The organism is Variovorax sp. Varisp85, assembly GCF_047304045.1.
In the GTDB taxonomy this organism is placed as follows: domain Bacteria; phylum Pseudomonadota; class Gammaproteobacteria; order Burkholderiales; family Burkholderiaceae_C; genus Variovorax.
Genome location: NZ_JBGLYN010000048.1, coordinates 1 through 47924, shown reverse-complemented (window position 1 = coordinate 47924; position 47924 = coordinate 1). Strand labels below are relative to the sequence as shown.

Here is a 47924-nt window from a genome sequence, read left to right as displayed (position 1 = left end):
CCCCTGCCCTCCCCCAGCGGGGGAGGGAGAAAAGCACACTTACAGCGACTTGCCAGCCGGCTGGTCCGGCTTCTTGTCGTTGCCTTCGATGTACGGACTCCACGGCTTGGCCTTGACCGGGCCCGGCGTCTTCCACACCACGTTGAACTGGCCATCGGCCTTGATCTCGCCGATGAACACGCTCTTGTGCAGGTGGTGGTTCTTCTCGTCCATCTTCGACACGATGCCCGAGGGGGCCGTGAAGGTCTGGCCGGCCATGGCGGCGATCACCTTGTCGGTGTCGGTCGACTTGGCCTTCTCGACCGCCTGCTTCCACATGTGGATGCCGATCCAGGTGGCTTCCATCGGGTCGTTGGTGAGCGGCTTGTCCTTGTGGCCGGCGATGTTCTTGGCCTTGGCGTACTCGCTCCACTGCTTGATGAAAGCCGTGTTGGTCGGGTTCTTGATCGACATGAAGTAGTTCCATGCGGCAAGGTGGCCCACCAGCGGCTTGGTGTCCACGCCGCGCAGCTCTTCTTCACCCACCGAGAAGGCAACCACGGGCACGTCCTTGGCCTTCAGGCCGGCGTTGCCGAGTTCCTTGTAGAAGGGCACGTTGGAGTCGCCGTTGATGGTCGAGACCACCGCCGTCTTGCCGCCGGCCGAGAACTTCTTGATGTCGGCAACGATGGTCTGGTAGTCGCTGTGGCCGAACGGCGTGTACTTCTCGTCGATGTCGGTGTCCTTCACGCCCTTGCTCTTCAGGTAGGCGCGCAGGATCTTGTTGGTGGTGCGGGGGTACACGTAGTCGGTGCCCAGCAGCACCCAGCGCTTGGCGCCGCCGCCTTCCTTGCTCATCAGGTAGTCGACCGCCGGAATGGCTTGCTGGTTGGGCGCTGCGCCCGTGTAGAACACGTTCTTCGAGAGCTCTTCACCCTCGTACTGCACGGGGTAGAACAGCAGGCCGTTCATTTCCTCGACCACCGGCAGCACCGACTTGCGCGACACCGAGGTCCAGCAGCCGAAGATCACCGAGACCTTGTCCTGGCCGAGCAGCTGCTTGGTCTTTTCGGCGAACAGGGGCCAGTTGGAGGCCGGGTCGACCACCACGGGTTCGAGCTGCTTGCCCAGCACGCCGCCCTTCTTGTTGATGTCGTCGATGGCCATCAGAACGGTGTCCTTCAACACGGTTTCCGAGATGGCCATCGTGCCCGACAGCGAGTGCAGCACGCCGACCTTGATGGTGTCGGCGGCAAATGCGGGCGCAGCAGAAATGCTGGCCAGCGCGACGGCGGCGGTGAGCGCCTTGAGTGTGAAACGACGTTGCATGTGGACTCCTGCTCCGGGGTTGGTTGACCTTGGCGCCAGCGCTGTGCTGGCGTGGGAGGGAGTTTGCGGAATGCACCAGGACGGGGAAATACGCCGGGTGGCGTACACGGAGGTACTCAGGCGGACGGCGGCGGTGCCGGGTACTTCCGGGCGTTGACCAGCATCTTGCTTCTTGCCGCTTCCACCAGGTCGATGCCGAGCTTGTCGGCAAGCTGGAGCAGGTAGAGGAAGACGTCGGCAATCTCCGTGCCGATCTCGGCACGCTTGTCGGCCGGCAGCGAGCGGCTCTGCGCTTCGGTGAGCCACTGGAAATGTTCGAGCAGCTCGGCGGCTTCGACCGAGAGCGCCGACGCGAGGTTCTTGGGGGAGTGGAACTGCTCCCAGTTACGGGCCTGGGCGAAGTCGCGCAAGGCTTGGGTGATTGAGGTCAGATCGGATTCCATGGCACACCAGTCGTCGGGCGGCGAGTGTGGCACGCTCCAGGGAAGAAGCCCAATCCGGGCATGCACATACCCGGATTGGGCAAGGCGTCACAACCGGGGCACCGAGGGCCGGGTGCCTCGCCAGTGGAACATCGCGACGAGAAGAGCCGACACCATCAGGTACACCAGCGCCACCCCGAACGCGCCCGAATACGCAGCGGTGTCCGTCGCATTCTCCAGCCTCCCATAGAACAGGATCCCGATCAACGCCACCCCCAGCGCATTGCTCGCCTGCTGCACCATCGACAGCACGCCCGAGGCCACGCCCGCATGCTGCGGCGGCAGGCCGGCCAGCACGGTGGACACCAGCGGCGCCATCACCATGCCGAGGCCTGCGCCCTGCACCAGCAGCAGCGGGACCATCCAGGCGACCACATGCGAGTGGCCCGCCCATCCCGCCACGTTGACGAACTGCAGCGCATGCCCCGCCGCCAGCACGAGGGCGCCGAGCGCGATGGGCGGCTTGCCGCCGAAACGCCGTGCGAGGCGCGCACCGGCCATCGACGTCGCGAAGAAACCGACCGCCAGCGAAGTGAAGACCATGCCCGACGCCAACGGGCCCAGCGCCAGGCCCTGCTGCAGGTACAGCGCCAGCACGAAGTACAGCGAGGCGTTGCCCACGTAGAAGGCCAGCGTGGTGAGCAGGCCCGTGACAAAGCGGCCGTTGGCCAGCAGCGCCGGCGCCACCAGCGGCGCACCGCCGCGCAGGGCGAGCCGGCGCTGCTGAAAAGCGAATGCGGCCAGCAAGGGCAGCGCGGCCGCAAGGCACAGCCAGCTCCACAGCGGCCAGCCTTGCTCGCGCCCTTCCACCAGCGGCAGCACCACGGCCACCGAGCCCGCGGCCGCCAGCAGCATGCCGGCGAGGTCGAGCCTGCTGTTGCCGTTGTTCGCCAGCGGCGGAATGACGCGCGGCGCGAGCACCAATGCCAGCAGCCCGATGGGCACGTTGATGAGGAAACAGCTGCGCCAGCCGAGCCCCGCCGGATCGGCGTGGATCAGCAGGCCGCCGACCAGTTGCCCGAGCGTGGCACCGAGCCCCAGCGTGAGCCCGTAGGCCGCGAAGGCGCGCGCCCGGCCTTCGCCGATGTAGGCCAGCCCGATCATCGCCAGCACCTGCGGCTGCAGCAGCGCCCCGGCCAGGCCCTGCAGCACGCGCGCGGCCACCAGCATCTCGGCATTCGGCGCGAAGCCGCAGGCCGCGGAGGCCAGCGTGAACAGCAGCAGGCCCAGCATGAACATGCGGCGCCTGCCGAACAGGTCGCCGAGCCGGCCGCCGGTGATCAGTCCCGCCGCGGTGGCCAGTCCGTAGCCCGCCACCACCAGCTGCAGGGTGCCGGCGCTCGCCAGCAGTTCGCGCTGCATCGACGGCAGCGCGACGTTGACGATGAAGAAATCCAGCACCACCAGGAAAGTGCCGCTGAGCATGACCCACAAGCCGAGCCGGCCGGGCCCGGTCGCGCCTGCGCTCTGCTGGCCGCCCGATGGAGAAAGCGATGCTGCCGAGGCAGCGATGTTCGACTGAGTCATGGTGGTAACCAGTGTTGGGAGAAAGGGGCGCGACGACAATGACCTGCGAGGTCATGGCCGATGCGCCGGCCGCTCAGACGGAAGGCGTCGGCAGGATGAATTGGTAATCGACGGCAATGCGGCCGTCCCCGGCCAGCACCAGGAACTGCAGCCCCAGCGCGGCCACCGGGCCGCCCGCGGCCGGGACCATGTGCCAATGGAACATCGCCGCGTCGTGCAGGAACTGGGCATCGCCCGCGCAGACGAAGCGAAAGCCCGCATCGCGCACGTTCTTCTCGTGCGAGCCGGTGACGCGCCGATGCAGCGCCTCGTAGCCTTTGGCCTGCAGCGTGCGCACGTAGTGCTCGCCCTCGGGCACCCAGAGGCCGGCGATCGCGGTGCGGCGCGCGGTGGCATCGGGCTCGTTCCAGGCTGCGACGTAGCGCTCGGCGAGTTCGGCGGATTCATTGCGTTCATTCATGGTCTGCTCCGGTGTGCTGCAAGAGTGAGGCCGCAGTTTCGGCCTCGACTGCTGGACAGTGAATGCCCGAAAATCCACCCTTCTTGTCCATTCGTCCAACACCACAGGAGCCGCCCATGGACCCGCTCGACGATGTCTTTGCCGCGATGCGCGTGCGCAGCGCCTTGTATGCCCGCCTCGAGGCCCGCGCACCCTGGGGCCTGAGCCTGGCCGGCGGCGAGAGCGCGCGCTTCGGGCTCGTGGTGCGCGGCGGCTGCCTGCTCGAGGTCGAGGGCGTGGCGCAGCAGGTGGCGCTGGCGGCGGGCGACTGCTATGTGCTGGCGCACGGCACGCCCTACGTGCTGCGCGACCATCCGAACACGCCCACGGTGAGCTGCACCTCCGTCGTGCGCGACCGCATCGGCGGGCTGGTGGAACTGGGCGGCACGGGCACCGCGGCCTCGGTGATCTGCGGCTGGTTTCACTTCGACCAGCGCGCCGCGCAGCCGCTGCTGGCGCTGTTGCCAGTGCTGCTGCACGTGAAGATGGAGCAGGCACGCGCCCTGGCGCTGCAGGGCACGCTGCAGCTGCTGGCCATGGAAACCGGCGAGCCGGGTCTCGGCTCCAGCCTGCTCGTGAGCCGGCTGGCCGACATCGTGTTCGTGCAGGCGGTGCGCGCGCACGTCGCGGCGAATGGCGAATCGCAGACCGGCTGGCTGGCCGCGCTGGCCGACGCGCGCATCGGCCCGGCCCTGCGCGCCATGCACAAGGACATCGCACACGGCTGGACGGTGGAGGCGCTGGCCGGTGCCGCGAGCCTGTCGCGCTCCGCCTTCGCGCAGCGCTTTCGCGAGCGCGTGGGGCAGTCGCCGCTGGAGTACCTCACGCAATGGCGCATGTTCAAGGCCGGCAACATGCTCGGCCAGGGCGATGCCGCGGTGGGTGCGATCGCAAGCGCGGTGGGCTACGAATCGGAGGCCGCATTCAGCAAGGCCTTCAAGCGCGAGAAGGGCATTGCGCCCGGTGCGTGGCGGGCGGCCGCGCGCGAAGGCGCCACGGCATAGCGCCTCCTCTTCAGGCCTTCGCTACGGCACTGCGGCCTTGAACTGCGCCGCCGCGAACGCCCAGGCCATGCGCGTGGCATCGGGCCCCTCGGGGTCGCTGAACAGCAGCTTCGGCGCGCCGCCGCTCCACGAATGGCCCAGTCCCGCGATCTCGCACAGCGTGACGAGCGCGCGGCCCTTGCGCCTGAAGTCGGTCACGCGCATTGCGCGGCGCTTGCCGCGCTGCATGTCGCGCGGCAGTCCGGGCCGCGCGCCCACGGCCGTGGCCCACACCGCAGCGCTGCTGACGGCATTGCTCGGCGCGACCACCGCGTCGGCATCGCCGTGCAACACCAGCATCGGCGGCAAGGTGGTGAAGACGGCCGCAGCGCCCATCGCCTTGCCGACCGCCGTGGCAGGCATCGGCGGCACATTCTGTCCACGCATGGCGCCGAGGGCGGTGGCCGACGACTTCGCTGCGCCGGGCGCCACACCCGAGTGCATGACGACGGCGCGGAAGCGGTTCGGATAGCGCGTCGCAAGCAGGGCCGCCATGCTCGCGCCGGCCGAGAGACCGGCAAGCGCCACGCGGTCGCGGTCCACGGGATACAGCATGCAGGCCTGGTCGATGGCGGCCATCAGCGTCGCGGCTTCGGCGTCGGCCTTGCCGGAGCGGCGCTCGTACCAGTTCCAGCAGCCCTGCGGGTGGGCGATCCGGTCCTGCTCGGGATAGAGCACCAGGAAGCGCTGGCGCACGGCCAGCGCGTTCATGCGCGTGCTCGCGGCAAAGTCGCGCCCGGTCTGGCCACAGCCGTGCAGCATGACCATGAGCGGCAGTTTCTCGCCGGGCTGCAGTTGCAGGTCGGCCGGACGGAACAGGTGATAGCCGCGCGCGCCGCCCGGCCCCATCGCCATGCCGCTGAGCCAGTCGCCACGGCCTGGCGGCGGCTTGAGACGCTTGGCGGTGGCGCGCTGCACCTGCCCCGCCACGCGCTTGCTGTTGCTCAACGTGAGCTTGGTGAGTGCCTTGAGGTTGCGCTCGTAGGCGCGGGCGAAGACGGAAGCGGTGGAACGACGGGCCATGGCGCGCAGTGTGAAGGCAAAGCGCCGGGCGGCCAAACGGCGGCCCTCCCGCCATCCGGCGCCTCAGTAGATCTCCGGCACGATCATGTTGGCCGGCACGGGCTGGCGCAGGTAGTCCGCATGGCGCACGCGCTCCGGCAGCTCCACCGGCGGATGCGGCACCTCGTTGTAGGGCAGCTGGCCCAGCAGGTGGCTGATGCAGTTCAGCCGCGCCTTCTTCTTGTCGACCGCCTGCACCACCCACCACGGCGCCTCGGGGATGTGGGTGCGCTCCAGCATGATTTCCTTCGCCTTGGTGTATTCCTCCCAGCGGCGGCGGCTCTCGAGGTCCATCGGGCTCAGCTTCCATTGCTTGAGCGGATCGTGGATGCGGCCGAGAAAGCGCATGTGCTGCTCGTCGTCGGTGATGGAGAACCAGTACTTGATGAGCTTGATGCCCGAGCGCACCAGCATCTTCTCGAACTCGGGCACGGTGCGGAAGAACTCCTCGTACTCGTCGTCCGTGCAGAAGCCCATCACGCGCTCGACGCCGGCGCGGTTGTACCAACTGCGGTCGAACAGCACCATCTCGCCCGCGGCGGGCAGGTGCGCGGCGTAGCGCTGGAAGTACCACTGCGTGCGTTCGCGGTCGTTGGGCGCGGGCAATGCGGCGACACGGGCCACGCGCGGATTCAGGCGCTGCGTGATGCGCTTGATGACGCCGCCCTTGCCTGCCGCATCGCGGCCTTCGAACAGGATGACGACCTTCTGCTTGCTGTGCTGCACCCAGTCCTGCAGCTTGACCAGTTCGCCCTGCAGGCGGAACAGCTCCTTGAAGTAGGCCTGGCGGGCAGCCTTGTCGGCGGACACGGTGGCTGACGGATCGAGGCCGTCGATGTTGCGGTCCTCGATCTCCAGTTCGAGCTCTTCGTCGTAGCTGTCGATCAGGTCGCGGGCGATGCGTTGCATCAGGTCTTCGTGGTCGGGAAGTGCGCTCGTCAGCATGGTGGGCAAGAAGAAGGTGAAAGGGTCGAAAAAAGCATGCTGCTCGCCCCATATGACGGCTGCGTGACGGCCCGAAGCCGATTGACACGCCGTTGTCACACGGCGCGAACACCATCCGAAGCCATTCCAACACCCCAGAATCGCCCATGAACACGCTCGCAGCCCTGCATGCCGAGTTGCCGTCCGCGTCCTCGGCGCACCGGCCCAGGCTCGACGCCAAGCCCGGCCCGCTCACGCTCATCACCTTCGTGGGCCTGCTGGCCGCCGGCCTGCTCTTCACGGCCTGGAGCCTGGTCGGCGACGTCACGGCCTCGGGCGCGCCGGTCACCACCTGGGTGCCCTACATCCTGCTGGGCGTGGCCCTGCTGATTGCACTGGGCTTCGAGTTCGTCAACGGCTTCCACGACACGGCCAACGCGGTGGCCACGGTGATCTACACGCACTCGCTGCCGCCCAACTTCGCGGTGGTGTGGTCGGGCTTCTTCAACTTCCTGGGCGTGCTGGTGTCCAGCGGCGCGGTGGCCTTCGGCATCATCGCGCTGCTGCCGGTGGAACTGATCCTGCAGGTGGGCTCGGGCGCGGGCTTCGCGATGGTGTTCGCGCTGCTGATCGCCGCCATCATCTGGAACCTGGGCACATGGTGGCTCGGGCTGCCGGCTTCTTCCTCGCACACGCTGATCGGCTCGATCATCGGCGTGGGCGTGGCCAATGCGCTGATGCATGGCCGCGACGGCACCAGCGGTGTCGACTGGGCGCAGGCCACCAAGGTGGGCTATTCGCTGCTGCTGTCGCCGATGGTCGGCTTCGGCTGCGCTGCCCTGCTTCTGCTGGCGCTGCGCGCCTTCGTGAAGAACCGCGCACTGTATGAAGAGCCCAAGGGCAGCGAGCCGCCGCCGTGGTGGATCCGCGGCCTGCTGATCCTGACCTGCACGGGCGTGTCGTTCGCGCACGGCTCCAATGACGGCCAGAAGGGCATGGGACTGATCATGCTGATCCTCGTGGGCACGGTGCCGATGGCCTATGCGCTGAACCGCGCGATGCCCGCCAACGAGACCGTGAAGTTCGTGGCCGTGGCCGAGATGGCGCAGAACGCGCTGAACCGCAGCGTGCCCGGTTCTCTGCCCGCGCAGCAGGCGGCGCCGCAACCCGCCGCTGCGCGCGAGACGCTTTCCACTTACGTGCGCACGCGCGAGTTCAGTCCCGCGGTGGTGCCCGCGCTGGCCGCGACCGCGGGCAGCATCGGCGAGCAGGTGCGCAGGCACGGTTCGCTCGCAGCGGTGCCGGCCGAGGCCGTCGCCAACGTGCGCAACGACATGTACCTGGCCTCCGAAGCCATCCGCCACCTCGACAAGAGCGGCGCCGCCAGGTTCGACGGCGAGACGAAGCTGCGCGTGGGCGCGTTCCGCCAGGAGCTGGACGATGCGACGCGCTTCATCCCGCTGTGGGTCAAGGTTGCGGTCGCCATCGCATTGGGGCTGGGCACGATGATCGGCTGGAAGCGCATCGTGGTCACGGTGGGCGAGAAGATCGGCAAGACGCACCTGAGCTACGCGCAAGGCGCCTCGGCCGAGGTGGTGGCGATGATCACCATCGGTGCGGCCGACATGTACGGGCTGCCTGTGTCCACCACGCACGTGCTGTCCTCCGGCGTGGCCGGCACCATGACGGCAAGCGGCTCGGGCCTGCAGATGTCCACGCTGCGCAACCTCGCACTGGCCTGGGTGCTCACGCTGCCGGTGGCGATGCTGCTGTCGGGGTCGCTCTACTGGCTGTTCATCCGCATCTTCTGACCACGCATCTTGTCGGCACTCCATGACCTCGCCGCCCAGTCCTATGGCGGCGACGAAGCCGGGCTGATCTCCGGTTACCTCTTCGACGCCTCGGCAGCGGAGCCCGCGCGGGCCATCGACTCGGCGCAAGCCGCCGCATGGCTGGCCGAAGAGCGCGACCGTGAATGCACCGAGGAAAACCCCGCGTACGTCTGGCTCCATTTCAACCTGAGCCACGCGCATGCGGAGCGCTGGCTGTTGCGGCACGCGAACCTCTCCGACACTTTCTACGAGACGCTGCACGAAGGCCTGCCCTCCACGCGCATCGAGCGCGACGACGATTCGCTGATCGCCGTCATCAACGACGTGCATTTCGAGTTCAGCTTCGAGCCCTCGGACATCTCCACGCTGTGGATCAGCGTGGGCCCGCGCCTCGTGGTCACGGCGCGCACCAAGCCGCTGCGCTCGGTCGACACGCTGCGCACGGCCGTGAAGGCGGGCGACGCGCCGCGCTCGAGCACCGAGCTGCTCGAGCACCTGCTGCGTGCGCAGGCCGATGTGCTGGTGAAGATCGTGCGCGGCGTCACCTCGCGCATCGACCGCATCGAGGACGAGTTGCTCGCCGGCCGCCTCGACCACAAGCGCGCGCGGCTCGGCGTGCTGCGCCGGCTGCTGGTGCGGCTGCAGCGGCTGCTGGCGCCGGAGCCGGCCGCGCTGTTCCGCCTGCTGCAGGGGCCTCCGGGCTGGATGTCCGAGCCCGACGCGCAGGCGCTGCGCGGCTCGACCGAGGAGTTCTCGGTGGTGCTGCGCGACATGCAGGCGCTGCAGGAGCGCATCAAGCTGCTGCAGGAAGAGATCGCCGCCAACGTCAACGAGGACAACAACCGCAGCCTGTTCGTGCTGACGGTGGTCACGGTGCTGGCACTGCCGATCAACATCCTGGCGGGCCTGTTCGGCATGAACGTGGGCGGCATTCCGCTGGCGGACCACAAGCACGGCTTCTGGATCGTGGTGGCGATCGTCGCGAGCTTCACCGCGGTGGCGGCCTGGGCGGCTTTCCGCAAGAAGCGCTGAGCCCCATGCCACGGCGCAGTAATGCTATTTATTTAGTAGCGTCTCGCGCAGCATCCATGCGCCCGCATCGATGTTCCAGACCCCCTAGAATGGCGGGGTGTCCTCCATCCTCAATGCCGATCTTCACTGCCACTCCGTGGTCTCCGACGGCACGCTGACGCCCGAAGAACTGGCCGCGCGCGCAGCCGCCAACGGGGTCGAACTCTGGGCCCTCACCGACCACGACGAGGTCGGCGGCCAGCATCGCGCCGCCGCCGCGGCCCGTGCCAACGGCATGCGCTACCTCACCGGCACCGAGATCTCCGTGACCTTCGCGGGCGAAACGGTGCACATCGTCGGCTTGGGCTTCGATGCCGACGACGCGGCCATGTCGCAAGGCCTCTACGACACGCGCGGGGGCCGCGGCAAGCGCGCACAGGAAATGTCCGAGGGGCTGGCCAAGGTCGGCATCCACGGCGCGTACGAAGGTGCGCTCAAGTTCGTCGGCAACCCCGAACTCATTTCGCGCACGCACTTCGCGCGCTTCCTCGTCGAGAAGGGCCACTGCCGCGACACGCCCGAGGTGTTCCGCAAGTTCCTCACCGAAGGCAAGCCCGGCTACGTGCCGCACCGCTGGGCCACGCTGAAGGACGCGGTGCAATGGATCACCGGCGCCAAGGGCATGGCCGTGATCGCGCACCCGGGCCGCTACAAGTTCACGGCCAACGAGGAGTACGCGCTGTTCCTCGAATTCAAGGCGCACGGTGGCAAGGCGATCGAGGTCGTCACCGGCAGCCACACGCCGGCCGAGTTCGTCGAGTACGCCGACAAGGCGCTCGAGTTCGATTTCGCCGCCTCGCGCGGCAGCGATTTCCACAGCCCCGACGAGAGCCACTGCGACCTCGGCAAGCTGCCGCCGTTGCCCGGTGCGCTCACTCCTGTGTGGGAACTGCTCGGCGATCGCATCCAGCAGTGAGGCAGAGTTCCGGGCCCGGTATCGACAACGCGGCTACCGTTGCGCTGGCGAATGCGCGCGTGGCGCAGCAGCGCAGCCGCAGCAAGGAATCGGAACGCATCCTCGCGGGCATCGGCATGGTGCTGGTCGCGAGCGCCTGCTTCGCCACGCTCGACACTGCCACCAAGTTCTCGACCATCGGCGTGCCCATCTTGATGGCCGTCTGGTTTCGCTATGCCTTCCAGGCCGTGGCAACCACGGCGGTGCTGCTCCCGTTGCACGGCACGGCGCTGCTGCGCACGCGGCACCCGCGCTACCAGTTGCTGCGCGGCGCATTGCTGCTGGTGTCGAGCACGCTGGCCTTCCTGAGCCTGCGCTACATGCCGCTGGCCGAGTTCACTTCGATCGTGCTGATCGCGCCGCTGGTGATCACGCTGTTGGCGGCCACCGTGCTCAAGGAGCAGGTCTCGCCGCTGCGCTGGATGCTGGTGGCGGGCGGCTTCATCGGCACGCTCGTCATCCTGCGCCCGGGCGGCGAGGCCTTTGGCTGGGCGGTCCTGCTGCCCATCGGGCTGGTGCTGACCAACGCGTGGTTCCAGGTGCTCACGAGCAAACTGGCGCAGACCGAGAACCCGCTCACCATGCACTTCTACACAGGCTGGGTCGGCACGCTGCTCGCGTCGTTCGCGCTGCCTTTCGTATGGGCCGCCCTGCCTTCCTGGCAATGGTGGGCGCTGCTGTGCCTGATGGGCTTCATGGGCACGGTGGGCCACTTCATCCTGATCCTGGCTTACCAGCGCGCGCCGGCGTCCACGCTCACGCCGTACCTCTATGCCCAGATCGCCTTTGCCATGCTGGGCGGCTGGCTCGTTTTTTCACAGATGCCCGACCGCTATTCGCTCATCGGCATGGCGCTGATCGCGGTCTGCGGCGCGGCCGGTGCGTGGCTCACGGTGCGCGAGCGCCGCGTGCCCATCGAACCCGCCGAATCCTGATCAGGAGATCTTTCCCTCATGGCCCAGTACTTCGAAGTCCACCCCGAGAACCCGCAGCAGCGGCTGCTGAAGCAGGCCGCCACGCTGCTGGCGCGCGGCGAGATCGTGGCCGTGCCCACCGACTCCAGCTACGCGCTGGCCTGCCACCTCGACGACAAGGACGCGGTCGACCAGCTGCGCCGCATCCGCCAGGTCGACGAGAAGCACCACCTCACGCTGCTGTGCCGCGACCTGAGCGAGCTGGCCAACTACGCACGCGTCGACAACAAGCAGTACCGCCTGCTGAAGGCGGCCACGCCCGGCCCCTACACCTTCCTGCTCGAAGCGACCAAGGAAGTGCCGCGCCGCGTGAGCCATCCGCAGCGCAAGACCATCGGCCTGCGCGTGCCCGACCACAAGGTGTTGCTGGAGCTGCTGTCGCTGCACGGCGCGCCGCTGCTGGCCACCACGCTGATCGCTCCCGGCGAGACCGATGCGCTGAACGACGCGCAGACCATCCGCGAGCGCTTCGAGAAGCAGATCGCCGCGGTCATCGATGCCGGCGCCTGCCCTTCGCAGCCGACCACCGTGGTCGACCTCACGCCCATGGGCACGGGCGACGACCCGGTCGTGGTGCGTCAGGGACGCGGTGCATTGGCCGTGCTCGGCCTCTGAAATCGGGCTGATAACCACTCCCATCTGACACAATCGCCCAGTGGATTCCAACCTGATACAGACCATCCTGATCTACGCGCTGCCGGTGATCTTCGCGATCACAGTGCACGAGGCGGCACACGGGTATGTGGCACGCCATTTCGGCGACAACACGGCCGAGGTCATGGGACGCGTCACCCTCAACCCGATGAAGCACATCGATCCCATCGGGACCATCCTGATGCCGTTGATGCTGTACTTCGCGACCTCGGGCGCCTTCCTGTTCGGCTATGCCAAGCCGGTGCCGGTCAACTTCGGGCGGCTGCACCATCCGAAGCGCGACATGATCTGGGTGGCGCTGGCCGGGCCGATGTCGAACTTCATTCAGGCCTTGCTTTGGACGCTGGTTTGGGCGTCGCTCAAGCTTCTCGATATCGATGAGGAATTCTTTCGCGAGATGGCGGAAGCCGGCATCCGGGTCAATCTCGTCATGTGCGCCTTGAACCTGTTCCCGCTACCGCCGCTCGATGGTGGGCGCGTGCTCGCCGGCTTGCTGCCAAATGGGCCCGCACAGAATTTCATGGCCCGCATTGAACCTTTTGGCTTCTTTATTGTGATGGGATTGATCATTGCAAGAATCCTGGACACCTTCTGGATGCGGCCATTGATGACCCTTGGCTACGACTTCATCAATCTCCTTCTTTCTCCGCTGCGTTAAGTTCTTCGTCAAATGGCCTCGTCTTCCAAAGCTTCCTTGCGCGTCCTGACCGGCATCACGCCCTCGGGCACGCCGCACCTCGGCAACTACGTCGGCTCGATCCGCCACTCGGTGCGGCAAAGCGTCGCGCCCGGCGTGCAGAGCTTCTTCTTCCTGGCCGACTACCACGCGCTCATCAAGGTACAGGAGCCGGCGCTGATCCAGCGCTCCACCCTCGAGATTGCCGCCAGCTGGCTGGCCTGCGGGCTCGACCCCGAGCGCGTCACCTTCTACCGCCAGTCGGACATCGTCGAGATCCCCGAGCTGACCTGGTTCCTCACCTGCGTGACCGGCAAGGGCGTGCTCAACCGCGCGCATGCCTACAAGGCGCAGCTCGACAAGAACGTGGCCAAGGGCGAGGACCCCGACGCCGACGTGACGGCCGGCCTCTTCATGTACCCGGTGCTCATGGGCGCCGACATCCTGATGTTCAACGCCCACAAGGTGCCCGTGGGCCGCGACCAGGTGCAGCACATCGAGATGGCGCGCGACATGGCGCAGCGCTTCAACCACCAGTACGGCGAGCACTTCACGCTGCCCGAAGCCGAGATCGACGACGCCGTCGCCACCCTGCCCGGCCTCGACGGCCGCAAGATGAGCAAGAGCTACGGCAACACGATCCCGCTGTTCGCACCGCGTGCACAGCTGCAAAAGCAGATTGCCAGCATCGTGACCGACTCGCGCGCGCCCGGCGAGCCCAAGGACACCGAAGGCTCGGCACTGTTCCAGATCTACCAGGCCTTCGCCAGCGCCGAGGAAACCGAGACGCTGCGCAAGGCGTACGCCGGCGGCATCGGCTGGGGCGACGCCAAGCAGTTGCTGTTCGAGCGCATCGACCAGGAAGTGGCGCCGCTGCGCGCACGCTACGACGCGCTCATGAACGACCCGGCCCAAATCGAGCGCATCCTGCTCTCCGGCGCCGCGAAGGCGCAGGCCCTGTCGAAGCCCTTCATGGCCAGCCTGCGCCATGCGGTCGGCCTGCGCAATCTCGCGGCCGGCAAGGACACCGGGCAAGCCCGGGCGGCCAAGGTCGCGAAGCCCAGTTTCAAGCAGTACCGCGAGAAGGCGGACGGGCTGTTCTATTTCAAGCTGTTGGATGCGCGCGGCGAAACCCTGCTGCAGAGCCGTGGATTCGCATCGCCGCAGGAAGCGGGCCGTACCATCGCGCTCTTGCAGACGCAGCGCGGCGAAGCGCTGGCCGCGCTGGCCGGCCAGCTGGAACCCATCGGAACAGAAGAAACACGCGCCGTCACCGAGGCGCTTGAGGCATTGGCGGAGGCAACACCCACGACCAGCGGGAGTTGATCCGGCAAACCCATCGGCTTACCTGCCGGTGAGCAGGACGAGAGAAGACGGTGCGATCACAAAGGAAGAAAACATGAGCATTTATGTCATCGACGACCACCCCCTGATGCGCGACGCGATCGTGATGGTCTTGCGGCGCTTGCGCCCGGCCGAGAACATCGTCGAGCTCGAGCGCCTCGACAAGCTCGCGGGCTCTGTGCAGCAGCGTGGCGCGCCGACCCTCTTCTGCCTGGACCTGAAGCTCCCGGACACCAATGGCGTGTCGGGCGTGATCGCGGTCAAGCAGGTCTATCCGAACGTGCCGATCGCCGTGTATTCGGCAGCGCCGTCCGCGGACATGGAGGACGCCTGCATCGAGGCCGGCGCCGACACCTACATCGAGAAGTCGGCCAGCTCCAACGAGCTGGCCGCGGCGTTGCGCGGCCTGCTGATGGCAGGCTCGGAAGACGAAGCCGACGAGATGCCGGCCGCCAACAGCGGCAAGCTCTCGAAGCGGCAGACGCAGCTGATCGCCATGCTCGACAAGGGCATGAGCAACCGCGACATCGCCACCGACCTGGAGATCAGCGAGCACACGGTGAAGGTGCACCTGTGGCGCCTGTTCCGCAGGCTGGGCGTGAAGAGCCGTACGCAGGCGCTGCACTACGCGCGCACGAACGGTTTGCTATCTGGTTAACCCCCCTCGGGGTTTCTGGAAATGAAAAACCGCGCATCAGCGCGGTTTTTTTATGGGCGGCGCAAGAGCACCGGAGGACGATTGCTCAACCACCCGACGCACTCACCCGCGCCTGCGCCACCGCCTCGTCGGCGTCGTGCAGCGCCACCCGGAACACGCTGCCGCGGCCCAGGCGCGAACGCACGCTGACAGGGTGGCCCAGCACGTGCGACAGCCGCGCAACGATGGCCAGCCCGAGGCCGAAGCCGTCGGAGGTGCCGGCATGGTCCGCCACCTTGTAGAACTCAAGGAACACGTCGCGCAGATGCTCGGGCGCGATGCCGATGCCGGTGTCCCACACCTCCACGCGCAGGCCGTCGCGCGTCTGCCGCGCGGCCAGCAGCACGCCGCCTTCCGTCGTGTACTTGATCGCGTTGGCCAGCAGGTTGCCGATCATGCGGCGCACGCGGATCGGGTCGGTCAGGAACGAGCCCTCGCATGCGTGCACGCGGAAGTCCAGTCCGCGGCTCTCGGCTACCGGGCGGTATTGCAGTTCGAGGTCGTGCAGCAGCTCGGACATGTCGACCCGCTCGACGTGCAGGCGCACCTGGCCCGAATCGATGCGCGCCAGGTCGAACATCGAGTCGAACAGTGCATTCACTGCGTGCGTGGCGCGCACGATCTTGGGCGCGAGCTCCAGCACCAGTTCAGGCTCGTTGCGCAGCCAATCTGCGTACAACGAAAGTGCCAGCACCGGCTGGCGCATGTCGTGCGCAGCGCTGGCCAGGAAGCGGTTCTTCATGGCCACGGCCGATACCGCCGCCTGCCGCTGCTGGGTCAGCGACTTGATCAGGATATGGTTATGGAACAACAGCTCCAGGCTGTTGCGCGCCGTCTCGTGAATGTGCCGCCCCGCCCGCAGCAGCAGGAACCAGTGCAGCACCGGCAGCACCGGCATCAGGTAGCCGAACTGGAACTGCGGATGCTGCAGGGTGATCGAGGCCAGGCGCAGCAACACCGCGCCCAGCATCGTGATGAACAGCGTGTTGACGTAGCGCTTGAGCAGCGGTGGATGCAGCGCCAGCCCGTTGAGCGGAAAGGTGCCCACGCCAGCCACGATGAGCCAGCTCATGAACTGGTTGACCTGCGGCGTGCGCTCGAAGAACAGCAGCACCGAGAGGCCCCACACCACCGCGCTGGTGCTCCAGACGAAGCCATAGCGTTCGGTGAACTGCTGCTGCGCCGCCGCACTGCGCCCGGCATAGCGCACCGCGTAGACCTGTGCGCCCCAGGCGCGGCAAGCGGTGGCGAGCAAGCCTGCCACCAGCCAGGTGAGCAGTTCCCAGCGGGGCACGTAGGCCCAGCTCAGGCCGACCATTGCCGGCATCAGCGCACCCGAAACGAAATACGAGCCCTTCGCAGAGCGCATGAGGCTGCGAATGAGTTCGCCGCGCACCCATGATTCGGCTTCGTCGGCCGAAGCCGGGGCGGGGGTCATGCTGGCGATCGACGCATTGGCCATAAGACCGGGGATCTTAACGGGCCGCCCAACATCGTTTCACCAGGTAACCTTCGAAAACGGCGCCCGCCGATCCGGACCTTAAGCAGGAAGGATTCATGCCCTGCCGGCGGGCGGGGTGGGCACAGGCACCCCGGCTAACATGGCATCTGCTTGTGCAACCCGAACCCCATGCTGAACAACCTGACCCCCTTCCTCATCCACTGGGCCATCACCGCCCTCTCTCTGTGGGTGGCCAGCCACCTCTTTCGCGGGCTCAAGTTCGACAGCACCGGCGCGCTGGTGGTCTCGGCGCTGCTGCTGGGCCTGGCCAACGCGATCGTCAAGCCGCTGCTGATCGTGCTCACGCTGCCGCTGACGCTGGTGACCTTCGGGCTCTTCCTGCTGGTCATCAACGCGCTGATGATCCTGCTGGTGGCCGCGCTGGTGAAAGGCTTCCGGGTGTCGGGCTTCTGGACCGCGCTGTTCGCGAGCATCTTCATCTCGCTGCTGAGCATCTTCATCGGCTCGTTCGTCACGGGCAGCGACCCGACCGAGAAGGTGCAGATGCCGCAGAGCGGCAACTGGCTCTGAGCGCCTTCGCGCTCAGGCGGAAGACATCGAGCGACGCGCCCTACTTGCCCCACACGGCCTTGTACTTGTCGCGATACCCGTTGTCCGGATCGAACACATTCTTCGGCCCGCCGTCCTTGCCCACGTTGCCCACGGTCACGAGGTGCACCCTGGGCACGTAGCCCGACCACTTCTCCTTGGCGAAGGCGCGGTTGAGTTCGTCGACGATCTGCCAGCCCTGCATGTTCAGCGGCTCGGGCACGGTGCCGGCCTGGAAGCGCTGCGTGCGGATGCGCTGGTACGCGGCCTCGGAGCCGTCGCCGGCCGACACCGCCTTTGGGTTGCCGTCGCCCTTCTTGCCGGCCGCCGTGAGCGACGGGCCCATGAAGTCGAAGTACAGGTCGTTGATGGCCAGTGAGTGCGTCCACTTGTCGCCGAAGCGCTGCAGCAGCGAGGTGGTGAGCTGCGGCATGCGGGTGGAGCTTTCGGCGATCGGGCTGTCCTCGAAGCTCAGCACGGTGCAGCCGCCGCACTTCTTGATGACGGCCTCCATGGCGCGCGCCTTGTAGAGCGCAATCGCGTACTGCGAGTCGGTGAAGATCACCACGCCGGCCTTGCCGTTCGAATCGGCCACCACCCACGAGGCGGCGACGTCGGCCACGTCGTCGGTCACCGTGGTCACGTTGGCGAAGAGGCCCGCCTTCTCGTTGGGGCCAGGCTGCTCGCCCGAGTGCCAGCCGACCAGCGGAATGCCCGACTTGGCCGCGCCCGAGAACGCGGCCTTCTGCTCGGTGGTGTCGAAGCCGCCGACCACGATGCCGGCCGGCTTCACGGCCAACGCCTGGTTGAGCGCGGCGGTGCGGCCGCTCACAGTGCCCTGCCCGTCGATGACGCGCACCGTCCAGCCGATGGCGCGTGCCGCTTCTTCCACACCCTTGCTGACACCGACGATGCCGCCGTTCTTCATGTCGCCCGCGACGAAGACGATGGTCTTGCCGGCGGCGGCCTTCGGGCCGGCGGTGGGGCCGTCCCATTTCTCCTTGGTCATGGTCGCGACCTCGACCTTCTGTTTCGCCGCTGCGAGAAAGTCATCGGCCATCGCCTTGTGCGCCAGCGTGGCGGCGCACAGGGCCAGCACGGCGGCGGCCGCGCGTGCGTGAACACTCTTCTTCATGCTTTGTCTCCGGTGGTTGTGATGGGAACGGACTGCACGTGGTCGAGCTGGCGCTCGGCGATGCGCCGCTTGATCGAGCGGTTACGCCGCTGCTGCGCCCAGCCCGCGATGCCGATGGACACCAGCAGCGTCAGGCCGTTGAACAGCGGCTCCACATAGAAGGCGCCGCCGAACTGCTGGATGCCCGAGATGCCGATGGCAAGAATGGCCACGCCGACCAGCGTGCCCCACACGTTCACGCGGCCGGGCCGGATGGTGGTGGAGCCGAGGAAGGCGCCGACCAGCGCCGGCAGCAGGAATTCGAGCCCCACGCTCGCCTGCCCGATCTGCAGCCGCGATGCGAGCAGCACGCCCGCGAAGCCCGACAGCAGCCCCGACGCGACGAACGCGCCCATCACATGCCTGCGCACCGAAATGCCGTTGAGCTGCGCCGCCTTCGGGTTCGCGCCGATCACGTACAGCGCGCGGCCCAGCGGCGTGAATTCGGTGACCACCCACAGCGTGAGGCTCACCGCGAGCACGTAGAACGCGCCCACCGGCAGCCCCAGCAGGCTGCCACCCGCGATGCCGACGAAACCATCGGGCAGTTCGCCCACCACCTGCCGACCGCCGCTGTGCCACATGGCCACCGCGTAGATCACGGTGCCGGTGCCCAGCGTGGCGATGAACGAATCGATCTGCGCGAGCTCGACCAAGAGCCCGTTGAGCACGCCGAACAGCGCAGCGCACAGCAGCACGACGAGCACCGCCGCCGGCCACGGCAGGCCGAGCTGCGTCTGCAGGCTGATCGCGAGGATGTGCCACAGCACGATGCCGTAGCCCACCGTGAGATCGATCTTGCCGGTGATCATCGGGATGGTCGCGGCCAGCGCCAGCAGCGCGATCACCGACTTGTCGGCCAGGATCGCGCGCAGGTTGAACAGTGTCGGGAAGGTGTCGGGCAGCAGCAGCGAGAACAGCAGCGCCAGCGCCACCATCAGCACCACCAGCCCGTAGACCGGCATCGCGCGGCCGATGCCCTGCGCGAGGGAGATGGTTTCGCCGTCGAGGGACTTGTCGGGCTCCAGCGCCGTGGACTTGATCGAACTGCTCATGCTGATATTTCCTCGCGCGTTGCCGCGCCTGCTGCCAATGCCAGGAGTCTTTCAACCGTGATCGCCTCGCCCGCGAGTTCGGCGGCGATCAGGCCGTCGCGGAACACGAGCACGCGCGTGCACACGGTCGCGATTTCCTCGAAGTCGGTGGAGACGACGATCAGCGCCGTGCCGGCCTCGGCGCGCTCGCGCAGCACGCCGTAGATCTGCCGCTTGGCGCCGACGTCCACGCCGGCGGTGGGCTCCTCGAGCACCACAAGCGGCTTGTCGAGATGGAACCAGCGCGCCAGCACCACCTTCTGCTGGTTGCCGCCGGAGAGCTGCTGCACTTCGGCCGAAGGCGCGGGTGGGTTGATGTCGAAGCGCTGGATGAGCGAGAGCGCGTGGCCGTTCTCGCGGCGCGGGCGGTCGAAGGCCAGGCCGCGGTCGCCGTGCAGCGCCGCGTTGGGGAAGAGGTTCTCGAGCACGGTCATCGAGCCGGCGAGGTTTTCCTCGAGGCGTTCACCCGCGACGTAGGCCACGCCCGCTCGAATCGCGTCGGCCGGGCAAGTGAAATCGCATGCATTGCCGAGCAGCTGCATGCGGCCGGCCGACAACGGCTCGCGGCCGAAGATCGCGCGGCTGATGGCCTCGTGGCCCGCACCGCGCAGGCCGACGAGGCCCAGCACCTCGCCGCGGTGCACCGCCAAGCTCAGCGGGCCGGCGTTGCCGCTGGCCGCACCGTCGAGCTGCAGCACGGGCTCGCGCCGCGCCGGGGCCTTCGCCTTCTGCACCGAAGCCGACAGCGCCTTGCCCACGATGAGCCCGACGAGCTCGCCTTCGTTCGTCTGCGTCGTGGTCTTCACGGCCACCAGCTTGCCGTCGCGCATCACGGCCGCGCGATCGGAAATGGCCATCACCTCGTCGAGCCGGTGCGACACGTACAGCATCGCCATGCCCTGGCGGCGCAGTTCGCGCAGCACGCCGAACATGCGCTCCACGTCGCTCATCGGCAGACTGGCCGAGGGCTCGTCGAGCACCAGCAGCCGCGCCTTTACTTCGAGCGCGCGGCCGATGGCGAGCAGCGATTTCTCGGCGCGCGTAAGAGAGAACACGCGGCGGCCGGGGTCGATGTCGCAGCCCACGCGCGCCATCACGCGGCGCGCCGTGTCGTTCGCGGCCTTCCAGTCGATGAGGCCGAAGCGGCGCGGGTAGCCGGTGCCCAGGCCCACGTTCTCGGCGACCGTCATCCATTCAACGAGGCCGAGGTCCTGGTGGATGAAGGCCACGGGCTGCTCGCGCCGGTCGCTGCGCCGCCAGTCGGCCTGTGGCTTGCCGTCGAAAAGAATCTCGCCCTGGTCGGCGAGATGGATGCCGGCGAGCAGCTTGATGAGCGTCGACTTGCCCGCGCCGTTCTCGCCGAGCAGCGCGAGGATTTCTCCGGCGCGCACGTCGAGCGTGACGCTGTCGACGGCCTGCGTGCCGCCGAAGCGCTTGCTGATCGACTGGAACTGCAGCAGTGGAGAAGCGGTGCTCATGCGCCGGCCGCCCCGCGGGTGTTCAGGCGGATGCGGTAGAGCGAGGTCGAGGCGCACACGTACAGCTCGTTGCCGTCGCTGCCGCCAAAGGTCAGGTTGCCCACCTTCTCCGGCACCGCGATGCGCGCCACGCGCGTGCCGTCGGGGTGGTAGACCTGCACGCTGTCGGCGCTGCTCGTGTAGACGAAGCCGTGCACGTCGACGCGAAAGCCGTCCGCGAGCCCCGGCTCCACGACCGCGAACACGCGCGGGTTGCCGAGGTCCTGCCCGCCGATCACGTCGAAGGCGACGATGTGGTGGTGCCCCGAACCGTCGGTGCGCAACGCGGCCGACGTGTCGCTCACGTAGAGCAGGCTTTCGTCGGGCGAGAAGGCCAGGCCGTTGGGCTCCTCGACGAAGTCGCTCACCGAGCGCAGCGCGCCGCTCGCGGGATCGAAGCGGAACACGTGGTTGCGGCCCAACTCGCTTTGTGCCTTGTGCCCTTCATGGTCGGACACGATGCCGTACGGCGGATCGGTGAACCAGATGCTGCCGTCGCGCTTCACGACGATGTCGTTGGGCGAGTTGAGGCGGCGGCCCTGGTAGCGGTCGACCACGACCTCGTCGTCCAGAGGCAGCAGCCCCGAGCCGAAGCGCGTGCGCACGATGGCACGCCGGCCGTGCGAGCAGTGCAGCAGGGAGCCATCGGCTTCGCGCGTGTGGCCGTTGGTGAACTCCACGCCCTCGCGCCACACGCTCATGCCGGCCTCGGCATGCCAGCGCAGCATGCGGTTGTTGGGGATGTCGCTCCACAGCACCGCACTGTCTTCGCGCATCCACACCGGGCCTTCGCTCCAGGCAGCGCCGGTGCACAGGCATTCGAGCGGGCCGGCATCGCGGGCGACGGAGGCAAAACGGGAGTCGAAGACTTCGATGGTCATGGCCACAGCGCTGGTCCCTGAAGTTGGGGTTCGCAGTGTGCACTCGAAAAGATACCGGTAACCTAGGTCTTTCCCGTACACCTATTGCGCCATCTTTCATTCTTATGGAATCGCAATTCGCTGTATTCTTTATGCATCGAACTCGGCGAATCAAAGGTTATCGGTATCAGATACCGTGTCGCATATCCTCGAACCCGCATTTCCGAGAGAGAGAAAGAAGAAGCCCTTGCCCTCAAACAAAGCCACCACCGCCCCCCTCGCCCGTCCTGCGACGATGGCCGACGTGGCCGCGCGCGTCGGCGTATCGAAGATGACGGTGTCGCGCGCGCTCAACCGGGGCGCGAGCAGCGACCGCGTGACCTCCGAGGCGCTGCGCCAGCGCATCCTGCAGGCCTGCGAGGAAATGGGCTACGTCATCGACCAGACGGCGCGCACCTTCTCCAGCAAGCGCTCGGGCTTCATCGCGGTGCTGATCCCCTCGCTCAACAACTCCAACTTTTCGGAAACCGCGCAGGGCATCACCGCGGCCGTCGAAGCGCGCGGCCTCCAGGTGCTGCTGGGCTACACCGACTACCGCGTGGAAACCGAAGAGCGCCTGCTGCGCGCCATGCTCGCGCGCCGGCCAGAGGGCGTGATCCTCACGGGCGGCTCGCACACGCCCGCCGCACGCGCGATGCTGCAGGCCGCCGGTGTGCCAGTGGTCGAGACCTGGGACCTGCCCGCCACGCCCATCGAGCACACGGTCGGCTTCTCGAACGCAGAGGCCGCGGCCTCGATGGTGCGGCATCTGCACGGCAAAGGCTACCGGCGCATCGCCTTCATCGGCGGCACCTCGAACCGCGACACGCGCGGCGCCGACCGCCAGCGCGGCTATGCGCAGGCGATCCGCGAACTGGGTCTGCCCGACGGCCACGTCATCAGCTTCGGCCAGCCGCCCATTTCGATGGCGCAAGGCGGCGAGGCGGTGGCGCAGCTGATCCGGCAATGGCCCGACGTGGATGCGGTGATCTGCGTGTCCGACCTCTCGGCCTTCGGCGCGCTGATGGAATGCCAGCGCCGCGGCTGGGACGTGCCGGGCCGCATCGCGATCGCGGGCTTCGGCGACTTCGAGGTGGCACGCGCCTGCCACCCGCGCATCACCACCGTGGCAGTGGATTGCGTGGGTATCGGCAAGGCGGCCGGAGAGCTGCTGCTGCGCGTGATCGACGGCACGCGCGAAGGGCATCGGCCGCCTGCGGAGACGGTGCTGATTCCGTTCCACATCGAGCAGCGGGAGAGTTCGTAGGCCCATGCCGGATTGGCTTTCGCTTCAACATGCCTACGACGATGCGGCCGATGTGCCGGCCCTGCTCACGCCACGGCTTCCACTTGCGCCCGCCCGCGTAGCGTTGAGTTTGGAAGAATGAGCGCCTGATCGGGGCAGCTCGGGCGCGGGCTGGCTGCCCCCGCTTTCCTGCGGGCGCACGGCGGAGCACGGTGAGGCAGCTACCATCGCCGAAAAATCAGGAGACGCTGCTGATCTGCATCGACCTGCTGGCCGCCATGGATGCCTGGGTCGAGAGGGGCACGGCGCCCGACCAGCTGGTCGCCACCCAGTCGGCGGCAGACGGCACCACCGCCATCGCCAGGCGCCCGGTCCGCGAGTTTCCGAAGTTCCCGCGCTACAACGGCACGGGCGACCCGAACAAGGCCGAGAGCTTTACCTGCTCTGCAACCTGAGGCCGGTCTTCTAGCCGTTCAGTACGAGAGACCCCTCCGGATACTGCCCGCACATGAATTCGACAAACGCGCGAACCTTCGGCGCGGGAAGTCGTCGCGATGTATGCAGGACCCAGAGCGCGACCTCCACGCCCGAAATCGAGAGCCTCGACATTCCGGCGACCATCCTTCGCCCCGCCTACTTCATGCGGCCTCGATGGCGCCGTCCTGGCTTGCCTACGACATGCGCTTGATGATGGCGGGGATTCAGAAGTTCGGCATGCATGGCGCGGACGGCGCAGCGGATCGCCTGCAGGCCATGCTCGGTCGTCCTCTGCGCAAATACACCGACTTCGTCAAGCAGGCCATTGCCGCGTCGTAGCCCGGCTTCGACCCGGTCGGAAACCTGTGGGGCATCGAAGAAGGCCAGACGAAAAGAACAGGAAGGTGGCGAACATGTTTCATGGTGGATGAGGCTCCGCAAGCGACTCTCAAAAAAACGATCAAGCCTTGCATCATGGTCCGGCCATGAGGCGACGTTCGATGCCTCCCGTCAGTTCGCCAGGAAGCGGACCTTACAGATCACACTCAGCTGGGCTTTGACCGACTCTTTCCGCCTGACGCGCCGAGCAATGCGTGCTCCGTCCCTGCAGCGATCTGGTCCGCGAAGGCGCCGTTCCCAACGGCACGCGCGAGCGTGACAGCGCCCGCCAGCGAAGAGAGCGCGGCGCATGCGGCTCCGATATCCCGTGGCGCACTGGGTGAGGCGGGGCCATCGACGATCGCCTGTGCAACGTCGCGCAAAGCCTTCTCAAACGTTGTACGGGAGGCTTCGTCCGATCGTGCCACTTCCGCCGGCATCGTCTGCAGCGTGCAGCTCTCTGACAGGTCACAGGTGCGCTTCGCGCTGAGGTAGAAGCGCACAAACTCCGCCCACCAAGCGCGTCCGTGCTTTTCTTGAAAGTACAGCACGCCACCTCGCAATTCGGCCATGCCTTGTGCGACCGACTCTCGGAATGCGTCAGCCTTTGAGTCGAAATGAACGTAGAAGGCACCCGATGTCAGGCCTGCTTCCTTCGCCAGGCCGTCCACCCCGATCCCGCCGAATCCAGCTTTGCGAAACCCGCGACCTGCGCCCTCCAGGATGCGCTGCCGCGTCTGCACCTTCTGTTCGGACCTTGACACGAGGAGCTCCTTCGACATGTGAAGTCGACGATTGTAGTTGTTCAAAACACGATCGTTATGTATTATCGAATAACGGTCGTTACTTGAAATGCCCTGCAGATCGCAGCGTGTGAGTCGACACCGTTCCTTCCACTTGGAGTACCCATGCCACTTACGCTCACCCTCACCGAAGGCGTTCTCCCCAAAGGCCAGGAGAAAGTCGCGTTCAGCCGCCTGTCCGATGCCATGCTCAAGTGGCACGGCCTGACAGGAAACAAGGCGTTGACGCCCAACATCGTTGGCTCGATTCACGTCTTGCCGAAGGAGCACACGTACTCCGGATCAAAGGAGGCCTCCGTGGCCTTCGTCGAATGGAAGGTTCCATCCTTCGCGTTCGCCAGTCGGGATGTGCAAGTCGGCTACATCGAAGAAGCCACGAGCATCATTCATGAGCTGTCTGGCGCGCACCACCCGAAGGAGCGCATATGGGTCAACGTGGTGCACGCGGTGGACGGGGCCTGGGGCATTGCCGGGATGGCCCTCACCAATGCGCAGCTCGGCGAAGGGGCCGCTTCGTCCTGACACATCCGCGGGGCAGCAACACGGTCTCCCGGAGCGGTGCGGACCTTGTCGTAGCCCCGTGCACATCCAACTACGCCATCATGCAACTCTCGAACTATCTGTTCTTCACCACAACCTGCGATCAGGCTCTGTCTTTCTATACGCAATGCGGTCTAGGCTGTGTCGTCGAGGTGCTTCGCTACGGAGTCGATGGCATGCCCGTGAAGAACGAAGCCATGCGCGGCAAGGTCATGCACGCGAAGTTTGAGGGGCCAGGCCTGCTCTTCTATGCCTCAGACAACGAAGACGCTGAGCCGATGCGGGGCTCCGCGCACTTGCTCGCGATGGACGACCGAGATTCCACGGACAAGCTCTTCCTGGCTCTGGGTGCCGGCGGGACAATCACGACCCCTTTGGGCATCCAGTCCTGGGGCGACTACTACGGCAAATTGACCGATCGTTTCGGTGTTCAGTGGATGTTGAATTGCGCTGAGTGAGATCGTTGGCAGCGCACCTGTCGAGCACGGCCTTCTTGGTCAAGGTCTCCTTCGGAGCAAGCCGACGATCGGCAACGGCCCCAGTCGCCGGCAACCCTTCGGCTGCAGCCGGCGCAATGTGATCCGAACCCGTCATTCACTGTGGGCGGACTGGCGGCACATTTCGCTCCAAAATAATTGCCGCGTTCGGCCAGGAGCGGGCGTTCGGCAGATGACGTGACAAGATCCTGTCGACATTTAAGCCGCGGCTCCCACATCAAGGCGCGCTGCGGCGCAGGAACACATGCGTGGCTCGCTCGCCTGCCACCTGCCGTTCGCAGCGGTAGCCCAGCGCCGGCAGGTCCAGGCCTGCGAACAGCGCCTCGCCCTTACCCAGCAGCACTGGCCGTACGGCCAGGTGCAGTTCGTCGATCAGCCCGGCCTTCAAGTATTCGCGCACGGTGGCCACGCCGCCGCCCACGCGTACGTCGCGCGCACCCGCGGCGGCTTGCGCCAGCGCCAGCGCCTCATGGATGCCGCCAGTGACGAAGTGGAAGGTGGTTCCGCCCTGCAGCGTCAATGGCGCGCGGGCATGGTGGGTCAGCACGAAGACCGGCACGTGGTATGGGGGCTCGTCGCCCCACCAGCCTTTCCAGCTCTCGTCGGGCCAAGGACCGCGCACCGGCCCGAACATGTTGCGCCCGAGGATCCATGCACCTATTTCGGCGAAGCCTTGTTCGGCGATCTCGTTGTCGATGCCGATCTCGCCGTTGGCCTCGCCCGTCTTGTGCATCTGCTGCCAGACGCGCGTAGGAAAGAACCAGTCCATGAGTTCGGGACCGCGAACGCCAAGCGGGTTCTCCAGGCTCTGGTCCGGGCCGGCCGCGAAGCCGTCGAGCGAAACGCCGAAGCTGCGCACGAGCAATCGGGTCATGGAGCGTCTCCCAAAAAAACAGCCGCAGTTTAGCGCCGGCGGCGCCCAACGGGGGCAACAAGGCTGGTGGCAAAGTTCGCGAAGGAGAACGCGGCAGTGGAAATGACTGCAACGCTCGCTTCTCATCTTCGGCTGAGTCGCAGGAACGTTCTACCGGAACAGCCGCCCTTGAGCGCGCGCCCCGCAGAACTCTCTCAGCGCCCCACCGCTCCGCGCGCCAGAGTCTCCGACGGCCGCTCCCCAAAGCGTGCACGGTACTGCGCAGCGAAATGGCCCAGGTGCAGAAAGCCGTATTTCTCCGCGGCTTCACGTACGCCGCCGCCATTGCTTGCCGCCGACACGAGCAGCTCGGCCCGCACCCTGTCGAGCCTGAGCTCCCGCAGGAATTCCATCGGCCCCTGGTCCGCGTGCTGGCGAAACGCCAGCTGCAGCGCACGCGCGCTGCAACCGACTTCGCTGCATATGTCGGCCAGCGACAAGGGCTGATCGGCATGCGCCGCCATGAAATCCTGCGCCCTTCGCACGGCGCGCGGCAGCAGGCTGCGTTGCGCATCGCTGGCCAGGGCGCGCGAGTGATTGTGGCCGGCCGACATCAGCAGGCTGGACATCAGGTATTCCTCGGCGTGCTCTGCAAGGCGGCTGCCGGCCTGTAGCGCATTGCCGCTGGCTTCGAGCGTGAGCCGCAGGTAGTCGATGAAGTGCACCAGCGGCGCGAGCGCCGGGTTGTCGAGCGGCACGCCGAGGTCGAACACCAGCGCCTGCCGCACGGGCGCCTGCAGCATCGACTCGAGCCGCGACAGCAGCGCCGCCCGGGCCAGCCGCACGATCAGGTGCGGGCTGTCGTCGGCCCAGCGCATGGAGAGCGGCTCGGTCGGCGACGGCAGCGAGGCAAGGCTGGGCGTGGCGTCGATCCGCTGCGCACCGCAGCGGATTTCGGCGCCGCCGCGCAACGGAATCTGCAACAGGAAGAAATCCTGCAGATAGCCCGGCTCGATCTGCACGCCCGGGCCGTACTGCACGTAGTTGAGGCTCACGTCACGGTGCAGGCGCGCGCTGTGGTGGCAGGCGTCGAGCTCGGTGCGGGGCCGCAGCATGGTCAGGCCGTGCGGGCAGAACACGCGGGCCACGCTTTCGCGCGCCTCGTCCATGTCGTGGCTCTCGAACAATCGATAACGCTGCAGCGGCAGCCGGGGGGTCATGGCAGCGGTTTCCATGGGGCCAGGCCACCCTAGCAAAAAGCATCCCAGCCCACAATTCGGATCGCCCCTCGGCAAAAACATGCGCGCCAGGGACAGGGCCTGCGCTTGCGGGATGCGCCGGCGCCCCCTCGCCTCCTAAGGTACGACCCACGGGCCAACCCGGCCCGGTCGATCCACCAAGGAGAGCAAGCGTCATGTTCAAGGGACTCGAAGGCAGGAGCGCCATCGTTACCGGCGGCTCCACATTGATAGGGGCCGGCGTGGTGCGTGCACTGCACGCGGCCGGCGTGAAGGTCGTGATCGCGGACATCGACGCCGGCAACGGGCAGGCTCTGGCCGATTCGCTCGGCACCGGCGCGTGCTTCGTACACACCGACATCACCGACGACGCCCAGGTGGCGGCGTGCGTTGCACAGGCGGTGGAGCGGCACGGCGGCGTGCACTTCCTGATCAATCTCGCGTGCTCGTACTTGGACGACGGCTTCAAGTCGCCGCGCGCCGACTGGCTCACATCGTTCAACGTGAATGTGGCGAGCGCGGTGGCGATGCTGCAGGCGGTGCATCCGCACATGGCCGCGGCAGGCGGCGGCGCGGTGGTCAATTTCACGAGCATCTCGTCGCGCGTGGCGCAGACGGGGCGATGGCTCTACCCGGTCAGCAAGGCCGCGATGGCGCAGCTCACGCGCAACATGGCGATGGACCTTGCGCCCGACCGCATTCGCGTGAACAGCGTGTCGCCGGGCTGGACGTGGTCGGCCGTGATGGACCGGCTCAGCGGTGGCGACCGGGCCAAGACCAATCGCGTGGCCGCGCCCTATCACCTGCTGGGGCGCGTCGGCGATCCGGATGAGGTGGCGCAGGTGGTGCTGTTCCTGTGCTCGGACCACGCGAGCTTCGTGACCGGCGCCGACTACGCAGTGGACGGCGGCTACGCCGCCATGGGCCCGGAGCAGGCCGTGCCCGCCATTCCCAGGTTGATGGACTGACCGGCAAGCAAGCAAACAGACAAGGAGCAAGGCAATGAAGCGAATCGCAATCGTCGGCGCGGGCCAGTCGGGCCTGCAACTGGGGCTCGGCCTGCTGGGCGCGGGCTACGAGGTCACGATGTTCAGCAACCGCACGGGCGACGACATACGCAGCGGCAAGGTGATGTCGAGCCAGTGCATGTTCCACACCTCGCTGCAGATCGAGCGCGACCTGGGGCTGGACCATTGGGCGAAGGAATGCCCCACGGTGGACGGCATCGGCCTGGCCGTGCCGCATCCGGAGCAGAAGGGAGCCAAGGCCATCGACTGGGCGGCCCGGCTGAATTCGAGCGCGCAGTCGGTCGACCAGCGCGTGAAGATCCCGGCGTGGATGGCGGAGTTCCAGCGCAAGGGCGGCGAACTGGTCTTCAAGGACGCGGGCATCGACGAGCTCGAGACCTGCGCGCAAAGCCACGACCTCACGCTGGTGGCGAGCGGCAAGGGCGACATCTCGAAGCTGTTCGAGCGCGACGCCCACAAGTCGCCCTACGACAAGCCGCAGCGCGCGCTGGCGCTGACCTACGTGAAGGGCATGGCGCCGCGCGAGCCATTCTCGGCCGTCTGCTTCAACCTGATTCCCGGCGTCGGCGAGTACTTCGTGTTCCCTGCGCTGACCACCACGGGGCCCTGCGAGATCATGGTGTTCGAGGGCGTGCCCGGCGGGCCGATGGACTGCTGGGCGGACGTGAAGACGCCGCAGGAGCACCTCGCGCGCAGCAAGTGGATCGTCGACACCTTCACGCCGTGGGAGGCCGCGCGCTGCAGTGACATCGAGCTGACCGACGACAACGGCATCCTCGCAGGCCGCTTCGCGCCCACCGTGCGCAAGCCGGTGGCCACCCTGCCGTCGGGGCGCAAGGTACTGGGCCTGGCCGACGTGGTGGTGCTCAACGACCCGATCACCGGCCAGGGCTCGAACAACGCGGCCAAGTGCGCCGACTCTTACCTGAAGAGCATCCTCGCGCGCGGCGACGGTCCCGGCGATGCGGCGTGGATGCAGCAGACCTTCGACCGCTACTGGTTCGGCTACTCGCAATGGGTCACGCAGTGGACCAACATGCTGCTTGCGCCGCCACCGCCCCACGTGCTCAAGCTGCTCGGCAGCGCCGGTGCGATGCCGCCGCTGGCCAGCGCGATCGCCAACGGCTTCGACGATCCACGCACCTTCTTCCCGTGGTTCGCGGACCCGGTGGAGGCGGACCGCTACATCGAGACCTGGGCGGCCGCCGCCTGACGCGGGTACAGCGTATGACAAGACGCGTGGCCATCGTCGGCGCCGGGCAGTCCGGCATGCAAATCGCGCTGGGCCTGCAACGGGCCGGGCACGAGGTGACGGTTTTCTCGAACCGCACGGCGCGGGAGATCTTCGAAGGGCCGGTCATGTCCAGCCAGTGCATGTTCGAGACCGCGCTGCAGACCGAGCGCGAGCTCGGTCTGGACTTCTGGGCCGGTGAATGCCCGTGCGTGGAAGGCATCGGCATGACGGTGCGCAACCCGCAGGGTGGCAAGGCCATCGAATGGAGCGCAAGGCTCGACGGACCGGCGCAGTCGGTCGACCAGCGCATCAAGATCCCCGGATGGATGAATGCGTTCGAGCAGCGAGGCGGCCGCCTCGTGCTGCAGGACGTGGGGCTCGGCGAGCTGGATGCATGTGCGCAAACGCACGACCTCGTGGTCGTGGCCAGCGGCAAGGGCGAGATCTCGAAGCTGTTCGAGCGCGATGCCGAGCGCTCCCCGTTCGACGCACCGCAGCGCGTGCTGGCCCTCACCTACGTGAAGGGCATGCTGCCGGCGCAGCCGTATGCGCGGGTGTGCTTCAACCTGATTCCCGGCGTCGGCGAGTACTTCGTGTTCCCTGCGCTGACCACCACGGGGCCCTGCGAGATCATGGTGTTCGAAGGCGTGCCCGGCGGTCCTATGGATTGCTGGACGGACGTGAAGACACCGCAGGAGCACCTCGCGCGCAGCAAGTGGATCCTCGACACCTTCCTGCCCTGGGAAGCCGAGCGCTGCCGGCACATCGAACTGGCCGACGACAACGGCGTGCTCGTCGGCAGCTTCGCACCGACGGTGCGCAAGCCGGTGGCCACGCTGCCTTCCGGGCGCAAGGTGCTGGGCCTGGCCGACGTGGTGGTGCTCAACGACCCGATCACCGGGCAGGGCTCGAACAACGCGGCCAAGAGCGCCGACATCTGTCTCAAGCGCATCCTCGAGCACGGCGACGCGCCATTCGATGCCGAGTGGATGCAGCAGACCTTCGACCGCTACTGGGAAGGCTATGCACGCTGGGCCACCGCATGGACCCACAGCCTGCTCGCGCCGCCCCTGCCCCACGTGCACAAGCTGCTGCAGAGCGCCACGCACATGCCCCCGGTGGCGAGCACGCTGGTCAACGGCTTCGACGATCCGCGCACCTTCGCGCCTTGGTGGTTCGATGCCGCGGAGGCCGACCGCTTCCTGGAAGCCAGGGCCCGCGAGGCGGCAGTCGACCGGTTCGACCGCCGCGACTTCCGCAAGGCGCTGGGCCAGTTCTCGACCGGCGTGACCGTCATCACCACGCGCGCCATCGACGGGCGCCGCGTGGGCATGACGGCCAATTCGTTTTCATCGGTGTCGCTCGACCCGCCGCTGGTGCTGTGGAGCCTGGCCCGCAACGCACCGAGCGTGGCGGATTTCACCGGCGCCAGCCATTTCGCGATCAACGTGCTGGCGGCGCACCAGCATCACCTGTCGCGCCAGTTCTCGACGCCGCAGGCCGACAAGTTCGGCGGCGTGGATTGCTGCGAGGGCACGGCAGGCGTGCCGCTGCTCAACGACGTCATCGCACGATTCGTCTGCCGCAACGTGCGGCAGTACGATGGGGGCGACCACCTCATCTTCATCGGCGAAGTGGAGCGGTACGACCGCTTCGATGGCGAGCCGCTGGTCTTTCACTCGGGCTACTACCAGGTGACGACGCGGCACCCGGAATGTTTGCAATAGAACGCACACGGAGAACCACATGCAAGAGAAAGCTCAGGCTTCAGGCCACTACATCGAAATGAAAGCCGCCGACGGCAGCGGCACCTTCCGCGGCTACCTCGCGCTGCCTGCGGCGGGCACGGGCCCCGGCCTGGTGATCGCCCAGGAAATCTTCGGCATCAACCACACCATGCGCGAGGTGGCCGATTACTATGCCGAAGAAGGCTACGTGGCGCTGGTGCCCGACCTGTTCTGGCGGCAGGAGCCGGACGTGGAGCTCGGCTACAGCGAGGCCGACTGGCAGCGCGCCTTCGCGCTCTACGGCGGCTTCGACGAAGCCAAGGGCATGGAAGACATGCAGACCGCCATCGATGCGCTGCGCGCGCGCGCCGAGGTGCCCGGCAGGAAGGTCGGCGTGCTCGGCTTCTGCCTCGGCGGCAAGCTCGCGTACCTGGCTGCATGCCGCACCGACGCGGACGCGGCGGTCGGCTACTACGGCGTGGGCATCGACGCCGCGCTCGGCGAGGCCGACCGGATCAAGCGGCCGCTCACGCTGCACATCGCCGAGCTCGACAAGTTCTGTCCGCCCGAGGCGCGCGACCGCATCGTCGCCACGCTCAAGGGCCGCCCCGGCGTTTCCCTGTACGTGTATCCGGGCATGGACCACGCCTTCGCGCGCGCCGGCGGCGAGCACTTCCACAAGCCTTCTGCGCTGATGGCGCACGAGCGCAGCATCGCCACGCTGAAGGACGCCATCGGCCCGCACTACGACCTCTCGGCGCTGTGGGACAAGCACTGCGAATACGAGTTCGCCACGCGCAACGTCGACGACACGATGAGCACCATGGTGGCCGAGCCGTACGTCAACCACATTCCCACGATGACCGGCGGCGTGGGCTACAAGGCGCTGCATGCGTTCTATATGAACCACTTCGTCAACAGCAATCCGCCCGACACCTCTCTGGTGCCCATCTCGCGCACAGTGGGCGCCACGCAGGTGGTCGACGAGATGCTGTTCTGCTTCACGCACACCACCGAGATCCCATGGATGCTGCCGGGGGTCAAACCGACCGGAAAGCGCGTGGAGATACCGCTGCTCGCCGTCATCAAGTTCCGCGGCAACAAGCTCTATCATGAGCACATCTATTGGGACCAGGCCAGTGTGCTGGTGCAGGTCGGCCTGCTCGACGCCAAGCTGCTGCCGGTGGCGGGCATCGAGACGGCGCGCAAGCTGCTGGACGAGACGCTGCCGTCGAATACGTTGATGACGCGTCAGGGGGCGACCGGGGCTTGAAGGGGCGCCGCGGCACTTCATGCCTCACTGTGCAATGTCGGCTGCGATTTTCTCCAGCACCTCGCGCGGGCGTTCGGTGATCACGTCGCCGTGGCTCACCACGACACGCGCCAGCGCCGGTTCGGCGGCCCAGGCACGCAGTGCAGCCGCCAGCGCCGCATGGTCCTTGACGAACATCTTTTCGCCCACCCAGGGCATCTGCGGTTCCTTGACGCCAAAGCCCATGAGACGCGCCATCACCTTGGCGCCCAGGCCGTCGGGATGGTGCACGTTGGCAATGATGTCGTTGACGACCAGCGAGGTGCCGTCCGCGCGCCGGATGACCAGGGCGGCCTCCTTGTCGCCGACGCCCGGCACGGTCTGGAACGCCACGGTCGGGTCGTCGAGCACGTCCGTGATCGCATCCACCGGCGCGGCCTCGGCCACGGCTTCGCGCGCGCCGGGCGGGCAGACAACCTTCGCAGTCGGATAGCGCCGCTTCCAGGCCTTGAGATCGAGGCGGTGCGATGCGCCGGGCACGATCAGAAAGTCGACCGACCCCAGCGCTTCGAGCTGCGCCATCTGCGGCTCGCTCAGCGCAATGGCACTCCACACGGCGAGTCGCCGGCCCCGCAATGTGAGCACGGTCATCCGGCGTGGAAAATGGCCGAGCGGCATGACGATTTCGCCCGCCACGGTGTGCAAGCCTTCGCCGAGCATTTCAAGCGGGCCGTGCTTCTCGACCTTCCATTCGTCGTTGAGTCTAGACATCTGGATACCTCCGTTTTGTTGAACGTCGATATGCAGCAACCTGAGCCTGTGGCTCGCGCCGCGCCGCCGGCCTCTTGCGCCAGTTCACGTAGGAATAGCGATGCCCGAAACAACTTCCTTCAGGATTTCAGCGGAAGACCCCGTCAGGCCGCGACAGCCTCGGCGCCCGCATCCGCGAAATCGATCAGCACCTTCATCGCCTTCTGCCGGTCGCTCGCCAGCTCGAAGGCCTGGCGCGCCTGCAGCATCGGGAAGGTGTGCGTCACCACCGGCGACAGGTCGACGCGCCCTTCGTTGATGAGCCGCACCGCGAGCGCGAATTCCGCATGGAAGCGGAACGAGCCGCAGATGCTGAGTTCCTTGGCCACCACCATGTTCTGCGGAATGCTCACGTCGCCGCCCAGCCCCAGCTGCACGACCACGCCGCGCGGGCGCATCACCTCGAGCCCGTCGCGCAGCGCGCGCTCGTTGCCCGAGCATTCGAGCATCACGTCGAAGGTGCCTTTGTCGGCCGAATGGCGTGAAACCCAGGCCTTGTCCTGCGCGACGTTGATGACGTTGTCGGCGCCCATGGCGCGAGCGATGACCAGCGGCTCGTCGACCACGTCGGTAGCGGTGATCTCGGCCGCCCCGTGTGCGCGCGCTGCCGCGATGGCCAGCACGCCGATGGGCCCGCAACCCGACACCAACACCCGCTTGCCCAGCAGCGGGCCGGCGCGCGACACGCCGTGCAGCCCCACCGAGAACGGCTCGGCCAGCGCGGCCAGGCGCAGCGGCACGTGCTCGGCCACCTTCACGCACTGCGTGGCCTCGCACAGCAGCATGTTGCGGAACGCGCCCTGCACGTGCGGCGTGCGCATCGCGCTGCCATAGAAGCGCATGTCGAGGCACTGGTTGGGCAGGCCCTCGAGGCAGAACTTGCAGGCGCCACACGGACGGCTCGGGTTGACGGCCACCTTGTCGCCGATGCGCACGCTCTCCACGCCGGGCGCCACCGCCACCACGGTGCCGGCCACTTCATGGCCCAGCACCATCGGCTCCTTGATGCGCACGGTGCCAAAGCCGCCGTTGTGAAAGTAGTGCAGGTCGGAGCCGCAGATGCCGCCCATCCCGACCTTCACCAGCACCTGGCCCGGGCCGATCTCGCCGGCGTCCTGTTCGTCCAGGCGCAGATCGTCGGGGGCGTGGATCACGAGGCACATACAACGCAAACGCATGATGTTTCTTCCTTCAGGCAACGGGAGTGACCAGGGGCTGGCCCGCGAAGTGGGCTTCGAGGTTGCGGCGCACGAGTTCGCCCATGGCGCGGCGCGTCTGTTCGGTGCCGCTGCCATGGTGCGGGTGCAGCACCACGTTGTCGAGCGCGGCAAAGCGCGGGTCGATGCGCGGTTCGTTGAGGAACACGTCGAGCGCGGCGCCGGCAATGGCGCCCGCCTCCAGCGCCTGCAGCAGCGCGCCTTCGTCGACGGTGGTGCCGCGCGACACGTTCACCAGCCAGCCCTGCGGGCCCAGCGCCTGCAGCACTTCGGCATTGACGATGCCGCGCGTGGCTTCGCCACCGGGCAGGATGACGATGAGCACGTCGCACCAGTCGGCCATGGCGGGCAAGCTTGTGAAGTGACGATGCGGACTGTCTTGCTTCGGCGTGCGGCTGAAGTAGCCCAGCTCCACGTCGAAGCCCGAGAGCCGGCGCGCGATGGTGCTGCCGATGCGGCCGAAGCCCGCGATGCCGATGCGCTGGCCGAAGACGCGCGTGGTCAGCGGCATGCCGCCGTTGGCCCATGCGCCGCTGCGCACGAACCGGTCGCCCGCCGGAATGCGCCGCTGCAGCGCGAGCATGAGCCCCACGGCGAGATCGGCCACGTCGCCGTTGAGCACGTCGGGCGTATTGGTCACGCGGATGCCGCGCGCACGGCAGGCGGCGAGGTCGATGCCGTCGGTGCCCACGCCGTAGCAGGCGATCAGTTCCAGCTTCGGCAGTGAGGCGATCAGCTCGGCATTCGCGCCCAGTTCGCCACGCGTGGCGACCGCGCGGATGTGCGGCGCGTGCTCCGCAATGAAGGCCTGCCGGTCGGGCGCTTCCCACAGGCGGTGCAGCGTGTAGGCGGCCTGCATCGGCGCCATGTCCCATTCCGGGTAGGCGCCGGGCATCAGCACGTGCGGGGATGTAGCGGTAGCGGTCAAGCGGGTCTCTCCTGCGGATGTCGATTCAATCAGATACCGGTAACTTTAATCGCCAACATGAAATAACGCCAGCGCAGGTTTTACCCATTGACGACTACAAAAGATACCGGTAACTTATCCGGCTGTCATGGACCAGGAGCCTCCCTTGAAACTGTTCGACCTTTCCGGGCGCACCGCCCTCATCACCGGCTCCAGCAAGGGCATCGGCTTCGCGCTGGCCGCGGCGCTGGGCAACGCCGGGGCGCGCGTGGTGCTCAATGCACGCGACGCCGCGGCGCTCACCGCCGCCCGTGACGCCCTGCGCGCCAAGGGCATCGCGGCCGAGGCCATGGCCTTCGACGTGACCGACGCCGCCGCGGTGGAAGCGGGCGTGGCCGCCATCGAAGCCGACATCGGCGCCATCGACATCCTCGTCAACAACGCCGGCATGCAGCACCGCGGCGCGTTCGCCGAATTCCCGGTCGATGCCTGGCACAAGATAGTCACCACGAACATCGACAGCGTGTTCCTGGTCGGCCGCTTCGTGGCCCAGCGCATGATCGAGCGCAAGCGCGGCAAGATCATCAACGTGTGCTCGGTGCAGAGCGAGCTGGGCCGCCCGGGCATTGCGCCCTACGCCGCCACCAAGGGCGCGGTGAAGATGCTCACCAAGGGCATGGCGATCGACCTCGGCAAGCACGGCATCCAGGTCAATGGCCTCGGGCCGGGCTACTTCAAGACCGAACTCACGCAGGCGCTGGTGGCCGACGAGGCCTTCACGGCGTGGCTCTCGGGCCGCACACCCGCCGGCCGCTGGGGCGACGTGGAAGAGCTGGGCGGTGCGGCCATCTTCCTGGCCTCGGACGCGTCGAGCTTCGTCAACGGCCACATCCTGTATGTGGATGGCGGCATCACCGCGAGCCTGTAGCACCGTGCACTGCATGCTGAAAGCCCCCGCATGACGACCGCAACCGTCCCCAGCCAGCGCGTGGCCGTGATCGGCGTGGGCATCATGGGCACGGCCATCGCTCGCCGGCTGCTCGAATGCGGCCACCGGGTGAGCGTGTTCGATCCCGACACGGCCAAGGTCGCGGCGCTGCAGGCGCATGGCGCGCAGGCCGCCGGCACCGCGCAGGCGGCAGCGGCGGCCTGCGACTTCGTGATCACCAGCCTCAACTCGGCAGCGGTGGTGGAGCGCGCGATCTTCGGCGAGGCCGGCATCGCCGCCGCGCCGGCCGATGCGAAGCGGCTGCTGATCGACATGTCGTCCATCGACCCGCCGTCCACGCGCCGGCTCGCGCAATCGCTGCGCGAGCGCACGGGCATGGGCTTCGTCGAGGCGCCCCGCGCGGGGGGCGCGCCCCACGCCCGGCGCGGGGCGCGCACCGGGGTGGGCGGCGGCAGCGCCGAAGACGTGCAGCGCGCACGCGCCGTGATGGACAGCCTGTGCGCCAACTACACCCGCATGGGCGACAGCGGCGCGGGCCAGACCACCAAGCTCGTCAACCAGCTGCTCTGCGCCATCGGCTTCCAGGCCGTGGCCGAGGCCGTGCGGCTGGCCGAGGCCGGCGGCGTCGATGCCTCGAAGCTGCCCGCCGCGCTGGCCGGCGGCCGCGCCGACAGCCAGATCCTGCGCGAGTTCGGCCCCAAGATGGCCGCGCGCGACTACACGCCCACGGGGCGCATCGACAACATGCTGAAGGACCTCGAGGCGGTGCAGGCCTTCTCGCAGGGCCAACGCCTGCCGATGCCGCTGGCGGGCGCCGTCTCGGAGCTGCACCGCAGCTTCGTCGCGGCCGGGCTCGGTGCCGAAGACACGGCGGCCATGATGCGGCAGTTCGACGGCTACGCTCGCGGCTGAAGCGGCCGCGCCCACGGATTTCAACCAGGAAAGAAGAACACCCATGTTCATCCGCTGCGCGTTTTTCAGGGGCCGGGTCAAGGCCGGCATGGAAGAAGCATTCGACCGCCACGTGCACGAAAAGCTCGTGCCGCTGTGGACCCGCTTCCCCGGTGCGCTCGAGGTGCGCGTGCTGCGCCAGCTCGAAAGCGACGTGAGCGATCCCGAACTGGCAATGGTGCTGTCGATCCGCTATGCGAGCCGCGAGGACATCGCCATCGCGCTCGATTCGCCCGTGCGCTACGAAAGCCGCGAGGTCTCGAAGACGCTCTTCGAGATGTTCGACGGCACGGTCTTCCACACCGTGTTCAGCGCCGAGGAGTTCGCGCTCGCGGCCGCCTGAGCGGCGTCCTCTTCCTTGCCGTCTTGTTTGCCTTCTGCGGCTGCGCCTTGCCGTCGAGGTCCGCCAGTTCCCACACGCCGCCGGCCGCCGACACCAGCGCATGCGCGCTGTTGATCAGCCCGATGTGCGAGAACGCCTGCGGAAAATTGCCGAGCTGCCGCTGCGCGACCGGGTCGTACTCCTCGGCGAACAGGCCCAGGTCGTTGCCCAGTGCCAGCAGGCGCTTGAACAGCGCCCGCGCCTTGCGCAGCCTGCCCATGGCCACGTACACGTTCGACAGCCAGAAGCTGCACGCGAGGAATGCGCCCTCCCCGCCTTCGAGGCCGTCCACGCCTTTCTCGGTGCGGTAGCGGTACACCAGCCCGTTGAAGATCAGCTCCTTCTCGATGCGCGCGATGGTGCCCTGCACGCGTGCGTCGTGAATGGGCAGGAAGCCGATCAGCGGCATCCACAGCAGCGCCGCGTCCACCGTGTCGGCGCCGTAGAACTGAACGAAGGAATTGCGCCCGGCGTCGTAGCCGCGTGCGCAGACTTCGGCATGGATCTCGTCGCGCACCTCGCGCCAGCGCTCCACGGGCCCTTCGAGTCCGTATTCCGTCGCGCTCGCGATCATCCGGTCGAAGGCCAGCCAGCACATGATCTTGGAGTGCACGAAGTGGCGCGGCTCGCCGCGCACTTCCCAGAGGCCGCAGTCGGGTTCCTTCCACAGCGCCGTCAGTTGCTTCGCGATGGCGCGCTCCAGTGGCCACACCTTGTCCATGTCCGCCAGCCCGGCCTTGCGCGCCGCATGGAAGGCTGCGATGACCGAGCCGTACACATCGAGTTGCCGCTGCCCGTGCGCGCCGTTGCCGATGCGCACCGGCCGGCTGTTCTCGTAGCCCGGCAGCCAATCGAGCTCGAGTTCGGTGAGCGAGCGTTCGCCGTGCAGGCCGTACATCACCTGCAGCTCCTCGGGCGAGCCGCCCACCGCGCGCATCAGCCACCAGCGCCAGGCGCTGGCCTCCTCCACGTAGCCCGAGCCGATCAGCGCGTAGAGCGTGAGCGCCGCGTCGCGCAGCCAGCAGAAGCGGTAGTCCCAGTTGCGCTCGCCGCCGGGCCGCTCGGGCAGCGAAGTGCTCGGCGCGGCAACGATGCCGCCGGTGGGCTCGTAGGTGAGCGCCTTGAGCGTGAGCAGCGAGCGCATCACCGGCTCGTGGAACTCGCCGCCGTAGCCGCAGCGCCCGGTCCATGCGCTCCACTCGATCACGGTGCGCGCCAGCAGCGCGCTGGCGTCGCGCGTCACCGGCGGCTTCAGGTGCGACGGAAACCAGTCGAGGCTGAACGCGATCGACTGCCCCGCCGACACGGAGAAGTCGGCAAAGCTCGCGAAGTTCTCGTTGGTCAGCGGCACGCCGGAGCTGATGCGCACCGAGTCGGGCCCGGCCGTTGCGAACACCGCGCCGTCGCGCCGCTCCATCCACGGGCACCACTCGCCGTAGTTGAAGCGGATGCGGAACTCGGTGTGCATGGCGACGACGCCGCGCGCGCCCCGCACGATGCGCACCACCTCGTGCGTGCCGTCGATGGCGGGGCGGGGCATGAAGTCGGTGACGATGGCCACGCCCTTGGCCGTGCGGATCGTGGTCTCGAGCACCACCGTGCCGGGCAGGTAGCGCCGGGCGATGCGCGCATTGCGGTCCTTGGCACGCATCGTCCAGTGCCCGTTGCGCTCGTCGCCGAGCAGGCTGGCGAACATGGCCGCGGAATCGAAGCGCGGCAGGCACAGCCATTCGATGTCGCCGCCGCGGTGCACCAGCGCCGCGCTGTGGGTCGAGCCGATGAGCGCGTAGTCGCCGATGGGGCGGTCGGCATGGAGCCGTCCGGAGGGGTGCTTGGGGTTCTTTGACAAGAGCCCGAGTCTTTTCGCGCGCGCGGGCGAGGCACGCCAGCGGCGGGCGCGGATTGCTGACGGACAACGCCTTTTCGCGGGCGCGTCAGGCCTGAGGATCACGCCCCCCAGGCCGGGTCATCCATTCGTCCACGAAAAACCGCGCACGGAACCTGACCCGTTCGAGCGCGGCTTCGCGCGAAGGCTGCTGCGCCAGCACGAACACACAGCGCTGCACCCGCCCCTGGCGGAGTTCGGCCTTGCCGGCGTAGGTGCCTTCCGGGGCCTTCTTGAGGTCCACTTGGCAAGTCCAGCCTTCGGGGAGATCGAAGTCGGAGAATTCGTGGGTCATGGCAGATCGAAGAATAGTTCTCCGGGAGCCGCGGCTCGATCTTCCAGCCAGCGGTGCCAAGGGCCTTTTCCTGAAAATGTGACGATCGCCGGCCTCGAGGAACCACCACCAATGGGCGGGTGCCTGAGCGACCTCTACCAACGCCAGCAGACCGTCGACACCAGTATGGGCGGGCCACCTTAAGCCCAGCTGAAGAACCCGCCGGACGAGTTGAAAATTCAAGCAAGAATTGCGAATGCAACTGCAGATCGACTCGCGCCAGGTCCACCTGTGGCACCTGTACGTTCCCGACCAGGACGCCCCCGCCCACGAAGAAGCCATGGCCCTGCTGACGCCCGAGGAGCGCGAAAAGCACGGGCGCTTCCGCTTCGCCCGCGACAGGCGCCGGTACCTCATGACGCGGTGGCTGATCCGCTCGCTGCTCTCCCGCTACGCGCCCATCGCGCCGCGCGACTGGCGGTTCGAAACCAACGCCTATGGGCGCCCGCGGATCGCCAATGCGCTGCTGCAGGCGAAGCGTCTTCGCTTCAACATTTCGCACAGCGCCTCGCTCATCGTGGTGGCGCTGACGGTCGAGCGCGAGGTGGGCGTGGACGTCGAACACACGGCCAGGGCCGCCCCGCTGGAGATTGCGCAGCAGTTCTTTTCCGCCGACGAGGCGCAGGCGCTGCGGCAGCTTCCGGCCGAGCTTCAGCCCTCCCGGTTCTGGGATCTCTGGACGCTCAAGGAAAGCTACATCAAGGCGCGCGGCATGGGGTTGTCGCTTCCGCTGGACCGGTTCTCCTTCAGTTTCGAAGGCGCGCATGAGGTGGCAGTCGGCTTCGAGGACGGCCTCGACGACTCAGCTGCGCGCTGGCGGTTCTGGCAGCTCCAGCCGGACAACGCGCATGCCGTGGCCCTCTGCCTGGAGTGCGTGCAACCGGAAGGCGTGCAACTCGTGTGCTGGAAGGCATCGCCGCTGCTTGCCTCGGTCGAAGAGTTCCAGAGCGCGGTGACGCGCCGGTCACCGGGCGGTTGATTCCCGGGGCGGAACGGTCTTCCAAATTTCGCGCGAGGCTGATCGCGGGCTTTGTCAAGCGGCATGCCCGCCATGGAACATCGTTTCCATAAATATCTCGCAAGTAAATCGATGCACTAAAAAGAGCTATCGATTGCTTTCCTTCTGTGAGAAACAGATGTCCATTACCACCAAAATCTACGATTGACAAAGTAATTTTCCATGGTAAACATTCAATTCATTAGTAACTTGTTATTACTATTAATAAATAATCCGCGTTTGAAAATTTAAATCAATTCGACAAACTGCCTCCTAAAAGCGACAAGGCAGATTGCAATCGCCCACCCCCAAATTAACATTTGTTTGCAACAACTAACAAATAGTGCGCAGGGACAAGGTCCTAGGACCGATCACTGATTTTTTAATTGGATGGATGGGGTCATGAATAAAACTTATCGCTCACTCTGGAATGAGTCCCTTGGCGCCTGGGTCGCCGCGTCGGAAAACACACGGGCCTGCGGCAAGCGCGGCGGGAGTTCCGTGGCGGCCGCCGGCGCGACCGACGCGCTGACATTGCCCGCATCGGGACACTTGAGGGCCGGGATCGTGAGCGCGCTGCTGGCGCTAGGCGGGATCGGATGGTCTTCGCTGGCGCAGGCGCAGGCAGTGAACTGCGGTGCGGCGCCTTACAACGCATACAACGGCACGGCTTCGTGCATGGGCCTTAGCTCCGCAGCGTCGGGAATCGGGGCCACCGCGCTGGGCTCTCTCGCGCAAGCCCAACTGCTCGGCGGACTCGCCGTGGGATATGCCTCCCTCAGCGCCGGGCAGAATTCCATTTCGCTGGGCTTCCAGGCTTATTCCTCCGCCATCAATTCCATCTATCTGGGTGCTCGTACTGGGCCGACGACAGGGGCACTTGCCGGCGGCGCCATCGGAATTGGTACGGACGTGACCGCCAGCGGCGGCAATGCCTTTGCAGCGGGCTCGTTCGCCAGCGCCAGCGGGGACAACGCCGTCTCCCTGGGCGCAGGCTCAAGTGCGGCCGGATTGCGCAGCGTCGCCCTGGGGTACCAGGTGAACGCGGCCGCATTGGATACCGTCGCCCAAGGCACTTCTGCCACCGCGACAGCCCAGAATGCCATTGCCATCGGCTTCCAGTCGATCGCGACCCAGCTGAATTCGCTCTACCTCGGATCGCGCACGGCTCCGGGCACGGGGGCCACAGGGGTCGGTGCCGTTGCCATCGGCACCGACGTGACAGCATCCCAGACCAACACTACCGCCCTCGGCTTCCAGAGCAAAGCAACCGCGGCGAATTCGGCAGCTCTCGGCCCGAACGCCGCGGCTTCGGGCACTGCAGCAGTGGCGCTGGGCTCCGGCGCAGTCGCGAGCAACACCAACGCGGTCGCACTTGGCGCCGCCGCCCAGGCTACTGCTGCCGGCGCCAGCGCCCTGGGCACCTTCGCCAATGCCGCGGGCGGGAACTCCACCGCGGTCGGCGTCAGTTCGACGGCCACCGGTGCGCGTGCGTTCGCCGGCGGCTGGGGAGTTCAGGCGGGAGGTACCGATTCCGCGGCCATCGGCACACGGGCCAACGCGGCAGGCATCAGTTCAGCAGCGCTCGGCAACCTTGCCAATGCCTCGGCCGACTTCTCGCTGGCCATGGGCAATCAGGCTGTCTCGAGCGGCGTCGGCTCGGTCGCGTCGGGGTCGGGGGCCAACGCCGCGGCCGACGGCACCGTGGCGATGGGCAACAACGCCACGGCGACTATCGCACGCGCAACCGCGTTGGGGTTCGGCACACTGGCGTCCGACCAGAACGCCACCGCACTGGGCGCGCTCGCCAGTGCGACCGCAGCGCAGGCGATCGCGATCGGCAGCAGCGCCAAGGCCTCGGCGCTCAATGCGATCGCCATGGGCAACGGCGCCGTCGCCAATTCCGGCGATGCAGTCTCGATCGGCACCGGCTCCACGGCCACCGGCGGCAGAGCAGTGGCCATCGGCGCCGGAAACGTCGCCAACGGCAATGGTGCCGTGGCGATCGGCGACCCGAACACCGCCACCGGCAACGGTGCGATCGCGAATGGCCTGGACAACACAGCCACGGGCGACGGCTCCGTGGCCATGGGCAACACCAACATGGTCGGCGGTGGCGGCCAGGCGGTCAGCACCGCCGGCACGGCGGCGCGTGGCGCGGTGGGTATCGGCTTCCAGAACACCGTGGTCGGCCAGGGCAGCGTCGCGCTCGGCAGCACCAGCAAGGCACTGGCGGCGGGCGCCGTCGCCCTCGGCGATACGGCCATTGCCAACAATGCAAGGGACGTGGCGCTGGGTTCCGGCAGCGTGACGGACACGGCCGTCGGCACGGCCAGCGCGGTGATCGGCGGTACCACCTACAACTTCGCCGGCACCACGCCAACCAGCACGATCAGCGTGGGCAGCGGGGGCAACGAGCGGACCATCACCAACGTGGCGGCGGGGCGGATCTCTTCGAGTTCGACCGATGCCATCAACGGTTCGCAGCTCTACGCCACCAACCAGGCGGTGCAGGCCATCGCGGCCAGCACGCCCACCCACTACTACAGCGTAAACGACGGCGGTACGCAGCAGGCGAACTACACGAACAACGGCGCGACCGGCGCGAATTCGTTGGCGGCCGGCGTCGCCGCGTCGGCTTCGGGCGATCAGTCCGTGGCGCAGGGCTTCCAGTCGAGCGCATCGGCCGGCGACGCCATTGCGATCGGCACCGGCACCAAGGCGTCGGCGGTCAGCAGCACCGCGATCGGCGTCAACGCCGTGGCATCGGGCGTCAGCGGCTCCACGGCGGTGGGCGCCTTCTCCAACGCCAGTGCCACCAACAGCCTGGCGGTCGGCGAATTTGCCAGCGCATCCGGCGTGAACGCCTCGGCCGTCGGCCCCGGCGCGAACGCCGCGGCAGCGCGTGCCACGGCGCTCGGCAATGCCTCGTCCGTCGCGGCTGCGGGCGGCGTCGCCGTGGGCGACACGGCCAGCGCCAAGGCGGCGGACAGCGTGGCGGTGGGCGCGAATTCGGTTGCCAACAACGCCGGTGACGTGGCACTTGGTTCTGGCTCGACCACCGCCACGGCCGTCGGCACGGCCAGCGCCGTGATCAACGGCAAGACGTACAACTTCCAGGGCACCACGCCGACTTCGACGGTGAGCGTGGGCACGGTGGGTGCCGAGCGCACGATCACCAACGTCGCAGCCGGCCGGATCTCCGGGACAAGCACCGACGCGATCAACGGCAGCCAACTGTTCGCCACCAACGCCGCGATCGATGATGTAGCCACCACGGCCAACAAAGGTTGGAACGTGACCACAGGCCAGACAGGCACCGGCACGGTCACAGGCACCAGCGTGCAGAACATCGCCCCGGGCGGCACCGCCACCTACACGGCGGGCAACAACATCGCCATCACGCAGAACGGTGCGGAGGTGCAGATCGCCACCAGCGCCACGCCCAGCTTCACCAGCGTGACCACCGGCGGCACCGTGCTGAACAACAACGGCCTGACGATCACGGGCGGGCCGAGCGTGACCAACACCGGCATCAACGCCGGCAACACGGTCATCACCAACGTGGCACCCGGCGTGGCGCCCACCGATGCGGTGAACGTGACCCAGCTGGGCGACACGGTGGCGGCCAACAAGACCAAGTACTACAGCGTGAACGACAACGGGGTGGCGGGAGCCAACGTCAACAACGACGGCGCGCAGGGCATCAACTCCATCGCCGCGGGCGTGGGTGCGAGCACCACCAAGGCGGCCACCGGCAGCGTGGCCATGGGCAACAACGCCGCGGCCAGCGTCGTCAACGGGCTGGCGCTGGGCTCCGGCGCGGCGGCGGGTACCAACGCGGGCGACGTGGCACTGGGCTCCGGCTCGGTCACAGCGGCCGTGGTCAACACCCCCGGCGTGACCATCAACGGCACGCCCCACACCTTCCAGGGCACCACTGCGACGAGCACCGTGAGCGTGGGCGCGGTGGGCGCCGAGCGCACGATCACCAACGTCGCAGCCGGCCGGATTTCCAACACCTCGACCGACGCGATCAACGGCTCGCAGCTGTTCGCCACCAATGCCGAGCTGGCCAACATCGGCTCCACGGCCAGCAAGGGCTGGAACATGACCACGGCCCGGACAGGCACGGGCACGGCGACGGGCACCAGCGTGCAGAACATCGCCCCGGGCGGCACCGCCACCTACACGGCGGGCAACAACATCGCCATCACGCAGAACGGTGCGGAGGTGCAGATCGCCACCAGCGCCACGCCCAGCTTCACCAGCGTGACCACGGGCGGCACAGTGCTGAACAACAACGGCCTCACGATCACGGGCGGACCGAGCGTGACGAACACCGGCATCAACGCCGGCAACACGGTCATCACCAACGTGGCACCCGGCGTGGCGCCCACCGATGCGGTGAACGTGACCCAGCTGGGCGACACGGTGGCGGCCAACAAGACCAAGTACTACAGCGTGAACGACAACGGGGTGGCGGGAGCCAACGTCAACAACGACGGCGCGCAGGGCATCAACTCCATCGCCGCGGGCGTGGGTGCGAGCACCACCAAGGCGGCCACCGGCAGCGTGGCCATGGGCAACAACGCCGCGGCCAGCGTCGTCAACGGGCTGGCGCTGGGCTCCAGCGCGGCGGCGGGTACCAACGCGGGCGACGTGGCACTGGGCTCCGGCTCGGTCACGGCGGCCGTGGTCAACACCCCCGGCGTGACCATCAACGGCACGCCCCACACCTTCCAGGGCACCACTGCGACGAGCACCGTGAGCGTGGGCGCGGTGGGCGCCGAGCGCACGATCACCAACGTCGCGGCCGGTCGGATCTCCGGCACCAGCACCGACGCGATCAACGGCTCGCAGCTGTTCGCCACCAATGCCGAGCTGGCCAACATCGGCTCCACGGCCAGCAAGGGCTGGAACATGACCACGGCCCGGACAGGCACGGGCACGGCGACGGGCACCAGCGTGCAGAACATCGCCCCGGGCGGCACCGCCACCTACACGGCGGGCGACAACATCGCCATCACGCAGAACGGTGCAGAAGTGCAGATCGCCACCAGCGCCACGCCCAACTTCACCAGCGTGACCACGGGCGGCACAGTGCTGAACAACAACGGCCTCACGATCACGGGCGGACCGAGCGTGACCAATACCGGGATCAATGCCGGCAACACGGTCATCACCAACGTGGCGCCCGGCGTGGCGCCCACCGATGCGGTGAACGTGAGCCAGCTGACCACGCAGGTGAATGCGTCCAAGATCCACTACTACAGCGTGAACGACAACGGCACGCAGCAGGGGAACTATGCGAACGATGGGGCCACGGGCATCAATGCCCTGGCTGCCGGCGTGAACGCCCTGGCCGCGGGTGCAAGCGGCATTGCCATGGGCAACGGCGCGCGCGCCAGCGCCGCTGACACCATCGCCATCGGCAGCACTGCGACGGCCGATTCGGCGGAGGCGGTGGCCATCGGCAAGAACGCGAAGGCCACAGGCGGCAAGGCGATCTCGATCGGCTCGGGCAACACGGCCTACGGCGACGGGGCTGTTGCCATCGGCGATCCGAGCTATGCCAGCGGTACCGGTGCCTTTACCGGCGGTGCCAACAACATCGCCAACAGCGACGGCACGGCCTCGGCCACTGCGGCCAACCAGGCCAATGGTGCAGTCGCCATCGGCAATGGCAACAAGGCGATCGGCCAGGGCTCGGTGGCACTGGGCAACGGCTCCACGGCCGGTGCGGCCGGCAAGGCCGGCAGCGTGGCCATCGGCGATGCAGCGACGGCGACTGCCAATGCGGGCGATGTGGCGCTGGGCTCCGGCTCGATCACCACGGCGGCCGTCGGCACGGCCAGTGCGACCATCAACGGCAAGACCTACAACTTCCAGGGCACCACGCCGACGAGCACGGTGAGCGTCGGCGCGCCGGGGGCGGAGCGCACGATCACCAACGTGGCCGCCGGCCGGATCTCCAACACCAGCACCGATGCGATCAACGGCTCGCAGCTGTTCGCCACCAACCAGTCGATCGCGGACCTCAGCACGACGGTCACGACCAACAAGACCAAGTACTACAGCGTCAACTCCACCGGCGGCACCAACGAAGACAACCTCGGCGCTACCGGCGCCAACGCCATCGCGTCGGGCAAGAACGCGGCGGCGGCCGGCGCTTCGGCGGTGGCCATCGGCCTGGGGGCCACGGCCGCGGACGCCAACAGCGTGGCGCTGGGCGCAGGTTCGGCCACGGCCGCTGCAGTGGGGACTGCGAGCACGACGATCAACGGCACGACCTACAACTTCCAGGGCACCACCCCGGTGGGCACGGTCAGCGTGGGCACGGTCGGAGCCGAACGCACCATCACCAACGTGGCCGCCGGCCGGATCTCCAACACCAGCACCGATGCGATCAACGGCTCGCAGCTGTTCGCCACCAA

Annotated in this window: 43 protein-coding genes and 2 pseudogenes; 25 read left to right on the top strand and 20 right to left on the bottom strand. The window is 67.4% G+C overall.

Features of this window, described 5'->3' with window-relative positions:
• Positions 1-39 precede the first annotated feature (39 nt).
• The 4 genes from urtA to ACCC97_RS19025 form a co-directional block, all read right to left on the bottom strand.
• Positions 40-1308, bottom strand: a complete 1269-nt coding sequence (gene urtA / locus ACCC97_RS19040; protein WP_007837226.1) for an urea ABC transporter substrate-binding protein — start codon at positions 1306-1308, stop codon at positions 40-42.
• A gap of 116 nt (positions 1309-1424) precedes the next feature.
• Positions 1425-1751 carry a nucleotide pyrophosphohydrolase gene (locus ACCC97_RS19035; protein WP_007837225.1) on the bottom strand — a complete coding sequence of 109 codons (327 nt, stop codon included), beginning with the start codon at positions 1749-1751 and terminating at the stop codon, positions 1425-1427.
• An 87-nt stretch (positions 1752-1838) separates the two neighbouring features.
• Positions 1839-3317, bottom strand: a complete 1479-nt coding sequence (locus ACCC97_RS19030) for an MFS transporter (protein ID WP_413334373.1) — start codon at positions 3315-3317, stop codon at positions 1839-1841.
• Between the two features lie 73 nt (positions 3318-3390).
• Positions 3391-3777 carry a hypothetical protein gene (locus tag ACCC97_RS19025; RefSeq protein WP_413334372.1) on the bottom strand — a complete coding sequence of 129 codons (387 nt, stop codon included), beginning with the start codon at positions 3775-3777 and terminating at the stop codon, positions 3391-3393.
• 116 nt (positions 3778-3893) lie between these two features.
• Between ACCC97_RS19025 and ACCC97_RS19020 the strand changes: the two genes are divergently transcribed.
• On the top strand, positions 3894-4820 hold the full coding sequence (locus tag ACCC97_RS19020) for an AraC family transcriptional regulator (RefSeq protein WP_007837220.1): 927 nt from the start codon (positions 3894-3896) through the stop codon (positions 4818-4820).
• Positions 4821-4841: 21 nt separating this feature from the next.
• On the opposite strand, the gene ACCC97_RS19015 is transcribed toward ACCC97_RS19020, so the two are convergent.
• Together ACCC97_RS19015 and ppk2 are read right to left on the bottom strand one after the other, a co-directional pair.
• The gene (locus ACCC97_RS19015) at positions 4842-5882 is read right to left on the bottom strand and encodes an alpha/beta hydrolase family esterase (protein WP_042674074.1); all 1041 of its coding nucleotides are present in this window, start codon (positions 5880-5882) and stop codon (positions 4842-4844) included.
• 63 nt (positions 5883-5945) lie between these two features.
• Entirely contained in the window at positions 5946-6866 is a 921-nt protein-coding gene (gene ppk2, locus ACCC97_RS19010) for a polyphosphate kinase 2 (RefSeq protein ID WP_007837216.1), read from the bottom strand.
• 146 nt (positions 6867-7012) lie between these two features.
• Between ppk2 and ACCC97_RS19005 the strand changes: the two genes are divergently transcribed.
• The 8 genes from ACCC97_RS19005 to ACCC97_RS18970 all read left to right on the top strand — a co-directional run bounded on the left by ACCC97_RS19005 (position 7013) and on the right by ACCC97_RS18970 (position 15009).
• Positions 7013-8656, top strand: a complete 1644-nt coding sequence (locus tag ACCC97_RS19005; RefSeq protein WP_413334369.1) for an inorganic phosphate transporter — start codon at positions 7013-7015, stop codon at positions 8654-8656.
• A 9-nt stretch (positions 8657-8665) separates the two neighbouring features.
• On the top strand, positions 8666-9709 hold the full coding sequence (locus tag ACCC97_RS19000) for a transporter (protein WP_007837212.1): 1044 nt from the start codon (positions 8666-8668) through the stop codon (positions 9707-9709).
• A 97-nt stretch (positions 9710-9806) separates the two neighbouring features.
• Positions 9807-10664 carry a 3',5'-nucleoside bisphosphate phosphatase gene (locus ACCC97_RS18995; protein WP_056593640.1) on the top strand — a complete coding sequence of 286 codons (858 nt, stop codon included), beginning with the start codon at positions 9807-9809 and terminating at the stop codon, positions 10662-10664.
• Positions 10661-11638: a DMT family transporter gene (locus ACCC97_RS18990; protein WP_413334367.1), complete on the top strand. Its 978-nt coding sequence runs from the start codon at positions 10661-10663 to the stop codon at positions 11636-11638. The genes ACCC97_RS18995 and ACCC97_RS18990 overlap by 4 nt, the downstream gene beginning before the upstream one ends.
• Before the next feature lie 18 nt (positions 11639-11656).
• Positions 11657-12292: an L-threonylcarbamoyladenylate synthase gene (locus ACCC97_RS18985; protein WP_413315671.1), complete on the top strand. Its 636-nt coding sequence runs from the start codon at positions 11657-11659 to the stop codon at positions 12290-12292.
• A gap of 40 nt (positions 12293-12332) precedes the next feature.
• A complete protein-coding gene (locus ACCC97_RS18980; RefSeq protein ID WP_413334365.1) occupies positions 12333-12989 on the top strand; it encodes a site-2 protease family protein in 657 nt (218 codons plus the stop codon).
• A 12-nt stretch (positions 12990-13001) separates the two neighbouring features.
• Positions 13002-14333 carry a tryptophan--tRNA ligase gene (locus tag ACCC97_RS18975; protein ID WP_413334363.1) on the top strand — a complete coding sequence of 444 codons (1332 nt, stop codon included), beginning with the start codon at positions 13002-13004 and terminating at the stop codon, positions 14331-14333.
• 73 nt (positions 14334-14406) lie between these two features.
• Positions 14407-15009, top strand: coding sequence for a LuxR C-terminal-related transcriptional regulator (locus ACCC97_RS18970; RefSeq protein ID WP_007837193.1), 603 nt, complete (start codon positions 14407-14409; stop codon positions 15007-15009).
• An 85-nt stretch (positions 15010-15094) separates the two neighbouring features.
• Here the strand turns inward: ACCC97_RS18970 and shkS are convergent, their stop codons facing one another.
• Positions 15095-16510: a surface-behavior sensor histidine kinase ShkS gene (gene shkS / locus ACCC97_RS18965; RefSeq protein WP_007837192.1), complete on the bottom strand. Its 1416-nt coding sequence runs from the start codon at positions 16508-16510 to the stop codon at positions 15095-15097.
• Between the two features lie 168 nt (positions 16511-16678).
• Here shkS and ACCC97_RS18960 point away from each other — a divergent pair, with 168 nt between their 5' ends.
• Positions 16679-17080, top strand: coding sequence for a phage holin family protein (locus tag ACCC97_RS18960; RefSeq protein ID WP_413334361.1), 402 nt, complete (start codon positions 16679-16681; stop codon positions 17078-17080).
• A gap of 40 nt (positions 17081-17120) precedes the next feature.
• Here the strand turns inward: ACCC97_RS18960 and ACCC97_RS18955 are convergent, their stop codons facing one another.
• Genes ACCC97_RS18955 through ACCC97_RS18940 form a run of 4 tightly spaced genes read right to left on the bottom strand, consistent with a single transcriptional unit; the run spans position 17121 to position 21764 of the window.
• Positions 17121-18233 (bottom strand): substrate-binding domain-containing protein, encoded by a 1113-nt coding sequence (locus ACCC97_RS18955; RefSeq protein WP_007836015.1) that lies wholly within the window; start codon positions 18231-18233, stop codon positions 17121-17123.
• Positions 18230-19327, bottom strand: coding sequence for an ABC transporter permease (locus ACCC97_RS18950; RefSeq protein WP_413334360.1), 1098 nt, complete (start codon positions 19325-19327; stop codon positions 18230-18232). Before ACCC97_RS18950 ends, ACCC97_RS18955 begins: the two co-directional genes overlap by 4 nt.
• Positions 19324-20844 carry a sugar ABC transporter ATP-binding protein gene (locus tag ACCC97_RS18945; RefSeq protein WP_413334358.1) on the bottom strand — a complete coding sequence of 507 codons (1521 nt, stop codon included), beginning with the start codon at positions 20842-20844 and terminating at the stop codon, positions 19324-19326. Before ACCC97_RS18945 ends, ACCC97_RS18950 begins: the two co-directional genes overlap by 4 nt.
• Positions 20841-21764 carry an SMP-30/gluconolactonase/LRE family protein gene (locus ACCC97_RS18940; protein WP_413334356.1) on the bottom strand — a complete coding sequence of 308 codons (924 nt, stop codon included), beginning with the start codon at positions 21762-21764 and terminating at the stop codon, positions 20841-20843. The genes ACCC97_RS18945 and ACCC97_RS18940 overlap by 4 nt, the downstream gene beginning before the upstream one ends.
• Positions 21765-22038: 274 nt before the next feature.
• Between ACCC97_RS18940 and ACCC97_RS18935 the strand changes: the two genes are divergently transcribed.
• Together ACCC97_RS18935 and ACCC97_RS18930 are read left to right on the top strand one after the other, a co-directional pair.
• Positions 22039-23049 carry a LacI family DNA-binding transcriptional regulator gene (locus tag ACCC97_RS18935; protein WP_413334376.1) on the top strand — a complete coding sequence of 337 codons (1011 nt, stop codon included), beginning with the start codon at positions 22039-22041 and terminating at the stop codon, positions 23047-23049.
• Positions 23050-23240: 191 nt separating this feature from the next.
• Entirely contained in the window at positions 23241-23483 is a 243-nt protein-coding gene (locus tag ACCC97_RS18930; protein WP_413334354.1) for a tannase/feruloyl esterase family alpha/beta hydrolase, read from the top strand.
• 10 nt (positions 23484-23493) lie between these two features.
• On the opposite strand, the pseudogene ACCC97_RS18925 reads toward ACCC97_RS18930, so the two are convergent.
• Positions 23494-23622 (bottom strand): annotated as a pseudogene (locus ACCC97_RS18925) (LysR family transcriptional regulator); the annotation flags it as partial.
• A 57-nt stretch (positions 23623-23679) separates the two neighbouring features.
• Between ACCC97_RS18925 and ACCC97_RS18920 the strand changes: the two are divergent.
• Positions 23680-23844, top strand: coding sequence for a hypothetical protein (locus ACCC97_RS18920; protein ID WP_413315679.1), 165 nt, complete (start codon positions 23680-23682; stop codon positions 23842-23844).
• A gap of 206 nt (positions 23845-24050) precedes the next feature.
• On the opposite strand, the gene ACCC97_RS18915 is transcribed toward ACCC97_RS18920, so the two are convergent.
• Positions 24051-24692 (bottom strand): TetR/AcrR family transcriptional regulator, encoded by a 642-nt coding sequence (locus ACCC97_RS18915; protein WP_237726130.1) that lies wholly within the window; start codon positions 24690-24692, stop codon positions 24051-24053.
• A 99-nt stretch (positions 24693-24791) separates the two neighbouring features.
• Here ACCC97_RS18915 and ACCC97_RS18910 point away from each other — a divergent pair, with 99 nt between their 5' ends.
• Both ACCC97_RS18910 and ACCC97_RS18905 read left to right on the top strand, forming a co-directional pair.
• Positions 24792-25208, top strand: a complete 417-nt coding sequence (locus ACCC97_RS18910; RefSeq protein WP_413334353.1) for a 4-oxalocrotonate tautomerase — start codon at positions 24792-24794, stop codon at positions 25206-25208.
• An 80-nt stretch (positions 25209-25288) separates the two neighbouring features.
• Positions 25289-25684 (top strand): VOC family protein, encoded by a 396-nt coding sequence (locus ACCC97_RS18905; RefSeq protein WP_042673837.1) that lies wholly within the window; start codon positions 25289-25291, stop codon positions 25682-25684.
• 256 nt (positions 25685-25940) lie between these two features.
• Here ACCC97_RS18905 and ACCC97_RS18900 read toward each other — a convergent pair whose 3' ends face one another.
• Both ACCC97_RS18900 and ACCC97_RS18895 read right to left on the bottom strand, forming a co-directional pair.
• A complete protein-coding gene (locus ACCC97_RS18900) occupies positions 25941-26597 on the bottom strand; it encodes a dihydrofolate reductase family protein (RefSeq protein ID WP_413315682.1) in 657 nt (218 codons plus the stop codon).
• Between the two features lie 194 nt (positions 26598-26791).
• Entirely contained in the window at positions 26792-27796 is a 1005-nt protein-coding gene (locus ACCC97_RS18895; protein WP_413334351.1) for an AraC family transcriptional regulator, read from the bottom strand.
• Between the two features lie 194 nt (positions 27797-27990).
• Between ACCC97_RS18895 and ACCC97_RS18890 the strand changes: the two genes are divergently transcribed.
• The 5 genes and pseudogenes from ACCC97_RS18890 (at position 27991) to ACCC97_RS18870 (ending at position 33076) form a co-directional block, all read left to right on the top strand.
• Positions 27991-28782 (top strand): SDR family oxidoreductase, encoded by a 792-nt coding sequence (locus ACCC97_RS18890; protein WP_413334350.1) that lies wholly within the window; start codon positions 27991-27993, stop codon positions 28780-28782.
• 34 nt (positions 28783-28816) lie between these two features.
• On the top strand, positions 28817-30055 hold the full coding sequence (locus tag ACCC97_RS18885; RefSeq protein WP_007836034.1) for a styrene monooxygenase/indole monooxygenase family protein: 1239 nt from the start codon (positions 28817-28819) through the stop codon (positions 30053-30055).
• A 14-nt stretch (positions 30056-30069) separates the two neighbouring features.
• Positions 30070-31308 (top strand): annotated as a pseudogene (locus ACCC97_RS18880) (styrene monooxygenase/indole monooxygenase family protein); the annotation flags it as partial.
• A 33-nt stretch (positions 31309-31341) separates the two neighbouring features.
• Positions 31342-31803 (top strand): flavin reductase family protein, encoded by a 462-nt coding sequence (locus ACCC97_RS18875; RefSeq protein WP_256220245.1) that lies wholly within the window; start codon positions 31342-31344, stop codon positions 31801-31803.
• 19 nt (positions 31804-31822) lie between these two features.
• Positions 31823-33076, top strand: coding sequence for a dienelactone hydrolase family protein (locus ACCC97_RS18870; protein ID WP_413334348.1), 1254 nt, complete (start codon positions 31823-31825; stop codon positions 33074-33076).
• A gap of 24 nt (positions 33077-33100) precedes the next feature.
• Here ACCC97_RS18870 and ACCC97_RS18865 read toward each other — a convergent pair whose 3' ends face one another.
• The 3 genes from ACCC97_RS18865 to ACCC97_RS18855 form a co-directional block, all read right to left on the bottom strand.
• A complete protein-coding gene (locus ACCC97_RS18865; RefSeq protein WP_413334346.1) occupies positions 33101-33826 on the bottom strand; it encodes a hypothetical protein in 726 nt (241 codons plus the stop codon).
• A 143-nt stretch (positions 33827-33969) separates the two neighbouring features.
• On the bottom strand, positions 33970-35043 hold the full coding sequence (locus ACCC97_RS18860; RefSeq protein WP_413334344.1) for an L-idonate 5-dehydrogenase: 1074 nt from the start codon (positions 35041-35043) through the stop codon (positions 33970-33972).
• Positions 35044-35056: 13 nt separating this feature from the next.
• On the bottom strand, positions 35057-36010 hold the full coding sequence (locus tag ACCC97_RS18855; RefSeq protein WP_413334342.1) for a 2-hydroxyacid dehydrogenase: 954 nt from the start codon (positions 36008-36010) through the stop codon (positions 35057-35059).
• A 127-nt stretch (positions 36011-36137) separates the two neighbouring features.
• Here ACCC97_RS18855 and ACCC97_RS18850 point away from each other — a divergent pair, with 127 nt between their 5' ends.
• From ACCC97_RS18850 to ACCC97_RS18840, 3 genes are read left to right on the top strand one after another with little or no spacing between them, the layout of a single operon-like run.
• Positions 36138-36917, top strand: a complete 780-nt coding sequence (locus ACCC97_RS18850) for a glucose 1-dehydrogenase (RefSeq protein ID WP_007836040.1) — start codon at positions 36138-36140, stop codon at positions 36915-36917.
• Between the two features lie 30 nt (positions 36918-36947).
• Entirely contained in the window at positions 36948-37850 is a 903-nt protein-coding gene (locus tag ACCC97_RS18845) for an NAD(P)-dependent oxidoreductase (protein WP_413334340.1), read from the top strand.
• A gap of 43 nt (positions 37851-37893) precedes the next feature.
• Positions 37894-38232, top strand: a complete 339-nt coding sequence (locus ACCC97_RS18840; RefSeq protein ID WP_007836048.1) for a hypothetical protein — start codon at positions 37894-37896, stop codon at positions 38230-38232.
• Here the strand turns inward: ACCC97_RS18840 and ACCC97_RS18835 are convergent.
• Together ACCC97_RS18835 and ACCC97_RS18830 are read right to left on the bottom strand one after the other, a co-directional pair.
• The gene (locus tag ACCC97_RS18835; RefSeq protein WP_007836051.1) at positions 38198-40120 is read right to left on the bottom strand and encodes a glycoside hydrolase family 15 protein; all 1923 of its coding nucleotides are present in this window, start codon (positions 40118-40120) and stop codon (positions 38198-38200) included. The two genes, ACCC97_RS18840 and ACCC97_RS18835, sit on opposite strands and share 35 nt — an antisense overlap.
• A gap of 85 nt (positions 40121-40205) precedes the next feature.
• On the bottom strand, positions 40206-40451 hold the full coding sequence (locus ACCC97_RS18830; protein ID WP_007836053.1) for a hypothetical protein: 246 nt from the start codon (positions 40449-40451) through the stop codon (positions 40206-40208).
• A 235-nt stretch (positions 40452-40686) separates the two neighbouring features.
• Here ACCC97_RS18830 and ACCC97_RS18825 point away from each other — a divergent pair, with 235 nt between their 5' ends.
• The gene (locus ACCC97_RS18825; RefSeq protein ID WP_007836057.1) at positions 40687-41469 is read left to right on the top strand and encodes a 4'-phosphopantetheinyl transferase family protein; all 783 of its coding nucleotides are present in this window, start codon (positions 40687-40689) and stop codon (positions 41467-41469) included.
• Between the two features lie 420 nt (positions 41470-41889).
• Positions 41890-47924, top strand: a 6035-nt coding sequence (locus ACCC97_RS18820; RefSeq protein ID WP_413334337.1) for an ESPR-type extended signal peptide-containing protein, incomplete at its 3' end; no start/stop codon positions are given.

Coding starts and splice junctions, on each gene's coding strand:
- shkS (WP_007837192.1), bottom strand. CDS start 16,510: ATGGCCAATGCGTCGATCGCCAGCATGACCCCCGCCCCGGCTTCGGCC.
- ACCC97_RS18905 (WP_042673837.1), top strand. CDS start 25,289: ATGCAACTCTCGAACTATCTGTTCTTCACCACAACCTGCGATCAGGCT.
- ACCC97_RS19005 (WP_413334369.1), top strand. CDS start 7,013: ATGAACACGCTCGCAGCCCTGCATGCCGAGTTGCCGTCCGCGTCCTCG.
- ACCC97_RS18870 (WP_413334348.1), top strand. CDS start 31,823: ATGCAAGAGAAAGCTCAGGCTTCAGGCCACTACATCGAAATGAAAGCC.
- ACCC97_RS18865 (WP_413334346.1), bottom strand. CDS start 33,826: ATGTCTAGACTCAACGACGAATGGAAGGTCGAGAAGCACGGCCCGCTT.
- ACCC97_RS19035 (WP_007837225.1), bottom strand. CDS start 1,751: ATGGAATCCGATCTGACCTCAATCACCCAAGCCTTGCGCGACTTCGCC.
- ACCC97_RS18975 (WP_413334363.1), top strand. CDS start 13,002: ATGGCCTCGTCTTCCAAAGCTTCCTTGCGCGTCCTGACCGGCATCACG.
- ACCC97_RS19030 (WP_413334373.1), bottom strand. CDS start 3,317: ATGACTCAGTCGAACATCGCTGCCTCGGCAGCATCGCTTTCTCCATCG.
- ACCC97_RS18955 (WP_007836015.1), bottom strand. CDS start 18,233: ATGAAGAAGAGTGTTCACGCACGCGCGGCCGCCGCCGTGCTGGCCCTG.
- ACCC97_RS18985 (WP_413315671.1), top strand. CDS start 11,657: ATGGCCCAGTACTTCGAAGTCCACCCCGAGAACCCGCAGCAGCGGCTG.
- ACCC97_RS18825 (WP_007836057.1), top strand. CDS start 40,687: ATGCAACTGCAGATCGACTCGCGCCAGGTCCACCTGTGGCACCTGTAC.
- ACCC97_RS19020 (WP_007837220.1), top strand. CDS start 3,894: ATGGACCCGCTCGACGATGTCTTTGCCGCGATGCGCGTGCGCAGCGCC.
- ACCC97_RS18920 (WP_413315679.1), top strand. CDS start 23,680: ATGGCGCCGTCCTGGCTTGCCTACGACATGCGCTTGATGATGGCGGGG.
- ACCC97_RS18845 (WP_413334340.1), top strand. CDS start 36,948: ATGACGACCGCAACCGTCCCCAGCCAGCGCGTGGCCGTGATCGGCGTG.
- urtA (WP_007837226.1), bottom strand. CDS start 1,308: ATGCAACGTCGTTTCACACTCAAGGCGCTCACCGCCGCCGTCGCGCTG.
- ACCC97_RS18885 (WP_007836034.1), top strand. CDS start 28,817: ATGAAGCGAATCGCAATCGTCGGCGCGGGCCAGTCGGGCCTGCAACTG.
- ACCC97_RS18860 (WP_413334344.1), bottom strand. CDS start 35,043: ATGCGTTTGCGTTGTATGTGCCTCGTGATCCACGCCCCCGACGATCTG.
- ACCC97_RS18900 (WP_413315682.1), bottom strand. CDS start 26,597: ATGACCCGATTGCTCGTGCGCAGCTTCGGCGTTTCGCTCGACGGCTTC.
- ACCC97_RS18945 (WP_413334358.1), bottom strand. CDS start 20,844: ATGAGCACCGCTTCTCCACTGCTGCAGTTCCAGTCGATCAGCAAGCGC.
- ACCC97_RS19025 (WP_413334372.1), bottom strand. CDS start 3,777: ATGAATGAACGCAATGAATCCGCCGAACTCGCCGAGCGCTACGTCGCA.
- ppk2 (WP_007837216.1), bottom strand. CDS start 6,866: ATGCTGACGAGCGCACTTCCCGACCACGAAGACCTGATGCAACGCATC.
- ACCC97_RS18960 (WP_413334361.1), top strand. CDS start 16,679: ATGCTGAACAACCTGACCCCCTTCCTCATCCACTGGGCCATCACCGCC.
- ACCC97_RS18950 (WP_413334360.1), bottom strand. CDS start 19,327: ATGAGCAGTTCGATCAAGTCCACGGCGCTGGAGCCCGACAAGTCCCTC.
- ACCC97_RS18840 (WP_007836048.1), top strand. CDS start 37,894: ATGTTCATCCGCTGCGCGTTTTTCAGGGGCCGGGTCAAGGCCGGCATG.
- ACCC97_RS18940 (WP_413334356.1), bottom strand. CDS start 21,764: ATGACCATCGAAGTCTTCGACTCCCGTTTTGCCTCCGTCGCCCGCGAT.
- ACCC97_RS18895 (WP_413334351.1), bottom strand. CDS start 27,796: ATGACCCCCCGGCTGCCGCTGCAGCGTTATCGATTGTTCGAGAGCCAC.
- ACCC97_RS18850 (WP_007836040.1), top strand. CDS start 36,138: ATGGACCAGGAGCCTCCCTTGAAACTGTTCGACCTTTCCGGGCGCACC.
- ACCC97_RS18970 (WP_007837193.1), top strand. CDS start 14,407: ATGAGCATTTATGTCATCGACGACCACCCCCTGATGCGCGACGCGATC.
- ACCC97_RS19015 (WP_042674074.1), bottom strand. CDS start 5,882: ATGGCCCGTCGTTCCACCGCTTCCGTCTTCGCCCGCGCCTACGAGCGC.
- ACCC97_RS18830 (WP_007836053.1), bottom strand. CDS start 40,451: ATGACCCACGAATTCTCCGACTTCGATCTCCCCGAAGGCTGGACTTGC.
- ACCC97_RS18935 (WP_413334376.1), top strand. CDS start 22,039: ATGGCCGACGTGGCCGCGCGCGTCGGCGTATCGAAGATGACGGTGTCG.
- ACCC97_RS18910 (WP_413334353.1), top strand. CDS start 24,792: ATGCCACTTACGCTCACCCTCACCGAAGGCGTTCTCCCCAAAGGCCAG.
- ACCC97_RS18890 (WP_413334350.1), top strand. CDS start 27,991: ATGTTCAAGGGACTCGAAGGCAGGAGCGCCATCGTTACCGGCGGCTCC.